The organism is Pseudomonas sp. YA1 (genome assembly GCF_058680555.1).
This window is the reverse complement of record NZ_JBZWBG010000010.1, coordinates 1-57,336: the sequence shown is the minus strand read 5'-3', so window position 1 is coordinate 57,336 and position 57,336 is coordinate 1. Positions and strand designations below refer to the sequence as shown.

The 57,336-nt window shown below is 67.4% G+C and carries 47 protein-coding genes and 1 pseudogene (1 of these 48 only partly in view); 23 read left to right on the top strand and 25 right to left on the bottom strand.

The window, feature by feature from the left end:
• Window positions 1-338: the beginning of a DUF808 domain-containing protein gene (locus tag AC4OR5_RS15615; RefSeq protein ID WP_003088054.1), read on the bottom strand. Its footprint begins 586 nt before the window's first position; only the first 338 of its 924 coding nucleotides appear in the window; the start codon lies at window positions 336-338; the stop codon falls past the left edge of the window.
• A gap of 177 nt (window positions 339-515) precedes the next feature.
• Between AC4OR5_RS15615 and AC4OR5_RS15610 the strand changes: the two genes are divergently transcribed.
• Entirely contained in the window at window positions 516-1,970 is a 1,455-nt protein-coding gene (locus tag AC4OR5_RS15610; protein ID WP_003088056.1) for a TrkH family potassium uptake protein, read from the top strand.
• Here the strand turns inward: AC4OR5_RS15610 and AC4OR5_RS15605 are convergent, their stop codons facing one another.
• Window positions 1,971-2,792, bottom strand: coding sequence for an aminoglycoside phosphotransferase family protein (locus AC4OR5_RS15605; RefSeq protein WP_023435692.1), 822 nt, complete (start codon window positions 2,790-2,792; stop codon window positions 1,971-1,973).
• An 8-nt stretch (window positions 2,793-2,800) separates the two neighbouring features.
• Complete coding sequence (locus AC4OR5_RS15600) at window positions 2,801-3,688, bottom strand: LysR family transcriptional regulator (protein WP_015503095.1); 888 nt, start codon at window positions 3,686-3,688, stop codon at window positions 2,801-2,803.
• A gap of 85 nt (window positions 3,689-3,773) precedes the next feature.
• Between AC4OR5_RS15600 and AC4OR5_RS15595 the strand changes: the two genes are divergently transcribed.
• The gene (locus tag AC4OR5_RS15595) at window positions 3,774-4,601 is read left to right on the top strand and encodes a class I SAM-dependent methyltransferase (protein WP_058160640.1); all 828 of its coding nucleotides are present in this window, start codon (window positions 3,774-3,776) and stop codon (window positions 4,599-4,601) included.
• Window positions 4,602-4,622: 21 nt separating this feature from the next.
• Here AC4OR5_RS15595 and modC read toward each other — a convergent pair whose 3' ends face one another.
• The 4 genes from modC to AC4OR5_RS15575 all read right to left on the bottom strand — a co-directional run bounded on the left by modC (window position 4,623) and on the right by AC4OR5_RS15575 (window position 7,930).
• Complete coding sequence (gene modC, locus AC4OR5_RS15590; protein WP_003098212.1) at window positions 4,623-5,708, bottom strand: molybdenum ABC transporter ATP-binding protein; 1,086 nt, start codon at window positions 5,706-5,708, stop codon at window positions 4,623-4,625.
• A 1-nt stretch (window position 5,709) separates the two neighbouring features.
• Window positions 5,710-6,396, bottom strand: a complete 687-nt coding sequence (gene modB, locus AC4OR5_RS15585; RefSeq protein ID WP_074222709.1) for a molybdate ABC transporter permease subunit — start codon at window positions 6,394-6,396, stop codon at window positions 5,710-5,712.
• A gap of 12 nt (window positions 6,397-6,408) precedes the next feature.
• A complete protein-coding gene (gene modA, locus AC4OR5_RS15580; RefSeq protein ID WP_058160638.1) occupies window positions 6,409-7,164 on the bottom strand; it encodes a molybdate ABC transporter substrate-binding protein in 756 nt (251 codons plus the stop codon).
• 115 nt (window positions 7,165-7,279) lie between these two features.
• A complete protein-coding gene (locus AC4OR5_RS15575) occupies window positions 7,280-7,930 on the bottom strand; it encodes a TetR/AcrR family transcriptional regulator (protein ID WP_003108711.1) in 651 nt (216 codons plus the stop codon).
• Window positions 7,931-8,063: 133 nt separating this feature from the next.
• Between AC4OR5_RS15575 and fan1 the strand changes: the two genes are divergently transcribed.
• The 8 genes from fan1 (at window position 8,064) to lasA (ending at window position 17,952) form a co-directional block, all read left to right on the top strand.
• Complete coding sequence (gene fan1 / locus AC4OR5_RS15570; protein WP_033957483.1) at window positions 8,064-9,743, top strand: nuclease Fan1; 1,680 nt, start codon at window positions 8,064-8,066, stop codon at window positions 9,741-9,743.
• Entirely contained in the window at window positions 9,736-12,012 is a 2,277-nt protein-coding gene (locus AC4OR5_RS15565; protein ID WP_058160717.1) for an ATP-dependent DNA helicase, read from the top strand. Before fan1 ends, AC4OR5_RS15565 begins: the two co-directional genes overlap by 8 nt.
• 89 nt (window positions 12,013-12,101) lie before the next feature.
• The gene (locus AC4OR5_RS15560; RefSeq protein WP_003088087.1) at window positions 12,102-12,311 is read left to right on the top strand and encodes a hypothetical protein; all 210 of its coding nucleotides are present in this window, start codon (window positions 12,102-12,104) and stop codon (window positions 12,309-12,311) included.
• Between the two features lie 141 nt (window positions 12,312-12,452).
• Complete coding sequence (locus AC4OR5_RS15555) at window positions 12,453-12,980, top strand: type VI pilus biosynthesis protein (RefSeq protein WP_003113617.1); 528 nt, start codon at window positions 12,453-12,455, stop codon at window positions 12,978-12,980.
• Window positions 12,967-15,297 carry a type II secretion system secretin GspD gene (gspD, locus tag AC4OR5_RS15550; protein ID WP_058160636.1) on the top strand — a complete coding sequence of 777 codons (2,331 nt, stop codon included), beginning with the start codon at window positions 12,967-12,969 and terminating at the stop codon, window positions 15,295-15,297. Before AC4OR5_RS15555 ends, gspD begins: the two co-directional genes overlap by 14 nt.
• A gap of 167 nt (window positions 15,298-15,464) precedes the next feature.
• Window positions 15,465-15,704, top strand: coding sequence for an acyl carrier protein (gene acpP / locus AC4OR5_RS15545; RefSeq protein WP_003132735.1), 240 nt, complete (start codon window positions 15,465-15,467; stop codon window positions 15,702-15,704).
• 282 nt (window positions 15,705-15,986) lie between these two features.
• Window positions 15,987-16,412: a hypothetical protein gene (locus AC4OR5_RS15540; protein WP_003088094.1), complete on the top strand. Its 426-nt coding sequence runs from the start codon at window positions 15,987-15,989 to the stop codon at window positions 16,410-16,412.
• 283 nt (window positions 16,413-16,695) lie between these two features.
• Entirely contained in the window at window positions 16,696-17,952 is a 1,257-nt protein-coding gene (lasA, locus tag AC4OR5_RS15535) for an elastinolytic metalloprotease LasA (RefSeq protein WP_003139897.1), read from the top strand.
• A gap of 126 nt (window positions 17,953-18,078) precedes the next feature.
• Here the strand turns inward: lasA and AC4OR5_RS15530 are convergent, their stop codons facing one another.
• Window positions 18,079-18,870: an EcsC family protein gene (locus AC4OR5_RS15530; protein WP_003106675.1), complete on the bottom strand. Its 792-nt coding sequence runs from the start codon at window positions 18,868-18,870 to the stop codon at window positions 18,079-18,081.
• A 60-nt stretch (window positions 18,871-18,930) separates the two neighbouring features.
• Complete coding sequence (locus tag AC4OR5_RS15525) at window positions 18,931-19,953, bottom strand: transporter (protein WP_003106674.1); 1,023 nt, start codon at window positions 19,951-19,953, stop codon at window positions 18,931-18,933.
• 500 nt (window positions 19,954-20,453) lie between these two features.
• On the opposite strand from AC4OR5_RS15525, the gene AC4OR5_RS15520 reads away from it, so the two are divergent.
• From AC4OR5_RS15520 to AC4OR5_RS15505, 4 genes are read left to right on the top strand one after another with little or no spacing between them, the layout of a single operon-like run.
• Window positions 20,454-29,336, top strand: coding sequence for an Ig-like domain-containing protein (locus tag AC4OR5_RS15520; protein ID WP_079992438.1), 8,883 nt, complete (start codon window positions 20,454-20,456; stop codon window positions 29,334-29,336).
• The gene (locus tag AC4OR5_RS15515) at window positions 29,336-30,613 is read left to right on the top strand and encodes a TolC family protein (protein WP_058156586.1); all 1,278 of its coding nucleotides are present in this window, start codon (window positions 29,336-29,338) and stop codon (window positions 30,611-30,613) included. The genes AC4OR5_RS15520 and AC4OR5_RS15515 overlap by 1 nt, the downstream gene beginning before the upstream one ends.
• Entirely contained in the window at window positions 30,603-32,774 is a 2,172-nt protein-coding gene (locus tag AC4OR5_RS15510; protein ID WP_023106617.1) for a type I secretion system permease/ATPase, read from the top strand. Before AC4OR5_RS15515 ends, AC4OR5_RS15510 begins: the two co-directional genes overlap by 11 nt.
• Window positions 32,764-33,951, top strand: coding sequence for a beta-barrel domain-containing protein (locus tag AC4OR5_RS15505; protein WP_003110489.1), 1,188 nt, complete (start codon window positions 32,764-32,766; stop codon window positions 33,949-33,951). Before AC4OR5_RS15510 ends, AC4OR5_RS15505 begins: the two co-directional genes overlap by 11 nt.
• Before the next feature lie 109 nt (window positions 33,952-34,060).
• Here AC4OR5_RS15505 and AC4OR5_RS15500 read toward each other — a convergent pair whose 3' ends face one another.
• The 4 genes from AC4OR5_RS15500 to AC4OR5_RS15485 form a co-directional block, all read right to left on the bottom strand.
• Entirely contained in the window at window positions 34,061-34,639 is a 579-nt protein-coding gene (locus AC4OR5_RS15500; RefSeq protein ID WP_003110488.1) for an HD domain-containing protein, read from the bottom strand.
• An 88-nt stretch (window positions 34,640-34,727) separates the two neighbouring features.
• Window positions 34,728-35,282, bottom strand: coding sequence for a helix-turn-helix domain-containing protein (locus tag AC4OR5_RS15495; protein WP_003088112.1), 555 nt, complete (start codon window positions 35,280-35,282; stop codon window positions 34,728-34,730).
• 157 nt (window positions 35,283-35,439) lie between these two features.
• A complete protein-coding gene (locus tag AC4OR5_RS15490; RefSeq protein WP_058160634.1) occupies window positions 35,440-37,635 on the bottom strand; it encodes a xanthine dehydrogenase family protein molybdopterin-binding subunit in 2,196 nt (731 codons plus the stop codon).
• Window positions 37,636-37,639: 4 nt separating this feature from the next.
• Window positions 37,640-38,101 carry a (2Fe-2S)-binding protein gene (locus AC4OR5_RS15485; RefSeq protein ID WP_003102736.1) on the bottom strand — a complete coding sequence of 154 codons (462 nt, stop codon included), beginning with the start codon at window positions 38,099-38,101 and terminating at the stop codon, window positions 37,640-37,642.
• 330 nt (window positions 38,102-38,431) lie between these two features.
• On the opposite strand from AC4OR5_RS15485, the gene AC4OR5_RS15480 reads away from it, so the two are divergent.
• On the top strand, window positions 38,432-38,755 hold the full coding sequence (locus AC4OR5_RS15480) for a DMT family transporter (RefSeq protein WP_003102734.1): 324 nt from the start codon (window positions 38,432-38,434) through the stop codon (window positions 38,753-38,755).
• Between the two features lie 12 nt (window positions 38,756-38,767).
• Window positions 38,768-39,166: an NADH-quinone oxidoreductase subunit A gene (gene ndhC, locus AC4OR5_RS15475; protein ID WP_003088123.1), complete on the top strand. Its 399-nt coding sequence runs from the start codon at window positions 38,768-38,770 to the stop codon at window positions 39,164-39,166.
• Here the strand turns inward: ndhC and AC4OR5_RS15470 are convergent.
• A complete protein-coding gene (locus tag AC4OR5_RS15470; protein ID WP_003132721.1) occupies window positions 39,163-39,714 on the bottom strand; it encodes a helix-turn-helix domain-containing protein in 552 nt (183 codons plus the stop codon). The two genes, ndhC and AC4OR5_RS15470, sit on opposite strands and share 4 nt — an antisense overlap.
• A gap of 85 nt (window positions 39,715-39,799) precedes the next feature.
• On the opposite strand from AC4OR5_RS15470, the gene AC4OR5_RS15465 reads away from it, so the two are divergent.
• On the top strand, window positions 39,800-40,333 hold the full coding sequence (locus tag AC4OR5_RS15465; protein ID WP_003102722.1) for a GNAT family N-acetyltransferase: 534 nt from the start codon (window positions 39,800-39,802) through the stop codon (window positions 40,331-40,333).
• 68 nt (window positions 40,334-40,401) lie between these two features.
• Window positions 40,402-42,765 (top strand): DNA polymerase II, encoded by a 2,364-nt coding sequence (locus AC4OR5_RS15460; protein ID WP_003122806.1) that lies wholly within the window; start codon window positions 40,402-40,404, stop codon window positions 42,763-42,765.
• A gap of 3 nt (window positions 42,766-42,768) precedes the next feature.
• Here AC4OR5_RS15460 and AC4OR5_RS15455 read toward each other — a convergent pair whose 3' ends face one another.
• The 3 genes from AC4OR5_RS15455 to AC4OR5_RS15445 form a co-directional block, all read right to left on the bottom strand.
• Window positions 42,769-43,443, bottom strand: coding sequence for a hypothetical protein (locus AC4OR5_RS15455; protein ID WP_058160633.1), 675 nt, complete (start codon window positions 43,441-43,443; stop codon window positions 42,769-42,771).
• Window positions 43,427-44,836, bottom strand: a complete 1,410-nt coding sequence (locus tag AC4OR5_RS15450; RefSeq protein ID WP_058160630.1) for an alpha/beta fold hydrolase — start codon at window positions 44,834-44,836, stop codon at window positions 43,427-43,429. The genes AC4OR5_RS15455 and AC4OR5_RS15450 overlap by 17 nt, the downstream gene beginning before the upstream one ends.
• A gap of 373 nt (window positions 44,837-45,209) precedes the next feature.
• The gene (locus AC4OR5_RS15445; RefSeq protein ID WP_058160628.1) at window positions 45,210-45,497 is read right to left on the bottom strand and encodes a hypothetical protein; all 288 of its coding nucleotides are present in this window, start codon (window positions 45,495-45,497) and stop codon (window positions 45,210-45,212) included.
• A gap of 165 nt (window positions 45,498-45,662) precedes the next feature.
• Here AC4OR5_RS15445 and AC4OR5_RS15440 point away from each other — a divergent pair, with 165 nt between their 5' ends.
• On the top strand, window positions 45,663-46,049 hold the full coding sequence (locus AC4OR5_RS15440; protein WP_003115740.1) for a hypothetical protein: 387 nt from the start codon (window positions 45,663-45,665) through the stop codon (window positions 46,047-46,049).
• A 13-nt stretch (window positions 46,050-46,062) separates the two neighbouring features.
• Here the strand turns inward: AC4OR5_RS15440 and AC4OR5_RS15435 are convergent, their stop codons facing one another.
• The 8 genes from AC4OR5_RS15435 to AC4OR5_RS15400 form a co-directional block, all read right to left on the bottom strand.
• Window positions 46,063-46,686 (bottom strand): glutathione S-transferase family protein, encoded by a 624-nt coding sequence (locus tag AC4OR5_RS15435; RefSeq protein ID WP_058160626.1) that lies wholly within the window; start codon window positions 46,684-46,686, stop codon window positions 46,063-46,065.
• A gap of 88 nt (window positions 46,687-46,774) precedes the next feature.
• Entirely contained in the window at window positions 46,775-47,164 is a 390-nt protein-coding gene (locus AC4OR5_RS15430; RefSeq protein WP_003088144.1) for a hypothetical protein, read from the bottom strand.
• Window positions 47,161-47,898, bottom strand: a complete 738-nt coding sequence (locus AC4OR5_RS15425) for a hypothetical protein (RefSeq protein ID WP_004349323.1) — start codon at window positions 47,896-47,898, stop codon at window positions 47,161-47,163. Before AC4OR5_RS15425 ends, AC4OR5_RS15430 begins: the two co-directional genes overlap by 4 nt.
• The gene (locus AC4OR5_RS15420) at window positions 47,895-50,324 is read right to left on the bottom strand and encodes a penicillin acylase family protein (protein WP_058160623.1); all 2,430 of its coding nucleotides are present in this window, start codon (window positions 50,322-50,324) and stop codon (window positions 47,895-47,897) included. The genes AC4OR5_RS15425 and AC4OR5_RS15420 overlap by 4 nt, the downstream gene beginning before the upstream one ends.
• Before the next feature lie 25 nt (window positions 50,325-50,349).
• On the bottom strand, window positions 50,350-50,973 hold the full coding sequence (locus AC4OR5_RS15415) for a 2OG-Fe(II) oxygenase (RefSeq protein WP_009314568.1): 624 nt from the start codon (window positions 50,971-50,973) through the stop codon (window positions 50,350-50,352).
• A gap of 16 nt (window positions 50,974-50,989) precedes the next feature.
• On the bottom strand, window positions 50,990-52,264 hold the full coding sequence (locus tag AC4OR5_RS15410; protein WP_003102695.1) for a fatty acid desaturase: 1,275 nt from the start codon (window positions 52,262-52,264) through the stop codon (window positions 50,990-50,992).
• A gap of 18 nt (window positions 52,265-52,282) precedes the next feature.
• Window positions 52,283-53,452, bottom strand: a complete 1,170-nt coding sequence (locus AC4OR5_RS15405; RefSeq protein WP_058160622.1) for a hypothetical protein — start codon at window positions 53,450-53,452, stop codon at window positions 52,283-52,285.
• A 5-nt stretch (window positions 53,453-53,457) separates the two neighbouring features.
• A complete protein-coding gene (locus tag AC4OR5_RS15400) occupies window positions 53,458-54,225 on the bottom strand; it encodes a sterol desaturase family protein (RefSeq protein WP_058160620.1) in 768 nt (255 codons plus the stop codon).
• A gap of 761 nt (window positions 54,226-54,986) precedes the next feature.
• On the opposite strand from AC4OR5_RS15400, the gene qscR reads away from it, so the two are divergent.
• The 4 genes and pseudogenes from qscR to AC4OR5_RS15380 form a co-directional block, all read left to right on the top strand.
• On the top strand, window positions 54,987-55,700 hold the full coding sequence (gene qscR, locus AC4OR5_RS15395) for a quorum-sensing transcriptional repressor QscR (protein ID WP_003118960.1): 714 nt from the start codon (window positions 54,987-54,989) through the stop codon (window positions 55,698-55,700).
• A 481-nt stretch (window positions 55,701-56,181) separates the two neighbouring features.
• Entirely contained in the window at window positions 56,182-56,670 is a 489-nt protein-coding gene (gene phzA, locus AC4OR5_RS15390) for a phenazine biosynthesis protein PhzA (protein ID WP_009877875.1), read from the top strand.
• Window positions 56,671-56,705: 35 nt separating this feature from the next.
• A complete protein-coding gene (phzB, locus tag AC4OR5_RS15385) occupies window positions 56,706-57,194 on the top strand; it encodes a phenazine biosynthesis protein PhzB (protein WP_003115119.1) in 489 nt (162 codons plus the stop codon).
• A gap of 23 nt (window positions 57,195-57,217) precedes the next feature.
• Window positions 57,218-57,336: pseudogene (locus AC4OR5_RS15380) on the top strand (phospho-2-dehydro-3-deoxyheptonate aldolase); the annotation flags it as partial.

Here is a 57,336-nt window from a genome sequence, read left to right as displayed (position 1 = left end):
TGGGGCAGGTATTTGTGGGCGATCTTCTCGAAGCCCTCGAAGCACAGGTAGGCGCCGCCGAGCATCAGCAGCGGGATCACCGCCCAGGGCGCGAAGGCGCTGATCAGCAGGGCGGCGGGGACGAGGATCGCCTTGTTCCGCAGCGAGCCCTTGGCTACCGCCCAGACCACCGGCAGTTCGCGGTCGGCGTTGACCCCGGTGACCTGCTGGGCGTTCAGCGCCAGGTCGTCGCCGAGAACGCCGGCGGTCTTCTTCGCGGCGACCTTGGTCATCAGCGAGACGTCGTCGAGCACCGCGGCAATATCGTCGAGGAGGGTGAGGAGGCTGGCTCCGGCCATGTTTGGGTTTCCTTACTGGTAGGGGGCGCGAGACGCCTATTTGACAATGGAACGGTGTCAGCGAACAGAGAACCTTCGATTCCTGGGATAGGCGACCCCCTGAGATGGTTCCGAAGCCGCCCTGTGGGCGGCTAGAATACGCGGCTGTCCGCCTCTGCTGAAACAGGTCGTTACGGAATGAGCTTTTCCCTGCTCCGCCTGGTGGGATTCATCCTCGGGCTTTTCCTGGTCACCCTGGCGGCCAGCATGCTGATCCCGATGCTGACGCTGGCGCTCTTCCAGCGCTACGACGATTTCGACGCCTTCCTCTGGTCGAGCCTGCTCACCGCGGCTGCCGGCCTCGCGCTGGTCTTGCCGGGACGGCCGGCTCACGTGCATTTTCGTGCCCGGCACATGTATTTCCTGACCACCGCCAGTTGGGTGGTGGTCTGCGCCTTCGCCGCGCTGCCGATGGTGATGGCTCGGCACATCAGCTACACCGATGCGTTCTTCGAGACCATGTCGGGCATCACCACCACCGGCTCCACCGTGTTCAGCGGGCTGGACCAGATGTCGCCGGGCATCCTCATCTGGCGCTCGTTGTTGCACTGGCTCGGCGGCATCGGTTTCATCGGCATGGCGGTGGCGATCCTGCCGCTGCTGCGTGTCGGCGGCATGCGCCTGTTCCAGACCGAATCCTCCGACTGGGGCGAGAAGGTGATGCCACGCTCGCACATGGCGGCCAAGTACATCCTCGGCGTCTACGTCGCGCTTACGCTGCTGGGCGTGCTGTGCTTCTGGTGGGCGGGCATGACCCCCTTCGAGGCGTTCAACCATTCGATGGCCGCCATCTCCACGGGCGGCTTCTCCACCTCCGACGCTTCCCTCGCGCACTGGCCGCAACCGGCGGTGCACTGGGTCGCCGTGTTGTTCATGATCCTCGGCAGCCTGCCGTTCACCCTCTATGTCGCGACCCTGCGCGGCCATCGCCTGGCCTTGCTCAAGGACCACCAGGTGCATGGCTTCATCGGCTTCCTGGCGGTGACCTGGCTGGTTTTCGCCTTCTGGCTCTGGCTGAATTCCGATTACGGCTGGTGGGATGCGCTGCGCCTGGTGGCGGTCAATGTGACGTCGGTGGTGACCACCACCGGTTTCGCCCTGACCGACTACACCACCTGGGGAACCTTCGCGGTCATGCTGTTCTTCTACCTCACCTTCGTCGGCGGTTGCTCGGGCTCCACCGCCGGCGGGTTGAAGATCTTCCGCTTCCAGGTGGCCTTCGTGTTGCTCAGGGCCAACCTGCAGAACCTCGTGCATCCGCGGGCGACCATCCGGCAAAGCTACAACGGCCATCCGCTGGACGAGGAAATCGTCCGCTCGCTGATCACCTTTTCCTTCTTCTTCACCATCACCATCGGCGTGATCGCACTGGGGTTGACCATGCTCGGCCTCGACTGGGTCTCCGCGTTCACCGGTGCCGCGACCGCCGTGTGCAACGTCGGGCCCGGGCTCGGGCCGATTATCGGACCGGCGGGAAACTTTTCCAGCCTGCCGGACATGGCCAAGTGGCTGCTGACCCTCGGCATGCTGCTTGGTCGGCTGGAGATTCTCACCGTACTGGTGCTGTGCACCCGCGCGTTCTGGCGCTTCTGATCAGCCTTCGCGAGACAGGCTGGCGAGGGCCAGGCGGGCGATGGCCAGCTCGGCGTCGGTCTCCTCGCGGCTGCCGTCCTCGTCGAACCAGGCCGCCGAGAGTCCGGTCCAGGCCAGGATCCACAGCAGCAGGCGGCGGCGTTGCAGGCCGCTGGCGGCGACGACGATCTCCAGCTGGCGCTCGAAACGGCCGGGCGCCTGGGCGGTCTTCGCGTCGGGATTGGTGAACAGGTTGGCGTAGTCGTAGCCGCGCTCGCCGTAGAGCCGCTTGGGGTCGATGACTTGCCAGCCGCGCTCGCCGAAGTCGAGCACATTGCCGTGGTGGATGTCGCCATGCAGCGGGCGCTGTTCGCGAGCGGTCTCCAGCAGGTAGCGGGCGGCGTTCGTGCAGTCGACGTAGAGCCCGCCGTAGCGGCGCTCGGCGGCATACAGCGAGTCGAACCAGCGCTCCAGCGGGGTCAGTTCCGGCAACGGACCCGGGCGCGGGGCATGGATGCGTTCGATGGCCTGGCAGAGGATACGCGTAGCCTCGTCGTCGTCGCCGCGCTTGACCATCTCCAGCAGCGAGCGCCCGCCGGTGGCACGCTCCATCAGCAGCGCCTGGTGGTCGTAGGCCAGCACCCTGGCCGCGCCCTGGCCGTCCCACCAGTTGAGCAGTACGTGGCCGAAACGCTCTTCCTCGGCACTGGATATCTTCAGCATCGCCGCTGCGCCGCGATGGCGCACCGGCAGCAGGCGGCTGCTGTGGGTGGCGAAGGGCTCGCCGTCGGGTTGCAACGCCCAGCGCTCGAGGTAGGGCGAGAAGTCGAGGGATTCGTTCACGGTCGGTCTCAGGCGCCCAGGCGCTGCTGGATGAAGTCGAGGAAGCACTGGATGCGCAGCGCCAGTTGCGAGTTGCGGTAGTAGACGGCGTGGATCGGTTGCCGGTATTCGCTCATCTGTTCGGCGAACAGCGGCACCAGGCGCCCGTCCTGGATATCGCGGTCGGTCATGAAGCTGGCCAGGCAGGCGATGCCCTGGTGGCTCAGGGTCAGTTGGCGGAGGGTCTCGCCGCTGGAGGCAGAGATATCCGGCTGGATCTCCAGGCGATCGCCGTCGGCGTGCACCACCGGCCAGCGGTTGAGGTGCTCGGGCTGGGTGAAGCCGAGCAGGGTGTGCCCTCGCAGCCCCTCGATGCTCGTCGGCATGCCGTGGCGGGCCAGGTACTCCGGGCTGGCGAGGATGTGCAGGCGGCTGGCGCCCAGCGGCCGCGCGTGCAGGGTGGAGTCGCTGAGCGCGCCGATGCGGATCGCCACGTCGGTGCGTTGCTCCAACAGGTCGATGATCAGGTCGTTGGTGTTGAGTTCGAGCTGGATGTTCGGGTACAGCCGGCGGAACTCGCCGATGTGCGGCACCACCGCGTGCAGCATGAAGGGCGAGGCGGCGTTGATCCGCAGGCGCCCGGCGGGGCTCTGCCGGCGCAGGGCCAGGCGTTCCTCGAGCGCCTCCATCTGCTGCAGGATCTGCCGTGCCTGGTCGAGGAAGTAGCGGCCTTCCTCGGTCAGCTCCATGCGCCGGGTAGTGCGGTTGAGCAGGGTGGTGCCGAGCTTGTGCTCGAGGCGCGAGAGGGTCCGGCTGACGGCCGAGGCGGTCAGTCCCATCTGTTCCGCGGCGGCGCTGATGGAACCGCTGTCGACTACACTGACGAAGCTTTGCAGTTCATCGGAGTTGGCTTTCATTCGTGACTCCAGGGCAATCATTGCCGAAGCATAGCGATGTTTTCGGCAAGGACTGAAGAGGCACGCGTGCCCGCAGGAGGTTTTCATGCCCGGCCACCGCATCACCCTCACCGGAGAAAAGCAGACGCTCCTGATCACCCTCTACGCCAAGGCGCTGGATAGCCGCCTGGACGATTCCATCCTCCATGACCGTTTCGCCGAGGAGGCGGTGCGGCAGATCGACTTCGACTTCTCCAGGGTCGCCCTCGGCAAGGGCAACGAACGGGCCCTGGCCATGCGCTCGCATTACTTCGACCAGGCCTGCCGCGACTTCCTCGGCCGCCATCCCGAGGGGCAGGTGCTCAACCTCGGTTGCGGCCTGGACAGCCGTATCTACCGGGTCGATCCGCCGGCCGAGCTGCCCTGGTTCGACCTCGACTACCCGGAGGTCATGGACCTGCGCGAGCGACTCTACCCGCCGCGCGCCGGCGCCTATCGGGCGCTGCGCCACTCGGTGGACGACGACGGCTGGTTGGAACGGGTGCCGCGCGAGCGGCCCTCCCTGGTCCTGGCCGAGGGGCTGATGCCTTATCTGCGGGAGTCCCAGGTGCGACGCCTGGTGGAGCGCCTGGTCGACCACCTGGGTAGCGGCGAGCTGCTGTTCGACGGCTACGGCCGCCTCGGCATCATGCTGCTGCGCCTGTATCCGCCGCTGCGCGAGACCGGGGCGCAGGTGCACTGGAGCATCGACGACCCGCGCGAACTCGAGCAGTGGCATCCGGCCCTGCGCTTCATCGAGGAGGTCACCGACTACGACCCGCAGGACGTTGCCAAGCTGCCGCAGTCGTCGCGGCTGATGCTGCCGATCTACAACGGCTTCGCCTTCCTGCGGCGGATGGGCCGGCTGATCCGCTACCGTTGGCCCAGGGTCTAGGCGCCGCAGGCGAGGCCGGGGTCAGGCGAGCACCGCCACCGACTTGATCTGCGCCCACAACAGCTGGCCGGGTCGTAGTTGCAGCTGGTCCCGCGAGTAACGGGTGATCCGCGCCAGCAGCGGATTGCCGCCGGCATCCAGGCGCACCAGTACGTGGGCCGCGGTGTCGGTATCGACCAATTCCAGGACCCGTACCGGCAGGCGGTTGAGGATGCTGCTCTGGGCGTCGTCGCGCAGGTTCAGGCTGACGTCACGCGCCTGTACCTTGAAGCGCAGGCGCTTGCCGGGGGCCAGCGGGGCGTGGGCGACGCGCATTTGCAGCGCGCTGCCGGGCAGGACCAGGGTCAGCAGGCCGTAGGCCGGGTCGTGGTCGCTGACCGTGCCTTCGATCACCACCCCGGCATCGTCGTCCAGCGCCAGCGGCAGGTCGACTCGCGCCAGGGTTTCGCCGATCGGCCCGCTGGCGCGGACCTTGCCGTTCTCCAGCAGCACCAGGTGATCGGCCAGGCGCGCCACTTCGTCTGGCGAGTGGCTGACATAGAGCACCGGGATGTCCAGTTCCTCATGCAGGCGCTCGAGATAGGGCAGGATCTCGCCCTTGCGCTTCAGGTCGAGGGATGCCAGAGGCTCGTCCATCAGCAGCAGGCGCGGGCTGGTGAGCAGGGCCCGGGCGATGCCGACGCGTTGCTGCTCGCCGCCGGAGAGGCGTTCCGGCATGCGTTCCAGCAAGTGCTCGATGCCCAGCAGGGCGCAGGCCTGTTCCAGCTCGACGCGGCGTTCGGCGGCGGCGATGCGCTTGAGGCCGAAGGCCAGGTTGCGCCGCACCGTCAGGTGGCGGAACAGGTTGGCATCCTGGAACACGTAGCCGAGGGCACGCCGGTGGGGTGCGACGAAGAGGTTGCGGCGGCTGTCCTGCCAGGTCTCGCCGTTGATCGTCACCTCGCCCTCGGCGGCCTTTTCCAGGCCGGCGATACAGCGCAGGCAGGTGCTCTTGCCGGAGCCTGAATGGCCGAACAGGGCGGTCACGCCACGACCGGGAAGAGCCAGGTCGATGTCCAGTTCGAAGCCGGGGTAGGCGCGGCGGAAGCGCAGGCGCAGGCCGTCCATCTCAGGCCCAGCCCGGCCGGCGGCGCCGGCCCGAATAGAGGGCGAGGAGGACGACGAAGGAGAACGCCACCATGCCGCCGGCCAGCCAGTGGGCCTGGGCGTATTCCATGGCTTCGACGTGATCGAATATCTGCACCGAGACCACGCGGGTTTTCTCCGGGATGTTGCCGCCGATCATCAGCACCACGCCGAACTCGCCGACGGTATGGGCGAAGCCGAGGATCGCGGCGGTGACGAAACCCGGCCGGGCCAGCGGCAGGACCACGCTGAAGAAACGGTCGACGGGGCTCGCGCGCAGGGTCGCGGCAGCCTCCAGCGGTTTTTCGCCGATCGCCTCGAAGGCGTTCTGCAACGGTTGCACGACGAAGGGCAGCGAGTAGAACACCGAGCCGACCACCAGGCCGGCGAAGGTGAAGGGCAGGGTGCCGAGACCGAGGCTCTGGGTGAGCTGGCCGATGAAACCGTTGGGACCCATGCTGACCAGCAGGTAGAAGCCGATCACCGTCGGCGGCAGCACCAGCGGCAGGGCCACCACCGCGCCGACCGGCCCCTTCAGCCAGGAGCGGGTGCGCGCCAGCCACCAGGCGATGGGCGTGCCGATCAGCAGCAGGAGGAGGGTGGTGAGCGAAGCCAGCTCGATGGTCAGCCAGATGGCCGCCAGGTCCGTACTGTCGAGTGGCAACGCCATGCAGGTCCCGCCTTAGAGTTCGTAGCCGTAGGACTTGATCAGCGCGGCGGCCTTGGCGCCCTTCAGGTAGTCGACCAGGGCCTTGGCGGCGGCGTTGTCCTTGCCCTTGTTGAGGATGACCGCGTCCTGGCGGATCGGGTCGTGCAGCTCGGCGGGAACGATCCAGGCCGAGCCGGTTGCGACTTTACCATCCTTGTAGATCTGCGACAGGGCGACGAAGCCCAGTTCGGCGTTGCCGCTGGAAACGAACTGGTAGGCCTGGCTGATGTTCTGGCCTTCCACCAGCTTCGGCCCGAGCGTGGCGGCGAGGCCGAGCTTGTCCATCGCCTGGGTGGCGGCGAGGCCGTAGGGCGCGGTCTTCGGGTTGGCGATGGACAGGTGCCTGAAGCTGCCACTCTTCAGCACCTCACCCTTGGCGTCGACGTAGCCGGCCTTGGGCGACCAGAGTGCCAGGGTGCCGATGGCATAGGTGAAGCGCGAGCCGGGCACGATCTCGCCTTCCTGCTCCAGTTTCGCCGGAGTGCTGTCGTCGGCGGAGAGGAAAACCTGGAACGGCGCGCCGTTCTTGATCTGCGTATAGAACTGGCCGGTGGCGCCGTAGGCGGCGACCAGCCTGTGCCCGGTGTCTTTCTCGAATTCCTTGGCGATGACCTGGATCGGCGCGGTGAAGTTGGCCGCGACGGCGACCTGCACCTCGTCGGCGCTGGCGGCCAGGGATACGGCGCTGGCGAGGAGGGCGAGCAACAGCTGGGGCAGGCGGGTGGTCATGGAGTGCTCCTGTGGGGGGCGAACGAAGTTGGCGGACGGGGCTGGCGCAAGCTTAGGGGTTCGCTATGGCTTTTGGAATATAGCGCTACGCGGAAATTGATCTGGCGCAAGTCGCTCAGCCGGCCAGCGCGCGGAAACGCCGACGCGGCGCGGCCTCGCCGGGGAGTGCCAGGCAGCCGGCGCAGACCAGGCGGACGATGTTTTCCGCCGCCTGCCGGTAGTCGCTCGCGTCCAGCCCGGCCTGGCCGGTGAGGCGCGCCAGTTGCCAGCCGCCGAGGGCATAGGACTCGGTCATCGCCCACAGGTTGAGCAGCAGGTGATACGGGTCCAGCGGCGCCAGCAGGCCTTCGTCGATCCACTGGCGGATGCGCTCGGCGTTGCGTTCCGCCTGGGCGTCGAGGCGTTCCAGCAGCGTCGCCGGCATGCGCGGCGCGCCGCGCATGATCTCGCAGGAGAAGACCCTGGCCGCGTGCGGCCGCTCGGCGCCGATGCGCATCTTGTTGTCGACGTAGGCGCGTAGCGCCTCGGCGGGCGGCTGGTCGCCGGCGAATGGCCGGGAGGCTTCCAGCAGAGGCTCGACGATGCTGTCCAGCACCGCCTCGTAGAGTTGCGCCTTGGAGCGGTAGTAATAGAGCACGTTGGCCTTCGCCACGCCGGCGCGCTCGGCGACGTCGCTGAGCCGGGCGGCGCTGAAGCCGCAGTCGGCGAAGACTTCGCAGGCGGCGTCGAGGATCAGTTGCAGGTTGCGTTGGCGGATCTTCTTCATCGGGACCGATACGGGGCAGGTTTCGTTGTTTATATTTTTATATAACGAACGCCTTGTGCCTGGATAGTCGTCGCCAGGCCGGCGACGCTTGATCGGATGCGCATTGCCAAGCCGTGGGGGCGCTGGTATCTGTATGCATGAACAGTACCAGGCTCCGCTTCCCGTGAATTCCCCAGCGCTTCCCGAACCTTTCTACTACCTGCACAACTTCCGCGCGGTGCTCGCCTGGATCGGCGAACGCTATGCCGATCTGCTCGACGATCAGGAACGTGCCTTCATCGCCGCGTTCGCCGAATTGCCCGAGGCCAGCCAGGCCCTGCTGGTGCGCATGGTGATGCGCAAGGGCACGCTGTTCCGCGAAGGCAAGCTGGCCTATGCCGAGATCGGCGACACGCGCGCCGCCGTGCAACCGCTGTTGGCACTGGGCTGGGTGGACGCGCAGCCGGCCCTGGAACTGGCGCAACTGTTCGGCTTGCTGAAGAAGGATGAGTTGTCGCAGCTGTTCAGGGACCATCTCGGGCGCGCGAACCTGCGCAAGGATGCGCTGCTGGAACGGCTCCAGCCGTTGTTCCCCGAGGCGCGGCGGCTCGCCGAGTGGCAGGCCGACTTCGCCGAACCGGTCTACGAGTTGCGCTGCATGGCGCTCTGCGACCGCTTGCGGTTGATGTATTTCGGCAACCTGTGGCAGGACTGGTCGGAGTTCGTCCTTGCCGACCTGGGTATCTATCGTTACGAAAGCGTCGAGTTTTCCGCCGATTCCCGCGGCTTTCGCCTGCGCGCCGACGTCGACGCCTATCTCCACCTGTTCGACTGCCGCCAGCGCTTCGACCTCGGCGAGCCGCTGGAGGAACTGCTCGCCGGCCTGCCGGGCGAACCCTACGCCAATCCCTGGCTGGAAGGGCGGCGGGTCAAGCTGCTGTTCCAGTTCGCCCAGCACTGCGAAAAGCAGCGGGATTTCGACCTGGCCCAGCGGCTCTATCGCCAATCCAGCCACCCCGGCGCGCGCCTGCGGGCGATTCGTAGCCTGGAACGCGGCGAGCGCTTCGCCGAAGCCCATGCATTGGCGCGGGAGGCCAGCTGTGCGCCGGAAAGCGACGCCGAACGCCAGGGCCTGGCCCGATTGCTGCCGCGCCTGCAAGGCAAGCTCGGCCTGCCGCGACAGGCGCGGGCGGCGGCTCCGGAAATCGACCGCCTGGACCTGTGCCTGGCGTTCCCGAGCGAACCCTGTAGCGTCGAGGGGGCGGTCCGCGAGCACCTGGAAGAGCCCGGTTGCGCGGTGCACTACGTCGAGAACGGCCTGATCAATTCGCTGTTCGGGCTGCTCTGCTGGGAGGCGATCTTCGCCGCCATTCCCGGGGCGTTCTTCCATCCTTTCCACAGCGCGCCGGCGGACCTGCACAGCGCCGACTTCCGCCATCGCCGCGCCGCCCTGTTCGAGGCCTGCCTGGGGCGGCTGGAGGACGGCAGCTACCGCGACGCGATCCGCTGTCGCTACCGCGACAAGTTCGGCCTGCAGTCGCCCTTCGTCTACTGGGAGCTGCTTGGCGAGGAACTGCTCGAACAGGCGCTCGATTGCCTGCCGGCGGCCCACCTGCGCGCCTGGTTCGAACGCCTGCTGGAGGATATCCCGGGCAACCGCGCCGGCCTGCCGGACCTGATCCAGTTCTGGCCGGCGCAGCGTCGCTACCGGATGGTCGAGGTCAAGGGACCGGGCGACCGCCTGCAGGACAACCAGTTGCGCTGGCTGCAATTCTGCCGCGAGCGGGAGATGCCGGTGGCGGTCTGCTACGTGCGCTGGCATGTCGATGACTGAGCAGGGCGGCGAGGCGCTGTACCAGGTGGCGGTGCGCGCGCTTTGCGAGTTCAGCGCCAAGCGCGGCGACCTCGACCTGCGCTTCACCCCGTCGCCCAGCGCCCTGGAAGGCATCGCCGGACATACCCTGGTGACCTCCCGGCGCCCCGCTCACTACCAGCGCGAGGTGGCGCTGGACGGACGCTACCGTCACTTGCAGGTGCGCGGCCGGGCGGATGGCTACGACCCGCAGGCGAACTGCCTGGAGGAAATCAAGACCCACCGCGGCGACCTCGCCCTGCAACCGGCCAACCACCGGCACCTGCACTGGGCCCAGGCCAAGGTCTACGGCTGGCTGCTCTGCGCCGAACGGAAGCTGGAGGAAGTCGAACTGGCGCTGGTCTACCTGGAGGTCGGCAGCCAGAAGGAGACCCGCTTCGTCGAGCGGGTGCGGGCCGACGAGCTGCGGCTGTTCTTCGAGAGCCAGTGCCAGGCGTTTCTCGCCTGGGCCGAGCAGGAACTGGCGCACCGCCAGCGGCGCGACCGCGAACTGGCCGCGTTACGCTTTCCCCACGCCGAATTCCGCCACGGCCAGCGGCAACTGGCGGAGGCGGTGTACAAGGCCGCCTCCGCCGGTTGTTGCCTGATGGCCCAGGCGCCGACCGGGATCGGCAAGACCATCGGCACGCTGTTCCCGCAACTCAAGGCGATGCCCGGGCAGCGCCTGGACCGGCTGTTCTTCCTGGCCGCCAAGACCCCGGGCCGGGCCCTCGCGCTGCATGCCCTGCGCAGCCTGGAAGGGGAAACTGGCGGACTGCCGGTGCGGGTGCTGGAACTGGTGGCGCGGGACAAGGCCTGCGAGCATCCGGACAAGGCCTGCCACGGCGAGTCCTGTCCCCTGGCCCAGGGCTTCTACGAACGCCTGCCGGCGGCCCGCGCCGCCGCCGTGGAGGCGCGCTGGCTGGACCAGGCGCGGTTGCGCGAGGTGGCGCTGGCGCACCGGGTCTGTCCCTACTACCTGGGCCAGGAACTGGCGCGCTGGTGCGACCTGGCGGTGGGCGACTACAACTACTACTTCGACCTCGGCGCCATGCTCCATGGCCTGGCCCAGGTCAACCAGTGGCGGGTGGCGGTACTGGTGGACGAGGCGCACAACCTGGTGGAGCGCGGCCGGCGGATGTATTCCGCCGAACTCGACCAGGGCGATTTCCTCGGTGTGCGCAAGACCGCCCCGGAGGTCCTGCGGAAACCGCTGGAGCGTATCCAGCGTGCCTGGAACGAACTGGGCAAGACCCAGGCGGACGACTACCAGGCCTACGACGAGCCACCGCAGAAGCTGCTCCTGGCCTTGCAGAACGCGGTGGCGGCGATCAACGACCTGCTCGCCGAGCAACCGCAGGCGCTGGAGCCGGCGTTGCAGGAGTTCTACTTCGCGATCCTGCAGTTCGGCCGTCTCGCCGAGCTGTTCGGCGAGCATTCGCTGTTCGACATCGAGAAGCGCCCAGGCCGCAACGGCCGCAGCCTGGCCCGGCTGTGCCTGCGCAACGTGGTGCCGGCGGCGTTTCTCGCCGAGCGCTTCGCCGCCAGCCGCTCCACCGTGCTGTTCTCCGCTACCCTCGGGCCGCGCGACTATTACGCCGACCTGCTCGGCCTGCCGGCGGGCACGCCCTGGCTGGAAGTGGACTCGCCATTCAGCGCCGAGCAACTGGAGGTGCACATACAGCGTCGGGTTTCCACGCGCTATGCGCAGCGCCAGGCCTCCCTGGCGCCCATCGCAGCGATTCTCGGCGAGCAGTTTCGCCAGCGGCCGGGCAACTACCTGGCCTTCTTCAGCAGCTTCGATTACTTGCAGCAGGCGCTGGACGTCTTCCGCCAGGCATACCCGTGGATGCCGTGCTGGAGCCAGACACGACGGATGGACGAGGCGGAGCGCCGGGCCTTCCTCGAACGCTTCGTCGCGGGCGGCGAGGGCATCGGCTTCGCCGTGCTCGGCGGTGCCTTCGGCGAAGGCATCGACCTGCCTGGAGAGCGCCTGATCGGCGCCTTCATCGCCACCCTCGGGTTGCCCCAGGTGAATCCGGTGAACGAGCAGATCCGCCTGCGCATGCAGCGCCTGTTCGGTGACGGCTACGACTACACCTACCTGTATCCGGGACTGCAGAAGGTGGTCCAGGCCGCCGGGAGGGTGATCCGCAGCCGCAGCGATCGCGGCGTGGTGCACCTGATCGACGACCGTTTCGCCCAGGCCAGGGTGCGCCGGTTGCTACCGGGCTGGTGGCAACTGCGTTGACCGGTGGCGATACGCCGGCAGGTGCTGCCGGACAGCCGGGCAGCCATGTATAATCGCGTCCCCACGATTTCCCCCGATCCGGATACGCCATGGCTTCCGCTCCCGACGCTCTTCCCCAGGCCCTTTCCTCCGACGACGCTCCGGCCCAGGCCGCGCCGAGCGACGCCAGCGCGTTGCTGAAGGCCGCCCTGGCGAAGAAGAACCAGGCCCAGCTCTATCCGCAGCGGAAGATCCACGACAAGGGCCAGCGTCCCGGCATGGCGCCGCGCGGTACCCGTCGTTCGATGGGCAAGCGCTGAGGCCTTTCCCGCGCCTGGCGTTTTGTGGGCCAGTTCCCGCCACGAAGGATCAAAGCGGGCAGCCTTAACAGTTTTGCCCTTTCGCGGCCGTAGGCCGCAGCCCCATCCCTTATGCTCGCCGCCCCTGGGCGAGCCGCGTCGATGCAGCGCGCCCGTTTGCCGGAATCCGCCTGCTGCATGTCGCGTCACCTTCCATCGTCTTTCGTTTCCCTGCGCAGCCTGGCCGGGCATGCGCCCGCTGTGCTTTGCGTGCTGCTGCTGGCGTTGCTCAGCGCCAGCCTGGCCAGCCAGACGCGCTCGCTGCGCCGCGAGCTGGCGGAATTGCCCGCCGCAGCGGCCCCGGCGCCGCCAGCCAACCCTTCAGCGGCCCCGCGCGCGGCGTTAGCCGGCTTGTTCGGTGGCGCTCCGTCGCCGCGCGGCGCGACGGCGGGCGAGCGTCTGCAATTGCGCCTGCTGGCCTGCTTCCTGGCGCGTCGCGAGGACCGCTCGGCGGCGCTGATCGCGGTGGCCGGGCGCTCGCAGCGCTTCCTGCCGGGCGCCGAAGTGCGCCCCGGCACCGTGCTGCTGGCGGTTCATCGCGACCATGTGGTGCTGCGCGACCAGGGTTATGAAGAACGTCTGTATTTCCCCAAAGCCGAAGGGGCAGAAACCACCCATGCCACGTTGTAGTACCCGTTCCGCCCAGCGCCTGTCTCCGCTGTTCCTGGTCCTGTCGCTGGCCGTCCTCGGCCTGGCGCCGCCGGTCCATCCGGCACCTGCCGCGACTGCCGCCGCGCAAGAGGAAGAGCAGTGGACGATCAACATGAAGGATGCCGAGATCGGCGACTTCATCGAGCAGGTATCGAGCATCAGCGGCCAGACCTTCGTCGTCGATCCGCGGGTGAAGGGACGGGTGACGGTGGTATCCCAGGCGCGGCTCAGCCTGGCGGAGGTCTACCAACTGTTCCTTTCGGTGCTCGCCACCCATGGCTACGCGGTGCTGCCGCAGGGCGACCAGGCGCGTATCGTGCCGAACATGGAGGCACGCCAGGACGCCGCGCAGAAGACCGTCCGCGATGGGCCGGGCAGCCTGGAGACGCGGGTGGTCCAGGCGCAGCAGACCTCGGTGGCGGAACTGATCCCGATGATCCGGCCGCTGGTCCCGGCCCATGGCCATCTGGCCGCCGTGCCGTCGGCCAACGCGCTGATCGTCAGCGACCGCCGCGCCAACATCGAGCGCATCGAGGCGATCGTGCGCAGCCTCGACCGGGCCGGCGACCATGACTACAGCATCTACGACATGCGCCATGCCTGGGTCGCGGAAATCGCCGAGGTGCTCGATCGCAGCGTCACCCCGGCCGCCGGGAAGAGCGCCGCCACCGTCCAGGTCCTCGCCGACAGCCGCAGCAACCGCCTGGTCCTGCTCGGGCCGCCGCAGGCGCGAGCGCGCTTGCTGAGGCTGGCGCAGTCGCTCGACGTCCCCTCGTCGCGGTCGGCGAACAGCCGGGTGATCCGCCTGCGTCATGGCGACGCCAAGACCCTCGCCGCCACTCTCGGGGAGATCGGCGAATCGCTGCACGGCGAGCAGGGCCAGGATGGCCGGGGGCGTGGCAAGCGCGGCCTGCTGGTGCGCGCCGACGAATCGCTGAATGCCCTGGTGATCCTCGCCGACCCGGAGGATGTCGGTCTGCTCGAGGACATCGTCCGCCAGCTCGACGTGCCGCGTGCGCAACTGTTGGTGGAGGCGGCGATCGTCGAGCTGTCCGGCGAGATCGGCGACGCCCTCGGGGTGCAATGGGCGCTGCGTAGCGGGCATGTCGCCGGCGGCGCTGGCTTCGCCGACAGCGGGTTGTCCATCGGCACCCTGCTAGGCGCGTTGCAGGCCGGCAAGCCGCCGGCAGAGCTGCCCGACGGTGCGATAGTCGGCCTCGGCAGTCGCGATTTCGGCGCACTGGTCACCGCGCTGAGCCGCAATAGCCGCAGCAACCTGCTGTCGACGCCGAGCCTGCTGACCCTGGACAACCAGAAGGCGGAAATCCTGGTCGGCCAGAACGTGCCGTTCCAGACCGGCAGCTACACCACCAGCGCCAGCGGTTCGAGCAATCCGTTCACCACTGTCGAGCGCAAGGATATCGGGGTGACCCTCAAGGTCACGCCGCACATCGGCGAGGACCGCATGCTGCGCCTGGAGATCGAGCAGGAAATATCCTCCATCGCGCCAACCGCCACCCTGGCGGCGAAGGCGGTGGACCTGGTGACCAACAAGCGCTCGATCAAGAGCACCGTACTGGCCGACGACGGCCAGGTCATCGTCCTCGGCGGACTGATCCAGGACGACCTGCTGCGCAGCGATTCGCGGGTACCGCTGCTGGGCGACATCCCCGGTGTCGGCCGGCTGTTCCGCTCGTCCCGCGAGACCCGGGTGAAGCGCAACCTGATGGTCTTCCTGCGACCGAGCATCGTCCGCGATGCCGCCGGCCTGGAGCGCATCAGCCATGGCCGTTACCGTTCCATCCAGTTGCTGCGCGGTGCTGCCGGCGAACCGGTACGCCCGCTGTTCGAGGATGCCGGCGCCATCGACCTGCGTCCCGCCGCCCAGGTCGCACCGGCACCTATTGGCTCGCCGCGCAGCTATCCGGCTCCAGCCCCGGTGCTGATGGAGAAGCCGCGCCTGGCGGACCCGGCGTCCCTGGGCGACGGTCGCGGCGGCGAGGTGCTGGAGGTTCGCCAGGGCACGCACGCGGCGCAGCCGCCGTCACCCCAGCGCTACGCCGTGCGATTGGTCGAGGGCAGCAGCGAAGCCTTCATGCGCGCGCTGATCGAGCGGCATCCGGGCCTGTCGTTGCGTTTGCGCCGCGAACTGCGCGATGGCCAGGAGCTGTTCGCGGTGGAGCGGGGCGACTACCTCGACCCGGAGCAGGCACGCCGGGCCCTGGCGGAACTGCCCGAAAGCCTGCCGCGAGGGAAGGCGCGGGTGGTTGCGCATACGCCGGGAAGCGCCCTGTGACGGACTTCGAATCCTCGCGTCGCGGTCCGTCCACCGGATTGAGCGGCGCGCTGCGGCGGCCGCGCTCCGGCGCAGCGCCACTGCCAGATCTGGCAGTTGTCGCTGGCGGGGACGGAGGCTTTAGTAGCCGCACTTTTTTCCAGGGCCGGGCAGTGGGACCGCAATGCATGGACGACATCGAGACCAGAGTGAGGAAGCTGGTAGCCGCCCGGCTCGGCGTGGAGGAATGCGACATCCGGCTGGACAGCGATTTCCGTAACGACTTCGGTGCCGAGTCGCTCGAGGTGGTCGAACTGGTCATGGCCCTGGAAGCGGAGTTCGGCGTCGAGATCGCCGATGACGATGCGGAACGGATCGAGACCGTGCGCCAGGCCATCGACTACCTCGAGGAAGCCGTGCCGACCTGACTCCCCCTGGACCACCGGCCGATGCCGTGGTCATTCCCTGCGAAACGCTGTGCGCCACCTCCCGCCCGTGCCGGCGGCAAGGTGCGCGACGTCCCGCGCTTCGATTACGCCGGATCGTCCAGCCCGCCCCGGGCCGATCCGGCTTTTTTTTGCCCGCCACCGCGGTAGCGAGGCAGCCGCCGTCGGTTGGATTTCCTGAATCTTCCGGCGCCTCGCCGGTCGACCGGACAGGGGCGTTGCGCCATTCGCGGTGCGCGCCCGCCATTCGTAACGGAGGTCGCCATGGCTACACGACGGAAAACCACACCCCAGGAAATCGACGACATTCAGGACCGCATGGGTTCGATACGCGAACTCGATTTCGACGAGCGCCGCCAGGCGCGCAAGGCACGGATCGGCGACGAGCGGCCCGAGGCCGAGGTGGAAGCCGAGTTTTCCCCGCGGCGGGTACGCGAGGCGGGCCACGCCGGCGGGCAGCCAGACGAGGACGACGGTTACCAGGATAACGTCGGCATGGACGATCTGGCGCCGGAGACCCTGATCGACGAAAGCGGCGCCCGCTCGCCGGCCGAGCGCGGTGGCGAATCGCCCGCGGACAAGCGCCTGAGGGTCGTGCATGGCAACGAGATCGGCGCTGGGCACGGCCTTGACGAAGCCGAGCTGGCACGTCGCGATCCGCTCGACGGCTCCTCCACCGAGGAACGCTGAGCGCGCGCAGACTGTATCGAAGTATTTCCGGCGCCTGGCGTTCTGTGATCGATTCGGCTCGGTTGTGGTGCGCTGCCGCACGCTTTACCGCCGGATGGAGCGGGGCACCGGATTTACTGCAAAAGCTGATAGTTGTCTTCCCGGGTGACGGCGTTGCACGGTCCTGCGGCGTGCAACCCGGCCTGGGCGAAATACCGGCGGAGCGGACCAGGCTATCCCGTCGGAGGCGATGTCGCCGGGCTGCTGGCTTTCAAGGTTTCCCTTCGATGACCAGGAGCTACCCATGCAGCACAAAAGATCCCGCGCCCTGGCGAGCCCGCGCTCGCCGTTCCTCTTCGCCCTGCTGGCGCTCGCCGTGGGCGGCACGGCCAACGCCCATGACGATGGCCTGCCGGCCTTCCGCTATTCGGCGGAGCTACTCGGCCAGTTGCAATTGCCCAGCGTGGCCCTGCCGCTGAATGACGAACTGTTCCTCTACGGTCGCGACGCCGAGGCGTTCGACCTCGAGGCCTACCTGGCCTTGAACGCGCCGGCGCTGCGCGACAAGAGCGAATACCTGGAGCACTGGAGCGGCTACTACAGCATCAACCCGAAAGTGTTGTTGACCCTGATGGTCATGCAGTCCGGGCCGTTGGGTGCGCCGGACGAGCGCGCCTTGGCGGCGCCGCTGGGGCGGCTGTCGGCGAAACGCGGCTTCGATGCCCAGGTACGCGACGTGTTGCAGCAGTTGTCGCGGCGCTACTACGGTTTCGAGGAATACCAGTTGCGCCAGGCGGCTGCGCGCAAGGCCGTCGGCGAGGACGGCCTGAACGCGGCATCGGCCGCGCTGCTCGGTCTGTTGCGAGAGGGGGCGAAGGCCTCCGCCGTGCAAGGCGGCAATCCGCTCGGCGCCTACGCGCAGACCTTCCAGCGCCTGTTCGGCACCCCGGCCGCGGAACTCCTGCAGCCGCGCAACCGCGTGGCCCGGCAACTCCAGGCGAAGGCCGCGCTGGCGCCGCCATCCAACCTGATGCAATTGCCCTGGCGCCAGGGCTATTCCTGGCAGCCCAACGGAGCGCATTCGAACACCGGCTCGGGCTATCCGTACTCGTCCTTCGATGCGTCCTACGACTGGCCGCGCTGGGGCAGTGCGACCTACAGCGTGGTCGCCGCCCACGCCGGCACGGTACGGGTGTTGTCGCGCTGCCAGGTACGGGTGACCCACCCCAGCGGCTGGGCGACCAACTACTACCACATGGACCAGATCCAGGTGAGCAACGGCCAGCAGGTCAGCGCCGACACCAAGCTCGGCGTCTATGCCAGCAACATCAACACCGCGCTCTGCGAGGGTGGCAGCTCCACCGGACCGCACCTGCATTTCTCGCTGCTCTACAACGGCGCCTTCGTTTCCCTGCAGGGAGCCAGCTTCGGTCCGTACCGGATCAACGTCGGCACCAGCAACTACGACAATGACTGTCGCCGCTACTATTTCTACAACCAGAGCGCCGGCACCACCCATTGCGCTTTCCGCCCGTTGTACAACCCCGGCCTGGCGCTCTGAGTCGGCGCGGGGCCCGGCTCCAGCCGGGCTCCGCGCGAGGCTCCGCCGCGAGCGAAACGGCGCTGAACACCTGGCGCGTCGCTGCCGCCGCGCCCGGCGCCAGGCTGACCGCGTGGGCCGGCTTGCTCAGCCGCGCCGTGGCAGCAGGGCGTAGGCGTCGCGAACCACATCCTTGCCGTAGTGGCGCTCCAGGCGGCGGACGACGAAGTGACCGCGCGCCATGGCCTGGAAATGGTTCATGAACACCGTGTTGATCGCCGCGCCGCCGAGGGCGCCGACGATGGGCACGATCTGCGCCGCGAGCTTTTCCGAATACTGCACGCCCAGGCGCTCGGCGACCTTGCGCACCAGGGCCAGGAGCATGGGCGCGGCCTTCTTGCTGCCGGCGTCCTTGCCGAGGAAGTCGGCGGCCGCCTTGACCTGCTGGGCCAGCGCCGTACGCACCGCGTAGTAGCCGGACTCCGACGCGTCGTCCGAGGCGGATTTGCCGCCGAGGGCGAAGACTTCGATACAGGCCATCAGGGTGTCCATGTCCCTGATCGACTCGCCCTCGCTGCGCGCGATGTCGGCGATGGAACGGAAGATGATGCCGGTGGTGACCGGCACCTCGACCAGCATCGCCAGCGGCCCGAAGAAGCCGCCGACGCCACCGGAAACGGCGGCGCCGAGGGTATGCAGGCGGTTCGCCGGTTGACCGCTGGCGTTTTCCTGGAGAGTGGCGGTGGCCGAGCGGGCGACTTTCAGCAGCGCTCCCTCGATCACCGAACCGAGCTTCTCGTTGACCTTCCGCGGCAGCTTCTTCAGGCCGTATTCGATCGGCGTGCCCAGCAGGCTGGTGAGTTGCGCGGTGAGTCCAGGGTTCTCCAGCAGGTTCTTGGCGGCCTGGAGTTGCTTGAGATCGGCGGGGGAAAGGCTCATGGAAGGTCCGGCTGACGGTGGTCGGTCAACCTAACCACTGTCCGCCGGCGTTGTCCACGCTCAATAGTCGCCGCGCTTGCGGAAGGCCCAGCGGCCGGCGAGGAAGGTGAAGCTGGCGACCAGCACGAGCATGATCCAGAAGCCTTCAGGATCGTCGGCGAAGGGAATCCCGCCGACGTTCATGCCGAAGAAGCCGGCGACGATGTTGATCGGCAGGGCCAGCACCGTGACCATGGTCAGGGTGAAGAGGATGCGGTTGTTCTGTTCGTTGAGCTTGGCCGCGATCTCTTCCTGCAGCAGCTTGATCCGTTCGCCCAGGGCGGTCAGGTCGCTGATCACCAGGGAGAACTCCTCGGTGGCTTCGCGCAGCTCACGCAGGTCGGCATCCTGTAGCCATTCCGGCGGTCGGTTGAGCAGGCGCAGCAGCGAACCGGGCTCCAGCGCCAGCAGGCGTTGCAGGCGTACCAGCACGCGCCGCATGGCGCCGAGGTCGGCGCGGTTGGCGGAGAGGCGCAGGGCCAGTAGCTGGTCCTCGATGCGGTCCACTGCGACGCTGGTTTCGCGGACGATCTGGGTCAGCACGTCGCCCTGGTCGCGCAACAGGTGGATCAGCAACTGCAGGGGCGAACGGAAAGGTTCGCCGTGCTTCACCGAAGAGCGCAGCTTGTCCACCGAGCGCAGCGGTTGCGCTCGTGCACTGACCAGCAGCCGGCCACGGGCGCAGACCCACAGGGTGGCGACGTCCGAAGAGACCAGGCCGAAGTTGAAGACCACGTCGTTGACCACTGCCAGCAGCGCCGAGTCGACGTGTTCGATGCGCGTCGAGCGCGACCCCTCGCGCAGGCTTTCGAAAAAATAATCCGGCAGTTCCAGATGCTTCTTCATCCAGCGCTCGCAGGCGGCATGGGCGAGGTTCAGGTGCAGCCAGAGGAACTCGTCCGGCGCCTCCTCGCGAGCCTGCCGCAGGCAGGCGAGGGCGGTAGCCGAGTCGATTTCCCGCCCCGCTTCGCCGGGGCGGAAACGGAAACCGTAGATCAGGCCGAACAGGTCGGCGTCCTGGGGCGGGGAGATACCGTGATGCATGGTCGCTCGCGGGAGAGGATCGGTTGGATAACTTGGCATCGTGACGATGACGCTTTGATTGCAGGACGATGAAGGCCGCTTCGCGGGATGCCCGGCGATGCTTTCCGTTGGAACTGTCGGGGTCGTCTTGCCGTCGCCTCGCGCCGACGAACTACGAGGTGCCGGGAAGTGCTATTTCATTTCTCCCGGTTTTTTATGAAATACGCATCGTAGAGTTCTGATATTTGCCCGCTGGGTTATTTAGTCGATTTGCCGTGCCAGGTGATGGGGGTTGTTTATAAAGTATTATAACTTTTTGATTATATATTGTTTATCAATTAGATAGGCGTGTGATGGCTAAATGGCTGCATGTTTTCCAGGGGTTATCTAAATTGAATTTTTCATGGGGGTTTTCTTAGTCGTTATATATAAAGTCAGACTCGCCTTTTATTTAAAAGCTGCTATTTCTGGATTACATGGTGCGGCCGTTCGGTCGCTGCTTGACAAGAGGAATGTCGGAAATGTCGATCCAGGCGAAAGTTACCCCTATCGATCAGAGTATTTCTTCTGCGGCTGCCGTCGAGGTTCCGGAAAACGGGATACTCAAACTCTCCCAGAGCAGTAATATCGCGCTCGATGTCGCACCGGAGTCGGTGGCGGGATACTCGAAGAGCGGTTCGGACCTGATCGTCCAGCTGAAGACCGGGGAAAGCGTCCGGATCGCCAACTTCTATGCGGAAGGCCAGCCTTCCAGCCAACTGTTCCTGGCCGACAAGGACAAGCTGGTGGCGGTAGATCTGCCGCCGGTCGCTGCCGACGGGCCGCTGATGGCCGGCTACATCCCGCAGGAAAGCCTGGCCGGTTTCGAGTCGCTGACCGGCGCCGGTGTGCTCGGTGGCATGAGCGCAGGGACTGCGCTGCTGGTCGGTGCGGCGGCCATCGGCGCCGGGGTGGCGATTTCCAACAGCAGCGGCGGCGGTGGCGGCGGCGGTTCTTCGGTGCCCCCGGACACCACTCCGCCGAAGGCGGCCAGCGGCCTGAAGATAGCGCCTGACGGCAGCAGCATCAGCGGCCAGGCCGAGGCCGGCGCGAGCGTCGGCATCGATACCAATGGCGACGGCAAGCCGGACCTCACCGTGATCGCCGATGCCAACGGCAATTTCACCGCTCCGCTGAACCCGCCGCTGACCAATGGCCAGACGGTCACCGTGGTGGTCACCGACCCGGCTGGCAACGCCAGCCCGCCGGCCCAGGTCACCGCTCCGGACACTACAGCCCCGGCGCCGGCTACCGACGTGCAGGTGGCGCCGGACGGCAGCAGCGTCACCGGCAAGGCCGAACCCGGCTCGACGGTGGGCGTCGATACCGATGGCGACGGCCAGCCGGACACCACCGTGGTGGTCGGCCCCGGCGGCAGCTTCGAGGTTCCGCTGAACCCGCCGCTGACCAATGGCGAGACGGTGACGGTGATCGTTACCGACCCGGCCGGCAACAACAGCACCCCGGTGACCGTCGAGGCGCCGGACACCACCGCCCCGGCGCCGGCCACCGACGTGCAGGTGGCGCCGGACGGCAGCAGCGTCACCGGCAACGCAGAGCCGGGCGCCACCGTCGGTGTCGACACCGATGGCGACGGCCAGCCGGACACCACCGTGGTGGTCGGTCCCGACGGCAACTTCGAGGTCCCGCTGAACCCGCCGCTGACCAATGGCGAGACGGTGACGGTGATCGTTACCGACCCGGCCGGCAACAGCAGCACCCCGGTCACCGCCGAAGCCCCCGACTTCCCCGACGCGCCCCAGGTCAATGCCAGCAACGGCAGCGTCCTCAGTGGTACGGCGGAAGCGGGCGTGACCATCGTGATCACCGACGGCAACGGCAATCCGATCGGCCAGACCAGCGCCGATGCCAACGGCAACTGGAGCTTCACCCCCGGTAGCCAACTGCCGGATGGCACCGTGGTCAATGTGGTGGCCAGGGACGCCGCCGGCAACAGCAGCCCGGCGACCTCCATCACCGTCGACGGCGTGGCGCCGAGCGCGCCGGTGGTCGAGCCGAGCAACGGCAGCGAACTCAGCGGGACTGCCGAACCGGGCAGCAGCGTGACCCTGACCGACGGCAATGGCAATCCGATCGGCCAGACCACCGCCGATGCCAACGGCAACTGGTCTTTCACGCCGTCCACCCCGCTGCCGGACGGTACCGTGGTCAACGTGGTGGCCAGGGATGCCGCCGGCAACAGCAGTCCGCCGGCCAGCGTTACCGTGGATGCCGTCGCGCCGGCCACGCCCACCGTCGATCCGAGCAACGGTACGACCCTCAGCGGCACCGCCGAGCCGGGCAGTAGCGTGACCCTGACCGACGGCAACGGTAACCCGATAGGGCAGGTCACCGCCGACGGCAGCGGCAACTGGACCTTCACCCCGAGCACGCCGTTGCCCAACGGCACGGTGGTCAACGCCACGGCTACCGACCCGTCCGGCAACGCCAGCTCGCCGGCCAGCGTCACCGTGGACGCCGTGGCACCGGCCACGCCAGTGGTCAACCCGAGCAACGGCAGCACGCTCAGCGGTACCGCCGAGCCGGGCGCCACCGTGACCCTGACCGACGGCAACGGCAACCCGATCGGGCAGGTCACCGCCGACGGCAGCGGCAACTGGAGCTTCACTCCGACCACGCCGTTGCCCAACGGCACCGTGGTCAACGCCACGGCCACCGACGCCTCCGGCAACACCAGTCCGGGCAGCAGTGTCACCGTGGACTCGGTAGCCCCGGCCACGCCAGTGGTCAACCCCAGCAACGGCACCACGCTCAGCGGTACCGCCGAGCCGGGCGCCACCGTGACCCTGACCGATGGCAGCGGCAACCCGATCGGGCAGGTCACCGCCGACGGCAGCGGCAACTGGAGCTTCACCCCCTCCACGCCGCTGGCGGATGGAACCGTGGTCAACGCCACGGCCACCGATCCGGCGGGCAACACAAGCGGCCAGGGCAGCACCACCGTCGATGGCGTGGCGCCGGCCACGCCCACCGTCGATCCGAGCAACGGTACGACCCTCAGCGGCACCGCCGAGCCGGGCAGTAGCGTGACCCTGACCGACGGCAACGGTAACCCGATAGGGCAGGTCACCGCCGACGGCAGCGGCAACTGGACCTTCACCCCGAGCACGCCGTTGCCCAACGGTACGGTGGTCAACGCCACGGCTACCGACCCGTCCGGCAACGCCAGCTCGCCGGCCAGCGTCACCGTGGATGCCGTGGCGCCAGCCACGCCAGTGGTCAACCCGAGCAACGGCAGCACGCTCAGTGGTACCGCCGAGCCAGGCGCTACCGTGACCCTGACCGACGGCAACGGCAACCCGATAGGGCAGGTCACCGCCGACGGCAGCGGCAACTGGAGCTTCACTCCGACCACGCCGTTGCCCAACGGCACCGTGGTCAACGCCACGGCCACCGACGCCTCCGGCAATACCAGTCCGGGCAGCAGTGTCACCGTGGACTCGGTAGCCCCGGCCACGCCAGTGGTCAACCCCAGCAACGGCACCACGCTCAGCGGCACCGCCGAGCCGGGCAGCAGCGTGACTCTGACCGATGGCAACGGCAACCCGATCGGGCAGGTCACCGCCGACGGCAGCGGCAACTGGAGCTTCACCCCGTCCACGCCGCTGGCGGATGGAACCGTGGTCAACGCCACGGCCACCGACCCGGCGGGCAACACCAGCGGCCAGGGCAGCACCACCGTCGATGGCGTGGCGCCGGCCACGCCGACCGTCAACCTGAGCAACGGCAGCAGCCTCAGCGGCACTGCGGAACCGGGCAGCACGGTGATCCTCACCGACGGCAACGGCAATCCGATCGCCGAGGTCACCGCCGACGGCAGCGGCAACTGGACCTACACCCCGTCCACGCCGATCGCCAACGGCACTGTAGTCAACGTGGTGGCCCAGGACGCCGCCGGCAATAGCAGCCCGGGCGCCAGCGTCACCGTGGACTCGCAGGCCCCGGCGGCGCCGGTGCTCAACCCGAGCAACGGCACCACGCTCAGCGGCACCGCCGAGCCAGGCGCTACCGTGACCCTGACCGACGGCAACGGCAACCCGATAGGGCAGGTCACCGCCGACGGCAGCGGCAACTGGAGCTTCACGCCGGGCACGCCGCTGGCCAACGGCACCGTGGTCAACGCCACGGCCAGCGACCCGACCGGCAATACCAGCGCTCCGGCCAGCACCACCGTGGACTCGGTGGCGCCGGCCGCGCCGGTGGTCAATCCGAGCAACGGCGCGGAGATCAGCGGCACCGCCGAACCGGGCGCCACGGTGACCCTGACCGATGGCAGCGGCAATCCGATCGGGCAGGTCACCGCCGACGGCAGCGGCAACTGGAGCTTCACCCCGTCCACGCCGCTGGCGGATGGAACCGTGGTCAACGCCACCGCTACCGACCCGGCCGGCAATACCGGCGGCCAGGGCAGCACTACCGTGGACGCCATCGCGCCGGCCACGCCGACCGTCAACCTGAGCAATGGCAGCAGCCTCAGCGGCACTGCGGAACCGGGCAGCACGGTGATTCTCACCGACGGCAACGGCAATCCGATCGCCGAGGTCACCGCCGACGGCAGCGGCAACTGGACCTACACCCCGTCCACGCCGATCGCCAACGGTACTGTGGTCAACGTGGTGGCCCAGGACGCCGCCGGTAACAGCAGCCCGCCGGCGACGGTGACCGTCGATTCCAGCGCGCCGCCGGCGCCGGTGATCAACCCGAGCAACGGCGTCGTCATCAGCGGCACCGCCGAGGCCGGTGCCACCGTGACCCTCACCGATGCCGGCGGCAACCCGATAGGGCAGGTCACCGCCGACGGCAGCGGCAACTGGAGCTTCACGCCGGGCACGCCGCTGGCCAACGGCACGGTGATCGTCGCCACGGCCACCGACCCGACCGGCAATACCGGCCCGCAGGCCGCCACCACGGTGGACGCGGTGGCGCCGCCGGCGCCGGTGATCGATCCGAGCAACGGCACGACCATCAGCGGCACCGCGGAGGCCGGGGCCAAGGTGATCCTCACCGACGGCAACGGCAACCCGATCGGCGAAACCACCGCCGACGGCAGCGGCAACTGGACTTTCACGCCCGCCACGCCGCTGGCCAACGGCACGGTGGTCAACGCCGTGGCCCAGGACCCTGCGGGCAATACCGGCCCGCAGGGCAGCACTACCGTGGACGCGGTGGCGCCGAACACGCCTGTGGTCAATCCGAGCAACGGCAACCTGCTCAACGGTACCGCCGAGCCGGGCAGCACCGTGACCTTGACCGACGGCAACGGCAACCCGATCGGCCAGACCACCGCCGATGGCAGCGGCAACTGGAGCTTCACGCCCGGCTCGCAACTGCCCAACGGCACCGTGGTCAACGTGACCGCGAGCGACGCCGCCGGCAATACCAGCCTTCCCGCTACCACGACGGTGGATTCCTCGCTGCCGTCGATCCCGCAGGTGGATCCGAGCAACGGTTCGGTGATCAGCGGCACCGCGGACGCCGGCAACACCATCATCATCACCGATGGCAACGGCAACCCGATTGGCCAGGTCACCGCCGACGGCAGCGGCAACTGGTCCTTCACTCCAGGCATCCCGCTGCCGGATGGCACGGTGGTCAACGTGGTGGCGCGCAGCCCAAGCAATGTCGACAGTGCGCCGGCGGTGATCACGGTGGATGGCGTGGCCCCGGCGGCGCCGGTGATCGATCCGAGCAACGGCACCGAGATAAGCGGTACCGCGGAAGCTGGCGCGACGGTGATCCTCACCGATGGCGGCGGCAACCCGATCGGCCAGGCCACCGCCGACGGCAGCGGCAACTGGACGTTCACCCCGGGCACCCCGCTGGCCAACGGCACCGTGATCAACGCGGTGGCCCAGGACCCGGCCGGCAACACCAGCGGTCCGGCCAGCGTCACCGTCGATGCCATCGCCCCGCCGGCGCCGGTGATTGATCCGAGCAACGGAGTCGTCATCAGCGGTACGGCGGAAGCCGGGGCCACGGTGATCCTCACCGACGGCAACGGCAACCCGATCGGCCAGGTCACCGCCGACGGCAGCGGCAACTGGGCCTTCACGCCCGCTACGCCGTTGGCCAATGGCACGGTGATCAATGCGCTGGCCCAGGACGCCGCCGGCAACAACAGCAGTCCCACCAGCGCCACCGTCGACTCGCTGGCGCCAGCAGCCCCGGTGATCGATCCGAGCAACGGTAGCGTGATCGCCGGTACCGCCGAGGCTGGTGCCACGGTGATCCTCACCGACGGCAACGGCAACCCGATCGGCCAGGTCACCGCCGATGGCAGCGGCAACTGGAGCTTCACGCCCGGCACGCCGCTGTCCAATGGCACGGTTGTCAATGCGGTGGCCCAGGACGCTGCCGGCAACACCAGCGGCCCGGCCAGCACCACGGTGGACTCGGTGGCGCCGGCCGCGCCGGTGATCGACCCGAGCAACGGCAGCGTGATCGCCGGTACCGCGGAAGCCGGTGCGACGGTGATCCTCACCGATGGCGGCGGCAACCCGATCGGCCAGGCCACCGCCGACGGCAGCGGCAACTGGACGTTCACCCCGGGCACGCCACTGGCCAACGGCACGGTGATCAACGCCGTGGCCCAGGACCCGGCCGGCAACACCAGCGGTCCGGCCAGCACCACGGTGGACGCGGTGGCCCCGGCCACCCCGGTGGTCAACCCGAGCAACGGCAGCGTGATAGCCGGTACCGCGGAAGCCGGCGCCACGGTGATCCTCACCGACGGCGGCGGCAACCCGATCGGCCAGGCCACTGCCGATGGCAGCGGCAACTGGAGCTTCACCCCGGGCACACCGCTGGCCAACGGCTCGGTGGTCAATGCGGTGGCCCAGGACGCCGCCGGCAACACCAGCGGCCCGGCCAGCACCACGGTGGACTCGGTAGCCCCGGCCACCCCGGTGCTCGATCCGAGCAACGGTACGGTGATCAGCGGTACCGCCGAAGCCGGGGCCACGGTGATCCTCACCGACGGCGGCGGCAACCCGATAGGGCAGGCCACCGCCGATGGCAGCGGCAACTGGAGCTTCACTCCGGGCACACCGCTGACCAACGGCACGGTGATCAATGCGGTGGCCCAGGACGCCGCCGGCAACACCAGCGGTCCGGTCAGCACCACGGTGGACGCGGTGGCCCCGGCCACCCCGGTGATCGACCCGAGCAATGGTGTCGAACTCAGCGGCACCGCCGAACCCGGCGTCCGGGTGATCCTCACCGATGGCAATGGCAACCCGATCGGCCAGACCCTCGCCGACGGTAGCGGCAACTGGACCTTCACACCGAGCACGCCGCTGGCCAACGGCACGGTGGTCAACGCCGTGGCCCAGGACCCGGCCGGCAATACCAGCGGCCCGGCCAGCACCACGGTGGATACGGTGGCGCCGGCCACGCCGGTGATCAATGCCAGCAACGGCAGCGTGATCACCGGCACCGCCGAGGTCGGCGCCAAGGTGATCCTCACCGATGGCAACGGCAACCCGATCGGCGAGACCACCGCCGACGGCAGTGGCAACTGGACCTTCACCCCCGGCACGCCGCTGGCCAACGGTACGGTGATCAACGCCGTCGCCGAGGACGCCGCGGGCAACGCCAGCGGTCCGGCCAGCACCACGGTGGACTCGGTGGCGCCGTCCGCTCCGCTGCTGAGCATCAGCGCCGACGGCGCGCTGCTGACCGGCACCGCCGAGCCGAACAGCCAGGTGCGCATCGTGGTCAACGGCGACACCGCGAACCCGATCACGGTCACCGTCGACGGCGCCGGCAACTTCAGCCTGCCGTTCGCGCCGCCGCTGATCACCGGCGAGCTGATCGCCGGGGTCGCCGTGGACGCCGCCGGCAACGTCAGCGGACCAGCCACCATCAACGCCCCGGACCTGGCGCCGCCGACCATCAGCGTGCCGGAAGCCGCCGATACCTGGATCAATGCCGCGGAGATCGGCGACGGTATCCAGGTCGATGTGACGGTCCGTCCGACCATGCAGGTCGGCCAGGTGGTCACGGTCAAGTTCGCCGGGCAGAACGGCTACGAGGCCGAGGTCAGCCATACCCTCACCGCCGGCGACATCGCCGCCGGCAACCTGACCCTGACCCTGACGCCTCCCGGCGGCATGGGCCCGTTCCCGGAGGGCGCCTCGACCGTCACCGCCGACATCAACGGCGGCACCGCGTCGACCCCGGTGCCGTTCACCATCGACACCATTCCGCCGGCGACCCCGGTGCTGTCCCTGGTCGGCAACATCCTGACCATCTCGGCGGAGCCAGGGACCGAGTTGACGGTGACCGTCGACGTCGGCGGGGTGACCGCCACCGCCACGGTGACCGCCGACAACAGCGGGCTGGCGTCGCTGAACCTGCTCACCGACCTGGACATCGACTTCAGTTGGGACCAGTTGCTCAATGCCCAGGTGTCGGTGGTCGGACGCGACCCGGCCGGCAACCCGAGCAACACGGCGAGCATCGGCGTCGGCACCAGCATCGAGCAACCGGTGACCATCGGCAACTTCGGCCTCGACGTCAGCCTCAACCCGCTGAACCCGCGTTTCGGTTTCAGCGGAACCACCGAGCCTGACTCCAGCGTGGTGATCCGGGTCATCACCCCGGCGTTGAACGTCGAATTGCTGCCGATCCAGGCGGATTCGTCCGGAAACTTCTCGCTGAACCTGCTGAGCCCGACCATCCTCACCCAGTTGGGGCTGAACATCACCGACATCCTCAACCTCGGCTCGCAGATCTCGTTCAACCTGGTGTCCACCGACTCCAATGGCAACGACAGCGCCGCCTACGGGATCACCCTGACCCCCAACGGACTGTCGCTCAATATCGGCCAGATCGATGTCAACGGTACTTCCGGCGACGACGTGCTGTCCGGCGCCAACGGCAGTTCGGAGCACATCAACGGCGGCGACGGCAGCGACCTGATCTTCAACGTGGGCACCGGCGATCACGTGGTGGCCGGCAACGGCAACGACACCATCCAGATCACCGCGACCGATTTCGTCAGCATCGATGGCGGCGCCGGGTTCGACACCCTGGTCCTGGCCAACGGCATCGACCTCGACTACAACGCCGTCGGCGTCGGCACGCTCAGCAACCTCGAGCGCATCGACCTCGGCAAGGGCGATTCGGGTAGCGTGCTGACCCTGACCGCGGCGGAGGTGGATGCCATCACCGATGCCAACAACACGTTGCAGATCACCGGCGAGAACAACGACACCCTGAACGTGGTGGGTGCGGTGAATACCGGTACCACGCAACTGATCAACGGCATTACCTACGACGTCTACACCTTCGGCAGTACCACCCTGCTGATCGAGGACAACACGGTACAGGTCGTGGTCTGATGCGCGGGCGCAGGCAGTACGCGCGCAAGGGACGGCGGCATGGGAAGGGAGCCATCTGGCTCCTTTCCCTGGGCCTGCCGATGTTCGCGTCGGCCATGCCCCTCGACCAGGCGGTCAGGGCAGGGCTGGCGATCCACCCGGAAGTACGATCCGCGATGGCCGAAGCGGACCGCGCAGGCACCGAGGTGGAGATGGCCAAAGGGGGGTACTACCCCTCCGTGACGATGTCCGGAGGGCCGCAGGAGTTCGACTTCGGCGAGATCGTCTACGATCTCACCGCGTCGCAGATGCTGTACGACTGGGGTCGGGTGACGAGCAAGGTCGACAGCGCCAGCGCGACCCAGCGCAAGCTGTCCGAGGCGGTGCTGGTGGCGCGCGACGATGCGGCGCTGGATATCGTCGAGACCTACCTCGACGTGCTTGCCTCGGAGCGCCGGGTGGAGGCGGTGCGCGAACACATCCAGCGCCTCGACGGCATCCGCGAGATGACCCAGGCGCGTGGCGGCGACGGCTACGCCGACCGCAGCGAGCTGGATCGCGCCAATCTGGAACTGTCGCGGGCCCAGGAGCAGTTGTCGCTGGAGAAGGGCAACCTGCAGGACGCGCGCAACCAGTACGCGATCCTGGTCGGCCAGGAGCCCGTCGACCTGGTGGAGCCCGAGCCGATGTCGCTGCAACGCTACCTGGCGGCCAGCGATATGGCGCGGGTGATCCGCGAATCGCCTTTGCAGCGCAAGGCCCTGGAGGACGCCAATGTCGCCGAGGCCGAGGTCCGCGAGGCCAAGGCGTCGCTGCTGCCGCAACTGAACCTGGAGGCCAGCGCGCTGCGCCGGGAGATCGGCGGGCATCCGGAAAGCGACTCGGTGGTATCCCTGCGCTTCCGCATGGACACCTTCCAGGGGCTTTCCAACTTCCGCCGGCCGACCGCCGCGCAGCAGCGCCTGGAATCGGCGAAATGGAGCGCCGACGCGATGCAGCGCGACATCCGCCGGCAACTGCAGAACCTCTTCGACAACGGCGACACGCTGCGCTGGCGGGAACAGTCGCTGACCCAGCAGGTGACCGAGTCGGAGCAGGTCGGCGAGTTGTATCGCGAACAGTTCGAGGTTGGTCGGCGCGACGTGATCGACCTGCTCAACGTGCAGCGCGAGCGGTTCGAGGCAGAGCGGCAACTGATCAACCTGCGGATCGAACGCAAGCGCATCGAGTATCGGGCGGCCGCGCAAGTCGGCCTGTTGGGTCCGCTATTGGAGAACCGGCTGAATCATGGAAGCTGAGAAAACCCCGGATAACGTCGTGATCCTCAACCACGACCCCATCGTCGACCCGTTGCGCCAGGGCCTGCTGCTGCTCTGCCGGCAGCTCGGCCGGCCACTCGGCGACGCCGAGCTGGTGGACGGTATGCCGCTGGAGCACGGTCGCCTGCCGTTGCACCTGGTGGCCCGCGCGTTGCGCCGCGCCGACATCACCGCCCAGGTCACCCGCCAGCCGTTGCGCCGGATCGACCGCTACCTGCTGCCGGCCCTGCTGCTGCTCGACGACGGCCGCGCCCTGGTGCTGGTGGGCAACGACGGCGAGCACGCCGAGGTGCTGGTGCCGCAGAGCGACGGCGGAAGCCAGAGGATGCCGCTGGCCGAGCTGGAAGCGCTGTACAGCGGCACGGCGATCTTCGCCAAGTGTCGCTACCGCCCGGATGGGCGGGTCGGCGACTACGCCAGCGCCTTGCCCGAACACTGGTTCTTCGGCCCGCTCAAGCGGCTCTGGCGTTCCTACGCCGAGGTCACCGCCGCGGCGCTGGTGGCCAACGTCCTGGCGGTCGCCTCGGCACTGTTCGCCATGCAGGTCTACGACCGTGTGGTGCCCAACGCGGCGTTCGACACCCTGTGGATCCTCGCCAGCGGCGTGGCCCTGGCGATCGTCCTCGACGGGGTCCTGCGGATCATGCGCGGCCACCTGCTCAACGTGCTCGGCAAGCGCCTCGACCTGCAACTCTCGACCCTGCTGTTCTCCCGCGTGCTGAGCACCCGGGTCGCCGCCAAGCCGGCGTCGATGGGCGCCTTCAGTACCCAGGTGCGGGAGTTCGAGTCGGTGCGCGAGTTCTTTACCTCGTCCAGCGCGGCGCTGATCAGCGACCTGCCGTTCGTGGCGATCTTCCTGCTGATCATCGCCGTGATCGGCGGCCATGTGGTCTGGGTGCCGCTGGTGGCCTGCGTGCTGATGATCCTGCCGGGGCTGCTGACCCAGCGCCTGCTCGGCCACCTGTCGCGGCAGAACCTGCGCGAAGGGGCGATGAAGAACGGCGTGCTGCTGGAAGCCTTCGAGCACCTGGAGACGGTCAAGGCGACCCGCGCCGAAGGCCGCTGCCTGCACCAGTGGGAAACCCTGACCGGCGAACTGGCCAGCACGGCGATGAAGACCCATACCCTGGCCTCGACCCTGAGCTACTCGGCGAGCATCGTCCAGCAGCTCTGCTACGTCGGCGTGGTGGTCTTCGGCGTCTATCGGATCAGCGAGGGCGCGATGACCGTCGGCGGCCTGGTGGCCTGCTCGATCCTCGCCTCGCGGGCCATCGCACCGCTGTCGCAGGCGGCCGGCATCCTCGGTCGCTGGCAGCACACCAAGGTGGCGATGGAAGGCCTCGACCAACTGATGAGCGCCGAGCAGGAGCGCCCCCAGGGCAAGCGCTTCGTGCACAAGGAGCGCCTGCAGGGACATTACCGCCTGGAGGGCGTGCGCCTGGCCCACGGCGACAGCCCGCCGGTGGTCGACGTGCAGGCCCTGAACATCCGCGCCGGCGAGCGGGTGGCGCTGCTCGGCGGCAACGGCGCCGGCAAGTCGACCCTGCTGCGCCTGCTCAGCGGCCTGCTCGACGCGCAGGCGGGACGCCTGCTGCTGGACGACGTCAGCCTGACCCAGATCGACCCGGCCGACCGCCAGCGCGGTATCGGCTACCTGCCGCAGGACGTGGCGCTGTTCCATGGCAGCCTGCGCGACAACCTCAACCTGGAGAACGCCGCGCTGGGCGACGAGGAACTGCTGGAGACCCTCGACGGGGTCGGCCTGGGCGCCTTCGTCCGCGGCCACCCGCTGGGGCTGGACATGCCGATCCAGGGCAACGCCAGCCTGTCCGGCGGCCAGCGCCAGGCCGTCGGGCTGGCCCGGGTGCTGCTACAGGACCCTCCGATCCTGCTGCTCGACGAGCCGACCGCGGCCTTCGACCAGGGCAGCGAGAAACAGGTCATCGACTACCTGCAGCAATGGTTGGGCAAGCGCACCCTGGTCATCACCACCCACAAGAAAAGCATGCTCGCCCTGGTCGAGCGCGCGGTGGTCCTGCGCCAGGGCAGGGTGATCATGGACGGCCCGCTGGAGCAGGTGGTGCAGGGCAACCAGGTACAGGCACCGCAGGCCGCCGAAGGAGGCAACCATGGACTCTGACCGCGACGCCGCCGCCCTGCGCCGGCAGCTGGCCGACCCGTTGCTGGCGGCTACCCACCCGGTCTACCGGCCGCTGCTCTGGACCCTGCTCGGTTGCGTGCTGCTGTTCATCGGCTGGGCGGCCTGGGCGCAACTGGACGAGGTGACCCGCGGCGACGGTCGGGTCGTGCCGTTCAGCCGCATCCAGAAGATCCAGAGCCTGGAGGGCGGCATCCTCGACCGCCTGCTGGTGAAGGAGGGCGACCTGGTGGAAGTCGGCCAGCCGCTGGTGCGCCTCGACGAGACGCGCTTCCTCACCAACTTCCAGGAGTCGGCGAACCAGGCCAGCGTGCTGCGCGCGGCCATTGCCCGGCTCGACGCCGAGGTGCTCGGCAGGAAGAGCATCGAGTTCCCGCCGGACGTCGATCCCGAGGGGCCGCTGGCGCGTTCCGAACGCGAGCTGTTCAAGTCGCGCCGCGACAAACTGGTGGAGGGCACCCAGGCGATCCAGCGGCAGATCCACCTGGCGCAGAGCCAGCTCGACCTGGTTCGCCCGCTGGTGGCCAAGCGTGCGGTGAGCCAGATGGAGGCGCTCAAGCTGAGCCAGGACATCGCCACCCTCAGCGGCAAGCTGACGGAGCTGAAAAGCACCTATTTCCAGGATGCCTATACCGAGCGCGCCCAGCGCAAGGCCGATCTCAGCGCCCTGGAACCGATCGTCCAGCAGCGCCAGGACCAGTTGCGCCGCACCGAGATCCTGTCGCCGGTGCGCGGGCGGGTGAACACCGTGCTGATCAACACCCGCGGCGGGGTGATCCAGCCCGGCGAGCCGATCATGGAAGTGATCCCGGTAGAGGAGCGTCTGCTGGTGGAGGCGAAGATCAAGCCGCGCGACGTGGCCTTCCTGGTTCCCGGCATGCCGGCCAAGGTGAAGATCACCGCCTACGACTACACCATCTACGGCGACCTCAAGGGCACCCTGGAGCAGATCAGCGCCGACACCATCGAGGAGGAGACCCCGCATGGCAAGGAGTCCTACTACCAGGTGCTGATCAAGACCGATGGCAGCCAGCTGAAGCGCGGCGAGGAGGTATTGCCGATCATTCCGGGGATGGTTGCCGAGGTGGACATCCTCAGCGGCAAGCGCAGCGTGCTCAACTACCTGCTGCGGCCGCTGATCAAGGCGCGCCTTTACTGAGGCGTGCAGGACAGGCCCCGGTCGGTGGGAAACGTGCCAGCCGCTTCCCTGTAACCGTGGCGAGCTACGTAGGCGGTGGCGCTGGTAACGCTGCCCGGGCGGGCGCACGCTAGGCGTCGCGCCGAGCTGCGAGGCGCTGTCGGGTCCTGGCGTCGAGTAACTCGCGCAGGGTCTTGAACAGCGGTGCGCGGTCGGTATAGCGACGGCCGTAGTCGAGGTTGAAGGCATAGTCGAAGTCCGCCGGATTGTCGCCCTGGGTGTGCTGGAGCAGGGTTTCCAGCTTGTCCAGCGCTTTCACTGCCAGGGCTTCGGCGGTCTCGCCGCGCTCGTATTCGTCCCACAGGGCGAGCAGGCGATCGCGCAGCGGCGTGTCCAGATGACGGGTCAGCTGCAACAGGTCGGCGCGTTCCTGTTCGCCCTTGTCCGGGTGCGCCGCTTGCTCGACGGCGGGGATGTCGCCGTGGATCGCTTCGCCGAGGTCGTGGACCACGCACATGCGCAGAACCTTGCCGAGGTCCAGGCCGGCCAGTTGGTCCTCGAAGGCCAGTGCCATCAGGCACAGCCGCCAGCTATGTTCGGCGGTGCTTTCCGGGCGGCCGGAGGAGGTGTGCGCGGAGCGCAGGACGTCTTTCAGGCGTTCGGCTTCGCGGAGGAATTCGAGGCGGTTGCTCAGCAGTTCGAGGGACATGGCGCGGGCTCCGCTACCGGTGAAACGAGCCTGCAAGCCTAGGCGCGGCGGTGCTGAAGGTCCATGGATAAAATATCCGTGGCGACGTTCAGAGGGTTTCCACCAGGCGCACCGCGCGTCCGTCCGAGAGGGTCATGCGGGTCCAGCGGCAACGGCTGCGCCGGATCGGCACGATGGCCGAGGCGTTCGCTCCGCTGGCGAACTCCAGCGCCGGCGGTGCCAGCAGTTCGCGCCAGCCGAGTTCCTCGAGGGTGGCTTCCTGGCGGAGGATTTCCTCGCTGCAATAGGGCCACAGCGAACGGTCGAGCAGTTCGCCGAGAGGCACGCCGAATTGCGCGGCGCGTGCCGGCGAACAGGCCAACAGGCGATGGGTGAGGTCGCAGATCAGGTGCACGGGTTGCGGGTTGGCCTCGACCAGGCGGGCCAGTGCCTGGTCGGCGGCGGCTTCCAGGCGGGCGCCGAGCAGACGCTCCAGGCGTGCCCGTTCCTCCACCAGCAGCGCCTGGGTACCGGACTCCCAGCGCGAGATGGTCGATTGCGCCACGCCGAGCAATTCGGCGGCATGCGTTTGCTTGACCCGATGCAGCAGGCGCCAGCGACGCAGGGCGGGGCCCAGGGACGAAGAAGGGAGAGGCTCGGTCATACTTGGCTACGCGGGCGAATGGACGCTGAAGTCTGCGCCCGACGCCGGGCGGAGGCAAATCGGCGCGACACCGGGGGGACCCGTATGGTCGGCGGCGATCCTCGGAGGGCCGCCCGCGCCGCGCCGGCAGCCGTGGAGCTGCCGGCGTGCGTCTCGCTCAGGCCTTGGCGAAGGAGGTGGGGAAGGGCAGGTTGTACAGGCGTTGCCCGGTGGCGGCGAAGATCGCATTGGCCAGCGCCGGGCCGATGGGCGCCACACCGGGTTCGCCGACCCCGGTGGGCGCTTCGCCGGAGGGCACGATGTGCACTTCGACCTTGGGCATCTCGGCGATCCGCAGCACCTGGTAGCCGTCGAAGTTGTTCTGCTCGACCTTGCCGTCCTTCAGGGTGATCGCGCTGTGCAGGATCGCGCCGAGGCCGAAGCCGATGCCGCCCTCCATCTGCGCGGCGATCACGTCCGGGTTGATCGGGATGCCGCAGTCCACCGCGCAGACCACCCGCTCGACCTTCAGCTTGCCGTCCTTGTCCACCGAGACCTCGACCACCTGGGCGACGAAGGTCTTGAATGCCTCGGTCACCGCGATCCCGCGCCCACGTCCGGCGGGCAGCGGCCTGGACGGGTCCCAGCCGGCCTTTTCCGCGGCCAGTTCGAGCACGCCGCGCAGGCGCGGCTGCTCTGCCAGCAGGTCGCGGCGGAACAGGTAGGGGTCCTTGCCGGCGGCCTGCGCGGCCTCGTCGATGAACGCTTCCACCGCGTAGACCGTGTGCGAGCTGCCGACCACCCGCCACCACAGGACCGGTACACCGACCTGGGTGGTGCTCAGCTCGACCGAGACATTGGGCACCGCATAGGGCAGGTTGGCGGCGCCTTCCACCGAGGTGGCGTCGACGCCGTCCTTGACCATCACCGCGGCGAACGGCGTGCCTTCCAGGATCGACTGGCCGACGATGCGATGCTGCCAGCCGACCAGCTTGCCGTCGGCGTCGAGCCCGGCTTCGAGCCGGTGGTAGTACATCGGCCGATAGAAGCCGCCGTGGATGTCGTCCTCGCGGGTCCATTGCAACTTCACCGGCACACCGTTGGCGCCCAGCGCCTTGGCGATCGATACCGCCTCGACGATATAGTCCGACCAGGCGTTGGCGCGCCGGCCGAAGCTGCCGCCGGCGTAGAGCGTATTGATCTTCACCTGCTCCGGCTTCAGCCCGGCGGTACGCGCCGCATTGCCCTGGTCGACGGTCTGGAATTGGTCGCCGGCCCAGATCTCGCAGCTGTCGGCGGTCAGCCTGACCACTGCGTCCAGCGGCTCCATCGGCGCATGGGCGAGGAACGGGAACTCGTAGCTGGCGGCGATCCTGCGGGTCGCCCCGGCCACCGCCTTGGCGGCGTCGCCGTCCCTGCGCGCGGGCTTGCCGGGTTGCTCGGCGAGCTTGCGGTACTCCGCCATCAGCGCCTCGGAACCACGCTTCTCGGCCTTGCTCTCGTCCCACTCGACCTTGAGCGCGTCGCGGCCTTGCTTCGCCGCCCAGAAGCCCTTGGCGACCACCGCCACGCCGTGCGGCACCTGGACGACCTCGACCACCCCCGGAATCGTCCTGGTCGCCGTGGCGTCGAACGATTTCACCGTAGCGCCGAACAGCGGCGGGCGCTGGAGCAGGGCGACCAGCATGCCGGGCAGGCTGACGTCGAGGGTGAATTGCGCACTGCCGTCGGTCTTGCCGGGAACGTCGACGCGCGGCGCCTGGTGACCGATCAGGCGGAAGTCCTTGGGATCCTTCAATTGCACTTTTTCCGGCACCGGCAGTTCCGCCGCCGCAGCGGCCAGCGAACCGTAGCTGGCCTTGCGCTGGCTGGCCGGATGTTCGACGAAGCCGTCGCGGGTACGCAGTTCGGCGGCTGGTACCTGCCACTGGCGGGCGGCGGCCTCGACCAGCATCGCGCGCGCCTTGGCCCCGGCCTCGCGCAATTGCATCCAGGAGTTGGCCATCGCCGAACTGCCGCCGGTGCCCTGCATGGTACCGAAGGCCAGGTTGGCGTAGCGCTTGGCGTCGGCGGGCGCGCTTTCCACGCGGACCTTGCTCCAGTCCGCGTCGAGTTCCTCGGCGACGATGGTGGCGATACCGGTATAGGCGCCCTGGCCCATCTCCACGTGCTTGGCGATCACCGTGACACTGTCGTCCGGGGCGATCCGCAGGAAGGCGTTGGGCGCGAAGCCGGCGTCCGGCAGGGCCGCGGCGAGGGCGCGCCGGGCTCCGCTCCACTGGAAGCCGATGGTCAGGCCGACCACCGCGGCGCCTTTGAGGAAGCCGCGGCGCGAGCCGGGCAGGGCGTTGCTCAGATCGATCTTGCTGTTCATGGCGTCAGGCCTTCAGGGTGTCGGCGGCTTCGTGGATGGCGGCGCGGATCCGCACATAGGCGGCGCAGCGGCAGATGTTGCCGTTCATCGCGGCATCGATGTCGGCGTCGCTGGGGCTGGCGTTCTGCTCCAGCAGCGCGGTGGCGGACATGATCTGGCCGGACTGGCAGTAGCCGCACTGCGGTACCTGGAGCTTGACCCAGGCGTCCTGCACGGCCTTGCCGGGCTTGCTCTGGATACCCTCGATGGTGGTGACGCGCTTGCCGGCGACCGCGGAGACCGGCAGCACGCAGGAACGTACCGCGGTGCCGTCCAGCTGCACGGTGCAGGCGCCGCACTGGGCCATGCCGCAGCCGAACTTGGTGCCGTGCAGGCCGGCGCTTTCCCGGATGGCCCAGAGCAGGGGCATGTTGGGATCGACGTCGAGGGTGACGTTCTTGCCGTTCAGGACGAGCGAGGTGGGCATGCTGATTCTCCACGGAAAGGCCCGGGCAGGGCGTTATCTCTTATCAGGCAGGGATGCATCGGGCGAAGTGTGCGCGAAGGACGAAACGGACGCCTTGCACGATCCTGCGAAAGTCTAGATCAATCCTGCCGAGCGTCCCGGCGGGCGCGGCGCGGAAACGCGGCGAAACAACTCCGTCGGCGCAGGCGTTCACCCGGCATCGGCAACGCGCTAGGATCGCTGCCGTCGGTGACTGACGCCCGCCCGGGCGGCACGCACTTTCAGCCGGAAGCGGGACGACCCGTTTTCCCTCTTTCATTGCGCGGGGACGACCCTGCAGAGAGGCTGAAAATGGCGTGGATCTATCTCTTGCTCGCCGGTGTCTTCGAAATCGTCTGGGCCACGGCCATGAAGGAGTCGGCCGGCTTCACCCGCCTGTGGCCAAGCCTGGTCACCCTGCTGTTCATGATCCTCAGCTTCGGCCTGCTGGCCGTTTCCATGAAAACCCTGCCCCTCGGCACGGCCTACACCATCTGGGTCGGCATCGGTGCGGTCGGCGCCTTCGCCCTGGGCATCCTGCTCTTCGGCGAAAGCCCGAGCCCGTTGCGGCTGCTGGCGGTGGGGCTGATCGTGGCCGGCATCGTCATTCTCAAGCTGGCGACCCGCCAGGGCTGAGGGGTGACCATCATGTACGCATCCTTCGCTCCCGCGACCTGGGCCTTGCTCGCCTACCTCTTCGGCGCGCTCGCCCTTTGCCTGCTCATGCTGGGGTTGGGCCGGGTTCTGGGCGGCCGGTCGCATGGCCGGGCGAAGAACCTGCCGTTCGAGTCGGGGGTTGATTCCACCGGCTCGTCGCGCTTGCGCTTCTCGGTCAAGTACGCGTTGGTCGCCATGCTGTTCGTGATCTTCGGCATCGAGATGCCGTTCCTCTACCTCTGGGCGGTGTCGCTGCGGGAGAATGGCTGGGCGGGTTTCGTCGAGGCGACGCTGTTCGTCTCCCTGCTGCTGGTCGGACTGTTCTACCTGCACCGGGTCGGCGCCCTCGACTGGTCGCCGGAGCGCCGGCGGAAAAAGCCGCACGACTAGTCGTGGAGGATCACCAGCAGGTAGCGGCAGGCTTGCCCGGCGGTGGCGAAGGTCACCGCGCGGTCGACGCCGAAGTCCAGGCGGTCGCCGCGTTGGAGGTGGAACGACTGCTCGCCGTAATCCACCCGCAGCGCACCCTCGACCAGCCACAGGCGCTGCCGGTAGGGCCGGCCGCCCCAGCGGGGATAGTCGAGGCGGGCGTTCGCCGGGATCTCCACTTCCACCATCTCGCAGCCGCTGCGCGGATCGCGAGCGCCGACCTGGCGGCGGCGGTAGCCGCTGGCCGGGTCTTCCCACACTTCCTGCTGCGCGCGCCGGCAGAGCGGTTCGGCCGGCGCCTGCGTGTCGCCGAGCAGCTCGGAGAGGGCGACCCCCAGGCCGCTGGCGAGACGGCCGAGGACGCTGGCGGTGGGGCTGCTTTGGTTGCGCTCGATGCGCGAGATCATCGCCTTGCTCACCGCGCAGCGTTCGGCCAGCTGGGCGAGCGTCAGCTCGCGCTCCTTGCGCAGGGCGGCTAGGCGTCGGGCAATCAGTTCGTCGATATCCATGAGTGGCCCTGGCGGATTTTTCTCGTCCATGATAGTCACTGTCCAATATATTAGAAATTCGATCTTGCATTGGAGCTTGCCCGCGATGACCGAACCGACGATTCGCCGCCTGGCTGGCGAGGAGATCCTGGCGCGCCTGGACGAACTGGCCGAGGTACTGCTGGACTGCGTGGAAGGCGGGGCTTCGGTCAGCTTCATGTGGCCGTTGCCGCGGGAGCGGGCGCTGGCCTTCTGGCGCGGCGTCGGCGAGAGCGTGGCGGGCGACGAACGCCTGCTGCTGGTGGCGGAAGCGGAGGGGCGGATCGTCGGTACCGTGCAACTGCTCCTCGACCAACCGCCGAACCAGCCGCACCGCGCCGACGTGGCGAAGATGCTGGTGCACCGGCGTGCGCGTCGGCGCGGCATCGGCGAGGCGCTGATGGGCGAGCTGGACCGGCTCGCCCGGGCCTGCGGCAAGTCCCTGCTGGTGCTGGACACGGTCAGCGGCAGCGCCGCCGAACGGCTGTACCTGAAGACCGGCTGGACACGGGTCGGGGAAATTCCGGACTACGCCCTGATGCCGGACGGCACGCCCTGTCCCACCACCTATTTCTACAAGCGCCTGGCTGCTGCCGGCTGACCGAAGATGCCAGCGTTCCCAAGGCAGGCCGGGTAGAATCGGCGGATGCGAGAGATTCGGGGTCGATGGTGGAGTTACTGCAAGGGTTCGTCCTGACCCGGCACTGGCGCGATACGCCGGCCGGCACGGAAGTCGCGTTCTGGCTGGCGACCGAGCAGGGCCCGCGGCAGGTGCGGCTGCCGCCGCAGCCGTCGGTGGCGTTCGTCCTCGCCGAGCAGCGCGGGCGCGTCGAGTCCCTGCTCGCCGGGGAGACTGGCGCCGAGCTGCGGCCGCTGGCGCTGCGCGACTTCCAGCAGCGGCCGGTGCTCGGCCTGTACTGCCAGCAGCATCGCCAGCTGATGAATCTGGAGAAACGCTTGCGCCAGGCCGGCGTCGAGGTGTTCGAGGCCGATATCCGGCCGCCGGAGCGCTACCTGATGGAGCGCTTCATCACCGCGCCCGTCAGCCTGGAGGCGAGTGTCGAGGCCGACGGCAGCCTGCTCGCCCGGCGCCTGAAGCCGGCTCCGGACTATCGCCCGCGCCTGCGCCTGGTGTCGCTGGACATCGAGACCAACGCCCGCGGCGATCTCTACTCCATCGCCCTGGAAGGCTGCGGCCAGCGCCAGGTATACATGCTCGGCCCGGCCAACGGCGATGCCGCGGCCGTGGATTTCCGCCTCGACTATTGCGACAGCCGTGCCGGGCTGCTTGAACGTCTCAACCAGTGGCTGGCCGAGCACGATCCCGACGCCATCATCGGCTGGAACCTGGTGCAGTTCGACCTGCGCGTCCTGCATGAGCATGCCCAGCGCCTGAAGGTGCCGCTGCGCCTGGGGCGTGGCGGCGACGAAATGGGCTGGCGCGAGCACGGTAGCCGCAACAACCACTTTTTCGCCGCGGCGGCCGGCCGCCTGATCATCGATGGCATCGAGGCGCTGCGCTCGGCGACCTGGAGTTTCCCCTCGTTCAGCCTGGAGAACGTCGCCCGGACCCTGCTCGGCGAAGGCAAGGCGATCGACAATCCGTACCAGCGGATGGACGAGATCGATCGCATGTTCGCCGAGGACAAGCCGGCCCTGGCGCATTACAACCTGAAGGACTGCGAACTGGTGACGCGGATCTTCGCCCGTACCGAACTGCTCGACTTCCTCCTCGAACGGGCCACCGTCACCGGCCTGCCGGCGGACCGCAGCGGCGGCTCGGTGGCGGCCTTCACCCACCTGTACATGCCGTTGATGCACCGCGCCGGCTTCGTCGCCCCGAACCTCGGCGAGAAGCGTCCGGAAGCCAGTCCCGGCGGCTTCGTCATGGACTCGCGGCCGGGCCTCTACGAATCGGTGCTGGTGCTCGACTACAAGAGCCTGTATCCGTCGATCATCCGTACCTTCCTGATCGACCCGGTCGGCCTGGTGGAAGGCCTGCGCCAGCCGGACGACGAGCACTCGGTGGAAGGCTTTCGCGGCGCCCGCTTCTCGCGTACCCGGCATTGCCTGCCGGCCATCGTCGCACGGGTCTGGGAGGGCCGCGAGGCGGCCAAGCGCGAACGCAACCAGCCGCTCTCGCAGGCGTTGAAGATCATCATGAACGCCTTCTACGGGGTGCTGGGTTCCAGCGGCTGCCGCTTCTTCGACCCGCGCCTGGCCTCGTCCATCACCCTGCGCGGGCATCGGATCATGCGCCGTACCCGCGAGTTGATCGAGGCCGAGGGCTATACGGTGATCTATGGCGATACCGACTCCACCTTCGTCTGGCTCGGCAGCCCCCGCGCCGAGGAGGAGGCCGCGGCCATCGGCCGGGCGCTGGTGGCGCGGGTCAACGACTGGTGGCGCGAGCACCTGAAAGAAGAATTCGGCCTCGACAGCGCCCTCGAGCTGCAATTCGAGACCCATTACCGGCGTTTTCTCATGCCCACCGTGCGCGGCGCCGAGGAGGGCAGCAAGAAACGCTACGCCGGCCTGGTGCGCCGCGCCGACGGTGGCGAGGAGATGGTCTTCAAGGGCCTGGAGACCGTGCGCACCGACTGGTCGCCGCTGGCCCAGCGCTTCCAGCAGGAACTCTACCTGCGCATCTTCAATCGCCAGCCCTACCAGGACTACGTGCGCGATTACGTACGACGGACCCTGGCCGGCGAGCTGGACGACCTGCTGGTCTACCGCAAGCGCCTGCGCCGGCGCCTCGACGATTACCAGCGCAACGTGCCGCCGCATGTGCGCGCGGCGCGCATCGCCGACGACTACAACCTCGAGCGCGGGCGCCCGCGGCAGTACCAGAGCGGCGGCTGGATCAGCTACGTGATCAGCGTCGCCGGTCCCGAGCCGCTCGAGGCGCGGCGTTCGGCCATCGACTACGAGCACTACGTGGGCAAGCAGTTGCAGCCGGTGGCCGACGCCATCCTGCCGTTCGTCGGCGATGATTTCGCCACCCTGGTCGACCGGCAGATGGCGCTGTTCTGAGGCTCATTGGCGGATGAGCCGCTGGTCCAGTTGGCGCAGCCGTTCCCGGTCGAGGTTGCGCGGCAGGACGAGAGTGTCCGAGCCGTTGGTCAACGGCGATTCCACGGGCCTGTTGAGTGGGATGACGATACGCTCGGCGTCGTAACGGATTTCCTTGGCGTCGGTCAGGCCCTGCTTCTGTAGTTGATGGATGGCTTCGAGGCGGGCGTCGGCGTCGGCGTCGGCTGCGCTGGGCGCCGATTGCATGACCTTCAGGTAGATGTCCAGTGCCTCCCGGCCATTGAACGGACCTTGCCCCAGGTGCTTCACGAATACCCGGTAGACGCCTCCCACCGCGCGGCACAGGCGGCTGTTGCCGTTCTGTGCGGCGATGTCGGCCTGCAGCCTGGCGTCGCACTGCTGCTTGCTCATGTTGCGGGCTTCGGACTTTTCGCTTTGCGCGCAGTAGGCGCTGCCGTAGAGGTCGCCGTCCTTGTCGCAGCGGCCGTAGCAGATATCGTGCAGGCGGCAGGCCTCGCTGAGCGAGCAGCCCGCGACGTCGTCCGGAACCAGATACTGGGTGAAGCCGGAGCCGCAATAGGTGGCCTTGTCTTCGGCGGCGCTGGCGGCGGGCGCCATCCGCGGGGCGAGCAGAACGACGGCGAAGCCGATCAGGAGCAGGCTAGAGAGGGTGTTCATAGAGGACGTCCTGTTCGCTGCGGGTGCCGGGTTCCGAGAGTTGCCGTTGCAGCCGCCGGTGCATGGCCGTGGCTTTGAGGTAGTGGAAGTCGAAGCACTTGCCGAACGAGAAGTTCTTCCGCACCGGGTCGTGGCACTCCCGGTAGTAGGAGGCGCCAGCCGTACGTTCGTAGATGGCCTTGCTGACGGCGGTGGCCATGAAGGCGATCACCTGGTCGTTGAAGATATCGTTGTGGTCGGCGATGAAGGACTGCGAGGTGTAGATGAAGTTGACCGGCTCGTTGCTGTAGCAGGGCATGCGCGGCAGCGCCGGATCGGCGTTGCCGCCGTCCGCGCTGCAGAAGCTCCTGAAGCGCCATTTGCCGATATCGGTGTCGTCGATCACCCGTGGTTCGGGCGGTCTTGGCGCGCAGTTGTCGCTGCCATCCGGCAGCGGGCACTCGCGGTCGATCAGCAGGGCGGTCCGATACAGGCTGTAGTTGCCGAGGGCGGTGGTATCCAGGTCTTCTTCCCGGAGGCGATAGCGGGTTCCGTTGTAGGTCCTGTCCAGGTCCACCTGGCTCCAGGTGAGGTTGACGCCGACCCATTGGCCGAGCGGGAAGGCGAAGTGGGTGGCGCTGTCGCCGTGCGAACTGATGACGTACAGCAGCGGCGGCGGCTGGGTTCCCAGGGCGCCGACCTTGAGGCTGTTCTCCTTGAGCAGCAGGCCCTGATTGGCCTCTATCGCCGGATTCAGCATGATTACCGCGTCGCCGAAGGCGCGTATCCGCTGACCGTCCTGGAGAGCCAGCAGGCGTTCGAGCAACGGGTCGTGAAGTGCGCCGAGGGTGATTGCGCCGCCGAAGCTGTGGCCGACGATCACCAGATAGTTCCTGTCCTTGCGATCGATCCGTTCCAACTGGGCGAGCAACTCGGCGACGCCACCCCGGCCGACTTCCTCGGCGACGGCCTTCCTGTCCCAGTAGGTCAGGTTCTCGCTATACAGGCCATGCATCGACTTGCCCCGCCAGCCAACATAGAGGCCGACCAGCCTGCGTTTGCCCAGCACCCCGGAGGAGGCGAGATTGGCGAGTGCCTTGTTGAAGCTGGCGACGTTGCCGTCGTCCCGTCCCGCGTTGTGCTTCCAACCGTGAATGAACACCACCATGGCGATGTCCTCCCGGGCGGAGTAGCGCTTTAGCTGGTCGATCAGGCGTTGCGTTCTGGCAGGCGCGAAGTCGTTGCCGCGCTCGCTGTATTCGACGAAGCCGATCTCGTAGTTCGGATGGCGTTCGTAGTAGCTGTCGCTGCAAGGCCGCATGTCGGCGCAGGTCGATTCGCTGTCATCGCGCAGCGGGGCGTTGGCGGCGCAGCCTGCCAGCAGGCAGGCTGCGAGAAGGGCGAGTATTTTCATGACGATTCCCGCATGGAGATTCTTTTCCGGCGTGCCAGAACTCGACCGGTCGCTACCCGTTACGCAGGCCGGTCGGTACGCTCTGGCGCTGTCGGTGCCCGTGTCGCCGGCCGGGTGCTGTCATGGGGGATGGGAGAGCGCAGGCGGAGAAGTCGTCCCGCGAAAGGCTGGGGAGGCGTGTGTCAGGGTCCCCTGGAAGCGGGCCTGGGATATCCCGGAAAGGCTCGTCGTGGGGCGAACTGTCGAAGACGTTGACATGCTGAACCACCACTTCCGTGTCTGTTCTGCAACTGTCTATAGACCGCCGGGGGATGGGTGTCAAAGTGCCACTTCGCAGCCTTCCGCATGGTGGATGGCTGCGAAGGAGAGTCGATCAGGCCAGTTGCGCCGGGTCGAGCATGTCGCTCTCGAAGGTCATCCAGCCGCCTTTCTCGCTGGCCGCGCCGTCGAGGATCGGGCCGTAGTAGGTGAGGCCGATGGTCAGGCTGAAGCAGATGTGGGTAGCGTTCTCCGGGGCGTCCAGCTGGCCTTCGAAGTGCAGCTTGAGCACGCCCGGCTCGACGCTTTCCAGGCCGATGGCGACGTTCGGGTTGTCCACGGCCTCGCTTTCGCGGCCGCGTTGCTCGGCGCTGACGGTGAGGGTCACGGTGTCTCGGTACATGTCTTGCTCCAGTTGGCGTGGGGCCGGCGTCGCCAGCGCGGCGGACAGACTACTGGCAGACGCGCCGGCTGGCCAGTGCTGGCTGCGGCAGGCGCCGCGCGGGGCCTGGGAATCATTCGCCGGCGGCGCAGTCCAACTGCGCATCACCAACCGACCCCCGAGGGGATGATGAAGCTACCCGTGCTCGCTGTATTGGGCGCCGCGCTGCTGTTGAGCGCCTGCGCGAAGAAGGAGGCCGAGGCCTGTGCCTCGCCGGACGTGAAGGACCAACTGATGCGGATCTTCCTCCAGGGCGCGATCACCGAGCGCTCGCCGGAGTTCAAGGACAGCGCGCTGCGCGACGTGGCGATCCTCGAGAAGGATCCCGACAGCGGCGTGCTGTCCTGCGTCGGCACCCTCAGCGTGCCGGCCGGCCAGCAGGTGGTCGAGGGCGTCCTGCAATATCGCATCGCCCCGGTGGCCAAGTCCGACTACGACTACCTGCTGCTGGATACCGCCGGCGCCAACACCACCGCCCTGGCGCAGCGCCTGAACAAGGCGCTCGGCCAGTGATCGCGCGCCTCGCTCAGGGTACGCCGTTGCGGCCGTGGGCGAGGAAGCCGGGACGGGCGCCGAGGCGCTCGTAATAGGCGCGCACCGCTGGCAGCGACGGATGCTCGAACGGCGTCTCGTACCAGCGGTTGACCGACAGGCCGATGGCGATGTCGGCCAGGCTGAAGGTCTCGCCGGCGACATAGGCGCCGGTGCGTAGCAGTTGTCCCTCGAGGATTTCCATGAAGCCCGTCCAGCCGCGCAGCGAAGCCTCCACCTGGGCCGCGTCGCGGTGCGCCGGCGACTGCCGGACCAGGCTCATGAAGGCATAGCTCCACGAGCGGTTGAGGTCGGAGGCCTGCCAGTCCAGCCACTGGTCGACCCGCGCGCGCGGCGCCGCCTGCTGCGGATAGAAACGTTCGCCGGCATAGCGGTTGGCCAGGTAGCGGATGATGCTGTTGGATTCCCAGAGCACCAGTTCGCCGTCGCGCAGCACCGGCACCATGGCGTTCGGGTTGAGGGCGAGGAATTCCGCCGCGTGGGTGTCGCGGAAGCCGCTGCCCCAGTCTTCGCGGCGGTAGGGCAGGTCCAGTTCGGCGCAGGTCCAGAGCACCTTGCGCACGTTGATCGAAGAGGCCTTTCCGAGAATCTCCAGCATGGCGATGGCGCGTCCTTGGGCGGATAGGAAGGCTCCGAGTATACGGGCCGATCCCGCCGACGGGGAACGGCTCGAGCGGGGGCGCCGGCTAGGCGCCGCTGGCTTGCCGGCGACCCGGGCGGCGGCGCGCCCAGAGGGCGAAGTAGAGCCAGCCGATGACGAACGATGGCGCCACGCTCGCCAATGGATGCGGCGTGCCCGAGAGCCAGTGCAGCGCGGCCATCGGCGCGGTCAGCAGGAGCACCACCAGCAGGGGCGCCTGGCGTTGCGCAAGGCCGTGGCGGCGGCCGAGACATTGCAACAGGTACAGGCCGAAGCGCGTCGCCAGGAGACTCGCGGCGCCCTGGAGCAGGGCGGCGACGCCCATCCCGGCCAGGCCGCCGTCCTGGTTGGCATAGGCCGCCCAGGCGCCGTAGAGCACCGCGGCCGGCAGCGCCGCCAGCCACGGGTCGTCGGAGCGCTGCGCGAGTCCGCTCACCGGATGATCCTCTGCTGCACGTAGGGTTCGGCACCGGGCGCGAGGCGGACCATGCAGAGGATCTGGTCGCTGCTGCCGACGTGGGCGACGAAGTGGTCGTTGGTCCTGGCGTGGCTGGACATCGCCATGCGCGGGAAGAAATCCGGGGCGACGCTGCGTTGCCCGCCGGGTATCAGGCCGGTTTCCGCATCCAGGCGCAGGTTGGCGGACAGCGTGCCGACCACGTCGAGGGCCAGGTCGACCATGTCCGGGCTCTGGCGCGGCGCTTCCAGGTCCGGGTACAGCGTCGCTCCCGGGATCCGCGCGCTGAGGGCGCGGAACATGTTGTAGACCACCGGGTTGTAGGTCTTCGCCACGATCAGCGGCGGCAGCCCGCCGTTGCGCTCGCTGACCTGGCGCAGGAAGAACTGGTTGATCCGCTTGAACAGGCTGGTGCGGTGGTAGCGGTCGACCACCATCGCCGTCCACAGGTAGAGGAAGCGCGTCGCGCCGCGGACGAAGTCCTTCGCGCCCAGGATGCCGATGATCCGTTCGCCCTCCGGGTCGGTCGCCAATACCAGGTGGTCGTAGGTCTCGAAGATATCCGGCTGGTTGCCGAAGTATTGCAGCACGTCGAACTGCGGCATTCCCTCTTGCAGGTCGGCGACTATCTTGCGTTTGAAGCCCTCGGGGAATTGCCGTTCGCGGCTGGAGTAGTCGAGGTCGAAGGCGTTTTTCTGCGGATCGCTGGTCATGGTCGTGGCTCGCCGGAGGAAGAGGCTGAAGGGCGCAGGACCAACTGGCGGTCCGTCGCGTCGGGGGCGTCGTCGGCGATACGGATGTACGCGCCGCGGGCCCAGAGTTCGTTGAGGTCGGTGGCGCCGTCGAACGGCAGGCCGGAGTTGCGGGTGGACAGCGCGTAGCGCGAGTTGTCGAAGTCCGCCAGGTCGATGACCATCCGCAGGGTCGCGGCGATCCGGGTGTTGAACGGGTTGGCCGGGTCGCTGTAGTCGAAGCGCCCGACGTTGACGCTGAAGTTGTCGCCGCCCTTGTTGTTCTTCAGGTCGAACAGCGTGCGCAACGGGGTCTTGTGGAAGGGCACGTGCTCGGCGAGGGCGGCGTGCGCCTCGCCCCACTTCCAGCCGTCCGGCGCGCTTCCGTGGGCGGCTCGCAGTTCGTCGAGGGCGCTGCGCAGCGACTGGTTCAGCTTGAGGTCGCAGCCTTGTTCCTGGCCGCACCAGAAGCGCAGGTCGGCCTGGCCGTCGAGGATCAGCCGGAGGAATCCGTCGTAGTTGCGCTGGTTCCAGCCGCTGGCCAGCAACTGCGTGCCGATCCTCGGTTGCAGCAGCTCGCGGGTGAAGGCGCGTACCCAGTAGCCGGCGACCAGTGGCGCGGCCAGCTCGGCGGCGGCCTGGTGGTTCCAGCCCTGGAGCAGGGCGAAGGCCTCGCTGGCGCGCAGTTCGGGGTCGCTGACCTGCTCCAGCATCTTCGGCAACAGGCTCGCCATCACGCTGGAGAACTCGTCGTTCTGCAACTCCAGGCTGTCTTCCAGGGTGCGCTGGCCGGGGCCGCCGAGCCACTCGCGGATGCGGTCGTAGCGGTAGGGCAGGACCCAGTCGTGGCCGAAGTCGAAGGCATTGTCGGGCGGCACGATGCGCTGGTTCGCCGTGGCGATGAACCCTTCGCGCGGGTTGAGGCTGCGTGGCTTGGCGCTTTCCGGAACGTAGCCGACCCAGTCGTAGCGGCTCTCCCAGCCGGGCGAGGGGGCCAGGCCATGGAGGTCGTCGTCGGCGCCGCGGAGCGGTACGCGACCGGCGGAGACGTAGCCGATGTTGCCCTCGACGTCGGCATAGACCATGTTCTGCGGCGGTACGCCGAAGTCGGCGGCGGCGTCGAGGAACTGTTCCCAGCCTTCGGCCCGGTTGATCGCCAGCAGGCTCGGGAAGGTCTTGTCGTGACGGTCGAGGCCGGTCCAGGCGAGGGCGATCACCAGCCGGTCGTGCTGCGCCTGCGGCAGCCGCGCCGGTTCGTAGATGTCGCTGATCACCGGGCCGTGGCGGGTGCTGCGGACCTCCAGCGAGACCGTCTCGCCGTCGCGCACGGCGATGCGTTCCAGGCGCGTCTCGAAGGGCCGGTAGCCGTCCGGGGTCAGGTAGCGCCGCGGGTCCTGGGGATCGACGCGCTCCAGGTAGGCGTCCTGGATGTGCGAGCCGGTATTGGTGTAGCCCCAGGCGATGCGCTGGTTATGGCCGATGACGAACAGCGGGGCGCCGGCGAAGTTGGCGCCGGTGAGGCTCAGGCCGGGGATCTTCAGGCTGGCCAGGTAGAAGGCCGCCGGGTTGGTCAGGCGCAGGTGCGGATCGTTGGCCAGCAGCGGCTTGCCGGTGGCGCTGCGGCTGGCGGAGACCACCCAGTTGTTCGAACCGATGCCCTCGACGTTGGAACCGGGCAGTTGCCCCAGCAGCTTGCCGGCGTCCGGCGTGCCGCGCAGGGAGCGGTACAGGCTGGCGTAGTCGCGGGTGGCCGGCGGCCGCTCGCCCGGATAGGGGGCGAACACCTCGTTGATCCGCGCCAGGTCCAGGTGCTCGGCCAGCGCCAGGCGCTGCAACTGCATGCCCAGGTTGGCGCTCAGGGTCCAGGAATAGAGCAGGTGCAGGGACAGGCTGTCCACCGGCCCCCAGGGCCCCGGCCGCTCGTGGCGCACCAGGCTGAATTCCAGCGGCAGCGCCGCCGGGGCCAGCTCCAGGTAGGCGTTGATCCCGTCGCTGTAGCGTTGCAGCAGGACGCGCGTGGGCGCGTCCAGGTTGGCGTAGATGCCTTCGGCGGTGCGTCGGAAGCCCAGGGTGCGGGCGAACCTGTCCATCGGCAGGGTCTTGGCGCCGAACACTTCGGAGAGCGTCCCGCCGGCATAGCGGCGGGCGAACTCCATCTGCCACAGGCGATCTCTGGCGTGGCTGTAGCCGAGCAGGAAATAGCCGTCCTCCAGGCTCTGCGCGCGGATATGCGGGACGCCGGCGGCGTCCCAGGCGATCCGCCCCTCGTGTTCCAGGCCATGGCCGACCTGGATCTCGCCGTACTTGAAGCCCAGCGGGACGGCCAGCAGGTAGACCGCGCAGGCCAGTAGCCCCAGCAGCAGGCCGCCGAGGGACAGGCGCCAGGCGTAACGTGCGTTCTTCGACATCGCTTCGAGTCTCCACGCCGACGGGTCAATAGACCCGACGGTTCCGGTCCGCATGGCGACTGACGAAGAACACCAGCGAGACGCGCTCGCCGGCGGTCACCCGCTGGACCTCGTGGGGATAGCTGCAATCGCTGATGATCACCGAGCGCGGCTCCGGCTTGATGTCGTTGCGCAGGTTGCCATCGCGGTCGTAGACCACGAACTGGCCGCCGGCGAAGTAGGTGCCGAGCTGCAGGACGATGGAGTACTGGTAGTCCGGGTTGCTGTCGGTATCCAGGTGCCGGCCGATGAACGAGCCGGCCTTCATCCGGTTCACCTGCATGCGCCGCACGTAGAAGGCGTCGTCGCCCATCAGCTTGCGGAACAGGCTCATCACGTTGTCGTTGCAGACGCGCGGGATGATCAGCTCCGACAGCGCATGGTTGACCACCGTGGGACGGTCGCGGTCGGTCATGAAACGGGCCACGTAGAGGTCGTTCTCCTCGTCGGCGTCGCCGATCAGGATCTTCTCCCACGGCAGGGTCGAGTTGGCCAGGACCTGGTTCATCAGTTCCCAGTCCTGCTCGTCGTAGAGCGCGTCGCTGGGGGTGATATAGGCGCAGCCGTTGGCTGCCAGGCTCTGGGTGATCTGGGCAATCTGAGTATTCATGGGGTTTCCTGTGTGATCAGGCGGTAGCCTGGGATGCGGGTTGGTTGGTGTGGGGCTGGTTGGCGGCATCGGTCTCCGGAGCGAGCCGGGCATGGTTCTCGCGGTACCAGTCGACGATTCCGAACGGGTCCGACTGGCCGCGGCAGAGGTGGTCGCGCAGGATCAGGAAGTTCTCCCACATGCCCCAGGTCTCGGTCATCGGGCCGAACTTCGAGGGGCGCGCCTCGTTGGCCGCGCGCTCCGGCGCGATGCGCCAGAAGTTCACCCCCGGCTTGCGGTGGTGGAAGTCGTGGCTGGGCAGGTCCTGCATGAAGGAGAACACCCGCAGCGGGATGTCGATCAGCAGCACGCCCAGGCTCCAGCGAACGAACGCCAGGGCGAAGGCCAGGCCCTGCTTGTCGGCCGGGTAGGGGCGGCCGAGGAAGCGTCCCCAGCTCAGCGAGCCGTAGTGCAGGAAGCGCGGCAGGCCGTGCTCGTTGCGGGCGAACCAGAGGTGCTCGGAGACGTGCTGGATCCACGACGAGTACTGGGTGAGGATGAAGATCGGGAACAGGTAGAACAGCGCGAACGCCTCCAGGTAGCCGCTGGCGTACACCAGGCCGAGCAGCGCGGCCCAGTAGAGCGCCCGGCTGACGCGCTCGTGGCGCGGGGCGGAGACGAAGCTGACGTCGAAGCGGAACTTCAGGTGCTCGAGGATCCGCGCCGGATGGAAGGGCGCGAGCACCAGGCGGGTCCAGAAGGCGCTCTCGGACATGCCCTTGTAGAAGCCGTGCTGCTTCATGAAGACCAGGTCGACGTCGTGCTCGGTATTGAAGGTGCGCACGCTGTGGTGTTCGTTCACGTGCAGCTTCACGTACTCGTCGCGCGGGGTGTGCAGGATCGGGATCGACAGGATCCACTTGCAGGTGAAGCGGGCCAGCGCCTTGTTCTCCAGGCTGGCGCCATGGGTGGTGTAGTGGAAGGTATGGAGGAAGCCGCGCTGGCGGTTGACCACCAGGCACATGATCAGCGCGCCCAGCAGGCACTTCAGCCACAGCGGCTGCTGCGAGGCGAGCAGTTGCTGGCCGTAGATCACCGCGAGGAAGAACACCGCGTAGCCCCAACTGATGTGCAGGTAGAGCTGCCAGGGCTTGAGCAGGGTGTCTTTCGGCCGTCGCGGCGGGCGGTCGTTCAGCGACTTGCCGGTGACCCAGGTCCAGAACGGCTGGCAGGGCAGATCCTTGTAGGTACGGCGCACGTCGATGCCGTATCCGTACTTGGAGTATCGGGTCTTGAACAGTTCATCTTGCATGGCGCAGGCGCTCCCTGGTTACAGGTAGTCGGTTCGGATGTAGAGCGTCGGGACGGTCGCGAAGAACGAGTAGAACGGCTCCATCCGGTAGTGATCGACGGCCAGCACGACGAAGTTGTCGAAGCGCTCGCCGAAGAGTTTTCCCATCAATGCGTACTCGGCGGCCTGGGAGACGAAGCTGGCCCAGATCTGCTCGCGCGACTGGCTGGCGAACCATTTCTCGTAGAGCGGCAGGCGCGACAGGAAGATCGATTCCAGGGCCGGGTAGTCCAGCCCGGTCTGGCCGTAGTCGCCCTGTTCCAGGCGCTGGACGATCTCGCCGTGGGCCCGGTGCCAGCCGTCCTCGCCGCCGCACATCTCGAAGAACGAGCAGGTCGCGGCCGGGCAGGGCAGGGCCCCGGCGATCCGCTCGAGCTGGCGCTCGACCTTGCCGAGGAAACCCTCGCGGGTCTCGCCGGTGGCGGGGTTGCGGTTGAACGACAGGTATTCGAACTCGCCGCCGAGGATCGCGTGGCGGATCTCCACCTGGCGCGCCCTGGCCAGCTCCGCCACCGCCTGCCCGGCGCTGACCAGCTTGGCGCCGGCCAGGCCGGGCTGGTCGCCGACTCGCTCGAAGGTGTAGCGCGGTTTGCCCTCGGCATCGCTGGAGTGCGAGTAGTCCGGGCATACCGCGCTCACCAGGTGCAACGGACGGCCTTCGCCAGCGGCGCGCTCCAGCGCCTCCACCAGGCCGCGCAGGGCCCGCTCGCTGGGCGGCATGACGTTGCCGGCGGCCAGCCAGCGCTCGATGTCGCGGGCGTGGCAGTCGAGCTGCGGGATGTCCGGATGCTTGAGTTCCAGCTCGCTCTTGGCGTTGACCGCATCGGCCAGGAGCAGGGTGGTCAGGGACGGGATGCGTCCCTTGCTCTTGAAACGGTGGATGTTGGTGACCACCGAGTTGCCCTGGCGCAGCTTGAAGTCGAATTCCTGGTGGCGCGACTGGAGGATCAGGTAGAACAGGTAGTTGCTGAACGGCAGCTCGCGCGCGCCGTGGGAGATGCGCAGCTCCAGATACCTGCGTTTCAGTTCGCCGAGGCGCGTTTCCAGTTGCGCATAGGTATGGTCGGGGACCACTTCGGCGAGGGGGAGGCCATACGAGATGGATTTCAATATGTTCCGGCTGAGACGGGAATCGATGTCTGGAATCATGGCGTTCACCTGACGTCGGGCTTGACCAGGACGGGGGCGGGCTGGGTTTTTCCGGGAAGGCTGTGCACGTCGCGGAACAGCAGCATGTCGACGAACTGCTGCTCCTTGTCACCGGCGAAGCCCTGCGGCTCGTCGATGCGGCGGGGGTTCTCGTAGGTGCCGAACAACATGTCCCAGATCGGGAAGTCGCTGTAGTTGCACTCGTGGCGGTCGCGCTGGTGGTGGATGCGGTGCATCTCCGGGCGCTGGAACAGGTAGCCGAGGATGTGCGGGGTGCGCAGGTTCGAGTGGTAGAACATCTCGCCGAGCGCGGCGAACATGATGTAGTAGGCGCCGGCCTCGATGCTGATGCCCATCACCACGTAGGCGACGAAGCTGCCCAGCAGCGAGTTGAAGACCATCTCGGTCGGATGCTTGTAGAAGGAGGTGAATACCTCGATGCGTTGCGGCGCGTGGTGCAACTGGTGGAACAGCCGCCAGAGCGTGTCGTTGGCGTGGCGCGCGCGATGCCACCAGTAAGTGACGAAGGTGTTGACGAAGTAGGCGGCGAAGCCGGCCAGCAGCGGTGGCAGGGCATCCGAGGTGTGCAGCAGGCTGTGCCCCATCATCCATTTGTTCCAGGTGATGCCGGCGAGCAGGGCGATCGACACCTGGACGATGTTGAGGAAGATCACCCGGGCCACCCAGGTGCTCACCTTGGGCAATTTCCAGCCGGGAACCAACTGTTCCAGCATGAAGATGAATAGCGCCACTCCGATCAAGTAATAAATCATATTTATCTCCTCTTCCTTAGGGGCGGACGCCATGCGGAACTTTCATCGATACGAAAGGCCAGCGTCCTGTTTATTGTCTGAAGCACTTCTCGGCAGGCTGCGGTTATCGCTTCGCTATATTCGGAAGGCGATCTCGGTCAGGCGTGGATAGCTTGTCCATGGTCGAATGGAGCGCTCTTTTTAATTGCCTCAGAATGCGCTTCGTGAAAATCGGCACGGACAATGAAATGCCTGGTCGAATTAAATTGTCACAGCCCGGCAGGGACAACCTGCCCTTCCGGGCAGGTATCTGCGGAGAGATAGGGGGGGAAGTATGTAGTTGCCATTTCTGGTCCCCGGGGAGCCTCGTCGACGAGGCCCGCCATGGGCCAAGGTTTGTTGTCGGGAGGCCCTCCCGACGACGATGGAGCGTGCGAGAAGAACAATGAGAAAGACCGCCGTGAGGCCCATCGGAGAGCCGTTCTACGGTTTCCGCAAAGATCCGGGGCGCCGTCCCCTCCAGCACAGCGCAGTTCCTGCGCGGCGCCTCGTGTCCGTGCTCATCGAGAAATTCTCTTCAGCCTCGTTTCGTCGTCGCCCGGCGGGCGGCGAATGGGCTCGACCTCGTCCGGAACTCCCGCACAGGGCCGGCGGCGATATGTACTTCCAGGTCCGGCTTGATAAAGGGAATTGTCATGAGTGGATAAGACGGAAACAAAAAAGAATAAAAACGCTGAAGAACCGAATCCTGCCGGGATCGATTGTTGACTGGTGAAGCTGGCATGCATGATGAGAGAGAGGGATATCTCGAGATTTTGTCAAGAATAACAACCGAGGAAGAGTTCTTCTCCCTGGTTCTCGAGATATGCGGTAATTATGGATTCGAATTCTTTTCATTCGGTGCGCGGGCGCCTTTCCCGCTGACCGCGCCTAAATATCATTTCTTGTCCAATTACCCAGGGGAATGGAAAAGCAGATATATCTCCGAAGACTACACATCCATCGACCCGATCGTGCGCCATGGTCTCCTGGAATACACCCCGCTGATCTGGAATGGCGAAGACTTCCAGGAGAACCGTTTCTTCTGGGAGGAAGCGCTGCATCACGGCATCCGTCACGGCTGGTCGATCCCGGTCCGCGGCAAGTACGGGCTGATCAGCATGCTGTCCCTGGTGCGTTCCAGCGAGAGCATCGCCGCCACGGAAATCCTGGAGAAGGAATCCTTCCTGCTCTGGATCACCAGCATGCTGCAGGCTACCTTCGGCGACCTGCTGGCGCCGCGCATCGTCCCGGAAAGCAATGTGCGCCTGACCGCCAGGGAAACCGAGATGCTCAAGTGGACCGCGGTGGGCAAGACCTACGGCGAGATCGGCCTGATCCTGTCGATCGACCAGCGCACGGTGAAATTCCATATCGTCAATGCGATGCGCAAGCTAAACTCCAGCAACAAGGCGGAGGCCACCATGAAGGCCTACGCCATCGGCCTGCTCAACTGAATCGACGCCTCGTCGCCTAGCGAGGCCGCCACGCAAGCGTCCGGCCATTCACCGAATGGCCGGATAGCGTTTGCGCCGGTCGCCTGAGCGCAGCCTTCCCACCGGCAGCGTTTCCCCGCTGCCCCCTTCGCCATTGCGCCCGTCCTCCTGTTGTCCGGCACGCTAGTGCAACTTTCCGGGCGCTTGGCAAACCGGCCAAAGAATAGAACGGAATCGATGCCCCACACCTGTAATTTTTAAGGGGTTATGGCTATTGCAAAAAAGCGTTTATAAGTTTGTCCCCTGTCAAATCTGGTTACAACTGGGTTTCAGGCGAAACATTCGGTCATGGCAATTCGGCATTAGTTGAAACTTTGGAGACGCTCCGAAGCGGGCAACTTTTGCCCGGAAAAAGCTTCACGGCAATTTCTCCGGCCTGTCATCCCGATGTCTTCTTTCCGGTATGGATGCCAGTCGATTCGAACTGGCGGAGATTCGCACCATGCGAGAGTACCAACGGTTGAAAGGGTTTACCGACAACCTGGAATTGCGTCGGCGCAACCGTGCCACGGTCGAGCACTACATGCGCATGAAGGGGGCCGAACGGTTGCAGCGGCACAGCCTGTTCGTCGAGGACGGCTGCGCCGGCAACTGGACCACGGAAAGCGGCGAACCCCTGGTTTTCCGGGGCCATGAGAGCCTCAGGCGGCTCGCCGAGTGGCTCGAGCGCTGCTTCCCCGACTGGGAGTGGCACAACGTGCGGATCTTCGAGACCGAGGATCCGAACCACCTCTGGGTCGAGTGCGACGGGCGCGGCAAGGCGCTGGTCCCGGGGTATCCGCAGGGCTATTGCGAGAACCACTACATCCATTCCTTCGAACTCGAGAACGGCCGGATAAAACGCAATCGCGAGTTCATGAACCCGATGCAGAAATTGCGTGCATTGGGAATAGCCGTTCCGCAAATAAAACGTGACGGCATTCCCACCTGATTAATGATTATTCCAATTCAAGAGGAGATATGACGATGCTCGATAATGCTATTCCCCAAGGTTTCGAAGACGCCGTGGAGTTGCGCAGGAAGAATCGCGAGACGGTGGTCAAGTATATGAACACCAAAGGCCAGGATCGCCTGCGCCGCCATGAACTTTTCGTCGAGGACGGCTGTGGCGGTTTATGGACCACCGATACCGGTTCGCCCATCGTCATTCGTGGCAAGGACAAGCTGGCCGAGCACGCGGTGTGGTCGCTGAAATGCTTCCCGGATTGGGAGTGGTACAACATCAAGGTCTTCGAGACCGACGATCCCAACCACTTCTGGGTCGAGTGCGACGGCCACGGCAAGATCCTCTTCCCCGGGTATCCCGAGGGTTACTACGAGAACCACTTCCTGCATTCCTTCGAGCTGGACGACGGCAAGATCAAGCGCAACCGCGAATTCATGAACGTCTTCCAGCAATTGCGCGCCCTGAGCATTCCGGTCCCGCAGATCAAACGCGAAGGCATTCCCACCTGAGGCCATCCTGGAAGGGGTGAACTATGGACGATCTATTGCAACGCGTACGGCGCTGCGAAGCGCTGCAGCAACCCGAATGGGGCGATCCGTCGCGCCTGCGCGACGTGCAGGCGTACCTGCGCGGCAGTCCGGCGCTGATCCG

Bases quoted from the DNA above. Each gene is read 5' to 3' on its own strand.
- AC4OR5_RS15610 (WP_003088056.1), top strand. From the start codon at position 516: ATGAGCTTTTCCCTGCTCCGCCTGGTGGGATTCATCCTCGGGCTTTTC.
- AC4OR5_RS15600 (WP_015503095.1), bottom strand. From the start codon at position 3,688: ATGAAAGCCAACTCCGATGAACTGCAAAGCTTCGTCAGTGTAGTCGAC.
- AC4OR5_RS15595 (WP_058160640.1), top strand. From the start codon at position 3,774: ATGCCCGGCCACCGCATCACCCTCACCGGAGAAAAGCAGACGCTCCTG.
- modC (WP_003098212.1), bottom strand. From the start codon at position 5,708: ATGGACGGCCTGCGCCTGCGCTTCCGCCGCGCCTACCCCGGCTTCGAA.
- modB (WP_074222709.1), bottom strand. From the start codon at position 6,396: ATGGCGTTGCCACTCGACAGTACGGACCTGGCGGCCATCTGGCTGACC.
- modA (WP_058160638.1), bottom strand. From the start codon at position 7,164: ATGACCACCCGCCTGCCCCAGCTGTTGCTCGCCCTCCTCGCCAGCGCC.
- AC4OR5_RS15575 (WP_003108711.1), bottom strand. From the start codon at position 7,930: ATGAAGAAGATCCGCCAACGCAACCTGCAACTGATCCTCGACGCCGCC.
- fan1 (WP_033957483.1), top strand. From the start codon at position 8,064: ATGCATGAACAGTACCAGGCTCCGCTTCCCGTGAATTCCCCAGCGCTT.
- AC4OR5_RS15565 (WP_058160717.1), top strand. From the start codon at position 9,736: ATGACTGAGCAGGGCGGCGAGGCGCTGTACCAGGTGGCGGTGCGCGCG.
- AC4OR5_RS15560 (WP_003088087.1), top strand. From the start codon at position 12,102: ATGGCTTCCGCTCCCGACGCTCTTCCCCAGGCCCTTTCCTCCGACGAC.
- AC4OR5_RS15555 (WP_003113617.1), top strand. From the start codon at position 12,453: ATGCAGCGCGCCCGTTTGCCGGAATCCGCCTGCTGCATGTCGCGTCAC.
- gspD (WP_058160636.1), top strand. From the start codon at position 12,967: ATGCCACGTTGTAGTACCCGTTCCGCCCAGCGCCTGTCTCCGCTGTTC.
- acpP (WP_003132735.1), top strand. From the start codon at position 15,465: ATGGACGACATCGAGACCAGAGTGAGGAAGCTGGTAGCCGCCCGGCTC.
- AC4OR5_RS15540 (WP_003088094.1), top strand. From the start codon at position 15,987: ATGGCTACACGACGGAAAACCACACCCCAGGAAATCGACGACATTCAG.
- lasA (WP_003139897.1), top strand. From the start codon at position 16,696: ATGCAGCACAAAAGATCCCGCGCCCTGGCGAGCCCGCGCTCGCCGTTC.
- AC4OR5_RS15530 (WP_003106675.1), bottom strand. From the start codon at position 18,870: ATGAGCCTTTCCCCCGCCGATCTCAAGCAACTCCAGGCCGCCAAGAAC.
- AC4OR5_RS15525 (WP_003106674.1), bottom strand. From the start codon at position 19,953: ATGCATCACGGTATCTCCCCGCCCCAGGACGCCGACCTGTTCGGCCTG.
- AC4OR5_RS15520 (WP_079992438.1), top strand. From the start codon at position 20,454: ATGTCGATCCAGGCGAAAGTTACCCCTATCGATCAGAGTATTTCTTCT.
- AC4OR5_RS15515 (WP_058156586.1), top strand. From the start codon at position 29,336: ATGCGCGGGCGCAGGCAGTACGCGCGCAAGGGACGGCGGCATGGGAAG.
- AC4OR5_RS15510 (WP_023106617.1), top strand. From the start codon at position 30,603: ATGGAAGCTGAGAAAACCCCGGATAACGTCGTGATCCTCAACCACGAC.
- AC4OR5_RS15505 (WP_003110489.1), top strand. From the start codon at position 32,764: ATGGACTCTGACCGCGACGCCGCCGCCCTGCGCCGGCAGCTGGCCGAC.
- AC4OR5_RS15500 (WP_003110488.1), bottom strand. From the start codon at position 34,639: ATGTCCCTCGAACTGCTGAGCAACCGCCTCGAATTCCTCCGCGAAGCC.
- AC4OR5_RS15495 (WP_003088112.1), bottom strand. From the start codon at position 35,282: ATGACCGAGCCTCTCCCTTCTTCGTCCCTGGGCCCCGCCCTGCGTCGC.
- AC4OR5_RS15490 (WP_058160634.1), bottom strand. From the start codon at position 37,635: ATGAACAGCAAGATCGATCTGAGCAACGCCCTGCCCGGCTCGCGCCGC.
- AC4OR5_RS15485 (WP_003102736.1), bottom strand. From the start codon at position 38,101: ATGCCCACCTCGCTCGTCCTGAACGGCAAGAACGTCACCCTCGACGTC.
- AC4OR5_RS15480 (WP_003102734.1), top strand. From the start codon at position 38,432: ATGGCGTGGATCTATCTCTTGCTCGCCGGTGTCTTCGAAATCGTCTGG.
- ndhC (WP_003088123.1), top strand. From the start codon at position 38,768: ATGTACGCATCCTTCGCTCCCGCGACCTGGGCCTTGCTCGCCTACCTC.
- AC4OR5_RS15470 (WP_003132721.1), bottom strand. From the start codon at position 39,714: ATGGATATCGACGAACTGATTGCCCGACGCCTAGCCGCCCTGCGCAAG.
- AC4OR5_RS15465 (WP_003102722.1), top strand. From the start codon at position 39,800: ATGACCGAACCGACGATTCGCCGCCTGGCTGGCGAGGAGATCCTGGCG.
- AC4OR5_RS15455 (WP_058160633.1), bottom strand. From the start codon at position 43,443: ATGAACACCCTCTCTAGCCTGCTCCTGATCGGCTTCGCCGTCGTTCTG.
- AC4OR5_RS15450 (WP_058160630.1), bottom strand. From the start codon at position 44,836: ATGAAAATACTCGCCCTTCTCGCAGCCTGCCTGCTGGCAGGCTGCGCC.
- AC4OR5_RS15445 (WP_058160628.1), bottom strand. From the start codon at position 45,497: ATGTACCGAGACACCGTGACCCTCACCGTCAGCGCCGAGCAACGCGGC.
- AC4OR5_RS15440 (WP_003115740.1), top strand. From the start codon at position 45,663: ATGATGAAGCTACCCGTGCTCGCTGTATTGGGCGCCGCGCTGCTGTTG.
- AC4OR5_RS15435 (WP_058160626.1), bottom strand. From the start codon at position 46,686: ATGCTGGAGATTCTCGGAAAGGCCTCTTCGATCAACGTGCGCAAGGTG.
- AC4OR5_RS15425 (WP_004349323.1), bottom strand. From the start codon at position 47,898: ATGACCAGCGATCCGCAGAAAAACGCCTTCGACCTCGACTACTCCAGC.
- AC4OR5_RS15420 (WP_058160623.1), bottom strand. From the start codon at position 50,324: ATGTCGAAGAACGCACGTTACGCCTGGCGCCTGTCCCTCGGCGGCCTG.
- AC4OR5_RS15415 (WP_009314568.1), bottom strand. From the start codon at position 50,973: ATGAATACTCAGATTGCCCAGATCACCCAGAGCCTGGCAGCCAACGGC.
- AC4OR5_RS15410 (WP_003102695.1), bottom strand. From the start codon at position 52,264: ATGCAAGATGAACTGTTCAAGACCCGATACTCCAAGTACGGATACGGC.
- AC4OR5_RS15405 (WP_058160622.1), bottom strand. From the start codon at position 53,452: ATGATTCCAGACATCGATTCCCGTCTCAGCCGGAACATATTGAAATCC.
- AC4OR5_RS15400 (WP_058160620.1), bottom strand. From the start codon at position 54,225: ATGATTTATTACTTGATCGGAGTGGCGCTATTCATCTTCATGCTGGAA.
- qscR (WP_003118960.1), top strand. From the start codon at position 54,987: ATGCATGATGAGAGAGAGGGATATCTCGAGATTTTGTCAAGAATAACA.
- phzA (WP_009877875.1), top strand. From the start codon at position 56,182: ATGCGAGAGTACCAACGGTTGAAAGGGTTTACCGACAACCTGGAATTG.
- phzB (WP_003115119.1), top strand. From the start codon at position 56,706: ATGCTCGATAATGCTATTCCCCAAGGTTTCGAAGACGCCGTGGAGTTG.